50 protein-coding genes, 1 tRNA gene and 1 pseudogene (2 of these 52 running past the window's edge) are annotated in these 57,671 nt (G+C 41.6%); 28 read left to right on the top strand and 24 right to left on the bottom strand.

Going from position 1 to position 57,671, the window contains the following annotated elements; genetic code table 11:
- The 4 genes from GUY17_RS02860 to GUY17_RS02845 form a co-directional block, all read right to left on the bottom strand.
- Nucleotides 1-1,384, bottom strand: partial view of a methyl-accepting chemotaxis protein gene (locus tag GUY17_RS02860; RefSeq protein ID WP_243756247.1) — the 5' portion only. It extends 218 nt beyond the left edge of the window; the window shows 1,384 of its 1,602 coding nt (coding positions 1-1,384); the start codon lies at nucleotides 1,382-1,384; the stop codon falls past the left edge of the window.
- A gap of 475 nt (nucleotides 1,385-1,859) precedes the next feature.
- On the bottom strand, nucleotides 1,860-3,425 hold the full coding sequence (gene ahpF / locus GUY17_RS02855) for an alkyl hydroperoxide reductase subunit F (RefSeq protein ID WP_162022243.1): 1,566 nt from the start codon (nucleotides 3,423-3,425) through the stop codon (nucleotides 1,860-1,862).
- Nucleotides 3,426-3,538: 113 nt separating this feature from the next.
- Nucleotides 3,539-4,108 (bottom strand): alkyl hydroperoxide reductase subunit C, encoded by a 570-nt coding sequence (gene ahpC / locus GUY17_RS02850; RefSeq protein ID WP_101086214.1) that lies wholly within the window; start codon nucleotides 4,106-4,108, stop codon nucleotides 3,539-3,541.
- Nucleotides 4,109-4,350: 242 nt separating this feature from the next.
- Nucleotides 4,351-5,094 (bottom strand): spermidine synthase, encoded by a 744-nt coding sequence (locus tag GUY17_RS02845; protein ID WP_101086215.1) that lies wholly within the window; start codon nucleotides 5,092-5,094, stop codon nucleotides 4,351-4,353.
- A 150-nt stretch (nucleotides 5,095-5,244) separates the two neighbouring features.
- Here GUY17_RS02845 and GUY17_RS02840 point away from each other — a divergent pair, with 150 nt between their 5' ends.
- Nucleotides 5,245-5,808, top strand: coding sequence for a mechanosensitive ion channel domain-containing protein (locus GUY17_RS02840; protein ID WP_101086216.1), 564 nt, complete (start codon nucleotides 5,245-5,247; stop codon nucleotides 5,806-5,808).
- Nucleotides 5,809-6,289: 481 nt separating this feature from the next.
- On the opposite strand, the gene GUY17_RS02835 is transcribed toward GUY17_RS02840, so the two are convergent.
- Both GUY17_RS02835 and GUY17_RS02830 read right to left on the bottom strand, forming a co-directional pair.
- A complete protein-coding gene (locus GUY17_RS02835; protein WP_162022242.1) occupies nucleotides 6,290-7,027 on the bottom strand; it encodes a dienelactone hydrolase family protein in 738 nt (245 codons plus the stop codon).
- Nucleotides 7,028-7,127: 100 nt separating this feature from the next.
- Nucleotides 7,128-8,117 carry a 2-hydroxyacid dehydrogenase gene (locus GUY17_RS02830; RefSeq protein ID WP_101086218.1) on the bottom strand — a complete coding sequence of 330 codons (990 nt, stop codon included), beginning with the start codon at nucleotides 8,115-8,117 and terminating at the stop codon, nucleotides 7,128-7,130.
- A gap of 577 nt (nucleotides 8,118-8,694) precedes the next feature.
- Here GUY17_RS02830 and GUY17_RS02825 point away from each other — a divergent pair.
- The 5 genes from GUY17_RS02825 (at nucleotide 8,695) to GUY17_RS02805 (ending at nucleotide 14,932) form a co-directional block, all read left to right on the top strand.
- The gene (locus GUY17_RS02825) at nucleotides 8,695-9,114 is read left to right on the top strand and encodes a hypothetical protein (protein WP_101086219.1); all 420 of its coding nucleotides are present in this window, start codon (nucleotides 8,695-8,697) and stop codon (nucleotides 9,112-9,114) included.
- A 34-nt stretch (nucleotides 9,115-9,148) separates the two neighbouring features.
- Nucleotides 9,149-9,439 carry a hypothetical protein gene (locus GUY17_RS02820; RefSeq protein ID WP_101086220.1) on the top strand — a complete coding sequence of 97 codons (291 nt, stop codon included), beginning with the start codon at nucleotides 9,149-9,151 and terminating at the stop codon, nucleotides 9,437-9,439.
- A gap of 94 nt (nucleotides 9,440-9,533) precedes the next feature.
- Entirely contained in the window at nucleotides 9,534-10,211 is a 678-nt protein-coding gene (gene rluA / locus GUY17_RS02815; protein WP_162022241.1) for a bifunctional tRNA pseudouridine(32) synthase/23S rRNA pseudouridine(746) synthase RluA, read from the top strand.
- A gap of 100 nt (nucleotides 10,212-10,311) precedes the next feature.
- On the top strand, nucleotides 10,312-10,773 hold the full coding sequence (gene asnC / locus GUY17_RS02810; protein WP_011636002.1) for a transcriptional regulator AsnC: 462 nt from the start codon (nucleotides 10,312-10,314) through the stop codon (nucleotides 10,771-10,773).
- Nucleotides 10,774-11,065: 292 nt separating this feature from the next.
- Nucleotides 11,066-14,932, top strand: coding sequence for a S8 family serine peptidase (locus tag GUY17_RS02805; protein WP_162022240.1), 3,867 nt, complete (start codon nucleotides 11,066-11,068; stop codon nucleotides 14,930-14,932).
- 100 nt (nucleotides 14,933-15,032) lie between these two features.
- On the opposite strand, the gene GUY17_RS02800 is transcribed toward GUY17_RS02805, so the two are convergent.
- Complete coding sequence (locus GUY17_RS02800) at nucleotides 15,033-15,731, bottom strand: hypothetical protein (RefSeq protein ID WP_162022239.1); 699 nt, start codon at nucleotides 15,729-15,731, stop codon at nucleotides 15,033-15,035.
- 463 nt (nucleotides 15,732-16,194) lie between these two features.
- Here GUY17_RS02800 and GUY17_RS21320 point away from each other — a divergent pair.
- A pseudogene (locus GUY17_RS21320) lies at nucleotides 16,195-16,272 on the top strand (YegP family protein); the annotation flags it as partial.
- A gap of 171 nt (nucleotides 16,273-16,443) precedes the next feature.
- Here the strand turns inward: GUY17_RS21320 and GUY17_RS02790 are convergent.
- A tRNA-Leu gene (locus GUY17_RS02790) sits at nucleotides 16,444-16,528 on the bottom strand.
- Between the two features lie 662 nt (nucleotides 16,529-17,190).
- Between GUY17_RS02790 and GUY17_RS02785 the strand changes: the two genes are divergently transcribed.
- Nucleotides 17,191-17,322 (top strand): DUF3149 domain-containing protein, encoded by a 132-nt coding sequence (locus tag GUY17_RS02785; RefSeq protein WP_101086224.1) that lies wholly within the window; start codon nucleotides 17,191-17,193, stop codon nucleotides 17,320-17,322.
- 435 nt (nucleotides 17,323-17,757) lie between these two features.
- Here GUY17_RS02785 and GUY17_RS02780 read toward each other — a convergent pair whose 3' ends face one another.
- A complete protein-coding gene (locus GUY17_RS02780) occupies nucleotides 17,758-18,369 on the bottom strand; it encodes a superinfection exclusion B family protein (RefSeq protein WP_101086225.1) in 612 nt (203 codons plus the stop codon).
- A 228-nt stretch (nucleotides 18,370-18,597) separates the two neighbouring features.
- Between GUY17_RS02780 and GUY17_RS02775 the strand changes: the two genes are divergently transcribed.
- Complete coding sequence (locus GUY17_RS02775) at nucleotides 18,598-20,178, top strand: ATP-binding protein (RefSeq protein ID WP_162022238.1); 1,581 nt, start codon at nucleotides 18,598-18,600, stop codon at nucleotides 20,176-20,178.
- 22 nt (nucleotides 20,179-20,200) lie between these two features.
- Here GUY17_RS02775 and tcdA read toward each other — a convergent pair whose 3' ends face one another.
- Nucleotides 20,201-21,004 (bottom strand): tRNA cyclic N6-threonylcarbamoyladenosine(37) synthase TcdA, encoded by an 804-nt coding sequence (gene tcdA / locus GUY17_RS02770; RefSeq protein WP_174839622.1) that lies wholly within the window; start codon nucleotides 21,002-21,004, stop codon nucleotides 20,201-20,203.
- 801 nt (nucleotides 21,005-21,805) lie between these two features.
- Between tcdA and GUY17_RS02765 the strand changes: the two genes are divergently transcribed.
- Nucleotides 21,806-22,849, top strand: coding sequence for a porin (locus tag GUY17_RS02765; protein WP_162022237.1), 1,044 nt, complete (start codon nucleotides 21,806-21,808; stop codon nucleotides 22,847-22,849).
- Between the two features lie 194 nt (nucleotides 22,850-23,043).
- Here GUY17_RS02765 and GUY17_RS02760 read toward each other — a convergent pair whose 3' ends face one another.
- From GUY17_RS02760 to GUY17_RS02745, 4 genes are all read right to left on the bottom strand, one after another.
- Nucleotides 23,044-23,361 (bottom strand): putative quinol monooxygenase, encoded by a 318-nt coding sequence (locus GUY17_RS02760; RefSeq protein ID WP_162022236.1) that lies wholly within the window; start codon nucleotides 23,359-23,361, stop codon nucleotides 23,044-23,046.
- A gap of 110 nt (nucleotides 23,362-23,471) precedes the next feature.
- The gene (locus GUY17_RS02755) at nucleotides 23,472-23,936 is read right to left on the bottom strand and encodes a GNAT family N-acetyltransferase (protein WP_162022235.1); all 465 of its coding nucleotides are present in this window, start codon (nucleotides 23,934-23,936) and stop codon (nucleotides 23,472-23,474) included.
- A 46-nt stretch (nucleotides 23,937-23,982) separates the two neighbouring features.
- Nucleotides 23,983-25,569 (bottom strand): DHA2 family efflux MFS transporter permease subunit, encoded by a 1,587-nt coding sequence (locus GUY17_RS02750; RefSeq protein ID WP_162024260.1) that lies wholly within the window; start codon nucleotides 25,567-25,569, stop codon nucleotides 23,983-23,985.
- A 46-nt stretch (nucleotides 25,570-25,615) separates the two neighbouring features.
- Nucleotides 25,616-26,710: an HlyD family secretion protein gene (locus GUY17_RS02745; protein WP_101086230.1), complete on the bottom strand. Its 1,095-nt coding sequence runs from the start codon at nucleotides 26,708-26,710 to the stop codon at nucleotides 25,616-25,618.
- A 96-nt stretch (nucleotides 26,711-26,806) separates the two neighbouring features.
- Here GUY17_RS02745 and GUY17_RS02740 point away from each other — a divergent pair, with 96 nt between their 5' ends.
- Together GUY17_RS02740 and GUY17_RS21270 are read left to right on the top strand one after the other, a co-directional pair.
- Nucleotides 26,807-27,745 carry a LysR family transcriptional regulator gene (locus GUY17_RS02740; RefSeq protein ID WP_101086231.1) on the top strand — a complete coding sequence of 313 codons (939 nt, stop codon included), beginning with the start codon at nucleotides 26,807-26,809 and terminating at the stop codon, nucleotides 27,743-27,745.
- Between the two features lie 270 nt (nucleotides 27,746-28,015).
- On the top strand, nucleotides 28,016-28,138 hold the full coding sequence (locus GUY17_RS21270; RefSeq protein WP_011635985.1) for a hypothetical protein: 123 nt from the start codon (nucleotides 28,016-28,018) through the stop codon (nucleotides 28,136-28,138).
- Between the two features lie 142 nt (nucleotides 28,139-28,280).
- Here the strand turns inward: GUY17_RS21270 and GUY17_RS02735 are convergent, their stop codons facing one another.
- Nucleotides 28,281-31,454, bottom strand: coding sequence for a TonB-dependent receptor (locus tag GUY17_RS02735; protein WP_162022234.1), 3,174 nt, complete (start codon nucleotides 31,452-31,454; stop codon nucleotides 28,281-28,283).
- A 286-nt stretch (nucleotides 31,455-31,740) separates the two neighbouring features.
- Here GUY17_RS02735 and GUY17_RS02730 point away from each other — a divergent pair, with 286 nt between their 5' ends.
- Complete coding sequence (locus GUY17_RS02730; protein WP_162022233.1) at nucleotides 31,741-32,547, top strand: S1/P1 nuclease; 807 nt, start codon at nucleotides 31,741-31,743, stop codon at nucleotides 32,545-32,547.
- A 196-nt stretch (nucleotides 32,548-32,743) separates the two neighbouring features.
- Here the strand turns inward: GUY17_RS02730 and GUY17_RS02725 are convergent, their stop codons facing one another.
- Entirely contained in the window at nucleotides 32,744-34,270 is a 1,527-nt protein-coding gene (locus GUY17_RS02725) for an SO_0444 family Cu/Zn efflux transporter (RefSeq protein ID WP_162022232.1), read from the bottom strand.
- Nucleotides 34,271-34,272: 2 nt separating this feature from the next.
- Entirely contained in the window at nucleotides 34,273-34,734 is a 462-nt protein-coding gene (gene zntR, locus GUY17_RS02720) for a Zn(2+)-responsive transcriptional regulator (RefSeq protein WP_162022231.1), read from the bottom strand.
- Between the two features lie 307 nt (nucleotides 34,735-35,041).
- Here zntR and purH point away from each other — a divergent pair, with 307 nt between their 5' ends.
- The 4 genes from purH (at nucleotide 35,042) to nhaC (ending at nucleotide 40,486) form a co-directional block, all read left to right on the top strand.
- Nucleotides 35,042-36,631, top strand: coding sequence for a bifunctional phosphoribosylaminoimidazolecarboxamide formyltransferase/IMP cyclohydrolase (gene purH / locus GUY17_RS02715; protein ID WP_162022230.1), 1,590 nt, complete (start codon nucleotides 35,042-35,044; stop codon nucleotides 36,629-36,631).
- A gap of 219 nt (nucleotides 36,632-36,850) precedes the next feature.
- Entirely contained in the window at nucleotides 36,851-38,152 is a 1,302-nt protein-coding gene (gene purD / locus GUY17_RS02710; protein ID WP_162022229.1) for a phosphoribosylamine--glycine ligase, read from the top strand.
- 256 nt (nucleotides 38,153-38,408) lie between these two features.
- Entirely contained in the window at nucleotides 38,409-38,627 is a 219-nt protein-coding gene (locus tag GUY17_RS02705; RefSeq protein WP_162022228.1) for a hypothetical protein, read from the top strand.
- A 359-nt stretch (nucleotides 38,628-38,986) separates the two neighbouring features.
- Nucleotides 38,987-40,486, top strand: a complete 1,500-nt coding sequence (gene nhaC / locus GUY17_RS02700; protein ID WP_101086238.1) for a Na+/H+ antiporter NhaC — start codon at nucleotides 38,987-38,989, stop codon at nucleotides 40,484-40,486.
- A 34-nt stretch (nucleotides 40,487-40,520) separates the two neighbouring features.
- Here the strand turns inward: nhaC and GUY17_RS02695 are convergent, their stop codons facing one another.
- Together GUY17_RS02695 and GUY17_RS02690 are read right to left on the bottom strand one after the other, a co-directional pair.
- Nucleotides 40,521-41,861: an FAD-binding oxidoreductase gene (locus GUY17_RS02695; RefSeq protein WP_162022227.1), complete on the bottom strand. Its 1,341-nt coding sequence runs from the start codon at nucleotides 41,859-41,861 to the stop codon at nucleotides 40,521-40,523.
- 39 nt (nucleotides 41,862-41,900) lie between these two features.
- Entirely contained in the window at nucleotides 41,901-42,452 is a 552-nt protein-coding gene (locus GUY17_RS02690; protein WP_162022226.1) for a GNAT family N-acetyltransferase, read from the bottom strand.
- 182 nt (nucleotides 42,453-42,634) lie between these two features.
- Between GUY17_RS02690 and GUY17_RS02685 the strand changes: the two genes are divergently transcribed.
- From GUY17_RS02685 to GUY17_RS02670, 4 genes are all read left to right on the top strand, one after another.
- Nucleotides 42,635-43,336, top strand: a complete 702-nt coding sequence (locus GUY17_RS02685; RefSeq protein WP_162022225.1) for a spondin domain-containing protein — start codon at nucleotides 42,635-42,637, stop codon at nucleotides 43,334-43,336.
- Between the two features lie 11 nt (nucleotides 43,337-43,347).
- The gene (locus GUY17_RS02680) at nucleotides 43,348-44,067 is read left to right on the top strand and encodes a spondin domain-containing protein (protein ID WP_162022224.1); all 720 of its coding nucleotides are present in this window, start codon (nucleotides 43,348-43,350) and stop codon (nucleotides 44,065-44,067) included.
- A 110-nt stretch (nucleotides 44,068-44,177) separates the two neighbouring features.
- Nucleotides 44,178-44,912, top strand: coding sequence for a response regulator transcription factor (locus GUY17_RS02675; RefSeq protein ID WP_162022223.1), 735 nt, complete (start codon nucleotides 44,178-44,180; stop codon nucleotides 44,910-44,912).
- Complete coding sequence (locus tag GUY17_RS02670) at nucleotides 44,912-46,369, top strand: HAMP domain-containing sensor histidine kinase (protein ID WP_162022222.1); 1,458 nt, start codon at nucleotides 44,912-44,914, stop codon at nucleotides 46,367-46,369. The genes GUY17_RS02675 and GUY17_RS02670 overlap by 1 nt, the downstream gene beginning before the upstream one ends.
- An 886-nt stretch (nucleotides 46,370-47,255) precedes the next feature.
- On the opposite strand, the gene GUY17_RS02665 is transcribed toward GUY17_RS02670, so the two are convergent.
- The gene (locus GUY17_RS02665) at nucleotides 47,256-47,867 is read right to left on the bottom strand and encodes a LysE family translocator (RefSeq protein ID WP_162022221.1); all 612 of its coding nucleotides are present in this window, start codon (nucleotides 47,865-47,867) and stop codon (nucleotides 47,256-47,258) included.
- A 99-nt stretch (nucleotides 47,868-47,966) separates the two neighbouring features.
- Here GUY17_RS02665 and GUY17_RS02660 point away from each other — a divergent pair, with 99 nt between their 5' ends.
- Complete coding sequence (locus tag GUY17_RS02660; protein ID WP_162022220.1) at nucleotides 47,967-48,839, top strand: LysR family transcriptional regulator; 873 nt, start codon at nucleotides 47,967-47,969, stop codon at nucleotides 48,837-48,839.
- 382 nt (nucleotides 48,840-49,221) lie between these two features.
- On the opposite strand, the gene hemE is transcribed toward GUY17_RS02660, so the two are convergent.
- Entirely contained in the window at nucleotides 49,222-50,286 is a 1,065-nt protein-coding gene (gene hemE, locus GUY17_RS02655; protein WP_101086245.1) for a uroporphyrinogen decarboxylase, read from the bottom strand.
- A gap of 456 nt (nucleotides 50,287-50,742) precedes the next feature.
- On the opposite strand from hemE, the gene rsd reads away from it, so the two are divergent.
- A complete protein-coding gene (gene rsd / locus GUY17_RS02650; protein ID WP_162022219.1) occupies nucleotides 50,743-51,210 on the top strand; it encodes a sigma D regulator in 468 nt (155 codons plus the stop codon).
- Between the two features lie 72 nt (nucleotides 51,211-51,282).
- Here the strand turns inward: rsd and GUY17_RS02645 are convergent, their stop codons facing one another.
- The 3 genes from GUY17_RS02645 to GUY17_RS02635 all read right to left on the bottom strand — a co-directional run bounded on the left by GUY17_RS02645 (nucleotide 51,283) and on the right by GUY17_RS02635 (nucleotide 53,787).
- Nucleotides 51,283-52,332 (bottom strand): MJ1255/VC2487 family glycosyltransferase, encoded by a 1,050-nt coding sequence (locus GUY17_RS02645; RefSeq protein WP_101086247.1) that lies wholly within the window; start codon nucleotides 52,330-52,332, stop codon nucleotides 51,283-51,285.
- A gap of 157 nt (nucleotides 52,333-52,489) precedes the next feature.
- Nucleotides 52,490-53,002 (bottom strand): phosphatase PAP2 family protein, encoded by a 513-nt coding sequence (locus GUY17_RS02640; RefSeq protein ID WP_162022218.1) that lies wholly within the window; start codon nucleotides 53,000-53,002, stop codon nucleotides 52,490-52,492.
- 536 nt (nucleotides 53,003-53,538) lie between these two features.
- On the bottom strand, nucleotides 53,539-53,787 hold the full coding sequence (locus tag GUY17_RS02635; RefSeq protein ID WP_101086249.1) for a YgjV family protein: 249 nt from the start codon (nucleotides 53,785-53,787) through the stop codon (nucleotides 53,539-53,541).
- 386 nt (nucleotides 53,788-54,173) lie between these two features.
- On the opposite strand from GUY17_RS02635, the gene rraA reads away from it, so the two are divergent.
- From rraA to ubiB, 5 genes are all read left to right on the top strand, one after another.
- The gene (gene rraA, locus GUY17_RS02630; protein ID WP_162022217.1) at nucleotides 54,174-54,659 is read left to right on the top strand and encodes a ribonuclease E activity regulator RraA; all 486 of its coding nucleotides are present in this window, start codon (nucleotides 54,174-54,176) and stop codon (nucleotides 54,657-54,659) included.
- 99 nt (nucleotides 54,660-54,758) lie between these two features.
- A complete protein-coding gene (locus GUY17_RS02625) occupies nucleotides 54,759-55,787 on the top strand; it encodes a formimidoylglutamase (protein WP_162022216.1) in 1,029 nt (342 codons plus the stop codon).
- A 255-nt stretch (nucleotides 55,788-56,042) separates the two neighbouring features.
- Entirely contained in the window at nucleotides 56,043-56,798 is a 756-nt protein-coding gene (ubiE, locus tag GUY17_RS02620) for a bifunctional demethylmenaquinone methyltransferase/2-methoxy-6-polyprenyl-1,4-benzoquinol methylase UbiE (protein ID WP_011635964.1), read from the top strand.
- Nucleotides 56,798-57,418 (top strand): SCP2 domain-containing protein, encoded by a 621-nt coding sequence (locus GUY17_RS02615; RefSeq protein WP_162022215.1) that lies wholly within the window; start codon nucleotides 56,798-56,800, stop codon nucleotides 57,416-57,418. Before ubiE ends, GUY17_RS02615 begins: the two co-directional genes overlap by 1 nt.
- Nucleotides 57,415-57,671, top strand: partial view of a ubiquinone biosynthesis regulatory protein kinase UbiB gene (gene ubiB, locus GUY17_RS02610; protein ID WP_101086253.1) — the start only. The gene runs 1,393 nt beyond the window's last position; only the first 257 of its 1,650 coding nucleotides appear in the window; it begins with the start codon at nucleotides 57,415-57,417; the stop codon falls past the right edge of the window. The genes GUY17_RS02615 and ubiB overlap by 4 nt, the downstream gene beginning before the upstream one ends.

Genomic DNA, 57,671 nt, shown 5'->3' with positions numbered 1-57,671 from the left:
GAATTGAGCTTAAGACTTCACCGGTGTCTTTAGCATAACGCTCGTTTTCTGATGACTTAGTAATCGCCACATCCATAGTGCTCACCGATGATTCAGCTGCGATTTTAAGCTTTTCTAATACGCCACGGATTTCTTTAGTCGCGTCTGCCGTTTTAGACGCCAGTGCGCGAACTTCATCAGCAACAACAGCAAAACCACGTCCATGCTCACCCGCTCTAGCGGCTTCAATGGCGGCATTTAACGCCAATAAGTTTGTTTGATCTGCAATAGAGGTAATCACGTTCAAAATTGAGCCGACACTTTCGGTGTCTTTAGCTAACTCATGAATTGAGTTCGATGCCAACTCAATACCTGAGTTGAGTTCTTGAGAAATTCTCACTGTACGTTGTACTACAGCTAAGCCCTCTGTCGCTTCTCGCTCAGCAACTTGTGCCGCTTCTGCCGCTTGCTGTGCACTGTGTGAAATGTCATTCACCGAGTGGCGCATTTCTTCCATCGACATATGCACGGCTTTAGCATCGTGGCTTTGTTGCTTGGTTGCCTTAGTCGCAACAGCCATACGTTCTTTTAACGATGACGCACTGTCTAATAATGGACTGGTAACACTGACGACTTGTTGTATAGAGTCCGCCAATAAACGTAAAAAACGGTTAAAATTGCTTGATACTTGTCCTAGTTCATCAGTACCTGCAACCGTCAATTGATGACGCAAGTTACCTTTACCATCTGCTAACTCACCCAATGAACTTGCCACATCACCAGCAGAACCACTGATGGAACGAGCAATCGAAATAGTAGCAAGCGCCATAAACACCAATAATGCGATACCGATACTAAATGAAAGATATAAACTTTGTTCTGAACGGTCGCCAGCCTCTTTAATGGTAGAGCTAAACTCATCCACTTTGTCGGCTTTATAAACAGTAATTCCGTTGGTCAGTTTATCGAAAATTTTAGCTTTTTTCTGACTGATTTGTCCCACATCTGCCATATCGATCGTGCCATCAAGCATGCCTCTTGCCAATGACAGTGTCATGGTATTGTATTCATTGAGGCTGTTAGATAATTGCGATAAAGCGGCAGTCTCTTGCTTATCGGTAGTTGATAAGTCGGTTAAATTCTCGTTAAGTGAAACAAACGTTTTATTGGCGTTTTCGAGCAAATCTTCATCTGCAAACGATACCGCTTGGGTATATAACTCATCTAAGCGTTGTACATAAATGACGTTTTGGTTTGCAAGTTCAACCCGGTTTGCCACCTTGGTTTCCATGAAAGACAAGGTGTCGCGATTTTTATTAATCGCAACGGTGCTAATACCAAGGTTAACGGCAAAAATAATAACCGATAAAACAAAAATCAATCCAACCTTTTTGAAGATTGACATGTTACTAAACCAATTCATATTCCGCCCCCAAGCGATAATCAAATGAAGATAAAACAAATGTAGAGCTTATCAATACAACTACAGAGATATTGCTATTGAGAACCGTGATACCGAGTCTCAATCCTTGAGGCTATTATTGTGTTGCGACGGATACCGTTTAACATCAACCCTTAGTCAATTCACTACAGCTGATAGTATTTTATTGTTATAAAAATACTATCTAACGAGATAAAGCTCATGTGTAAATGACTATCTATTTTTATATTTACGTAAAGGTGTACGTAAAGGCTATCGACCTAAGTTCAATATACTTGAAAATTTTCTAATATATCAATTTCTTTATCAGTTATTGATAAACAACCAATCCATACAATGTAAGATTGTAAATGAAAATACAAAAAAATAGCCTGCAAAATGCAGGCTATTTTTATTCGGTGGTTGATATAAAACCACATATAACAAATCTTACAATCTGCTATGCAGCTTTTACATCCTCTTCTTCTGAATGTCTGATGAGATAATCAAATGCACCCAGTGATGCTGTTGCGCCGCTGCCCATAGCAATAATGATTTGCTTAAACGGGGTATTGGTTACATCACCTGCGGCGAATACACCAGGGATAGATGTTTGGCCACGCTCATCGACTATAATTTCGCCGCGAGGGGTCATATCAACCACACCTTTTAGCCATTCAGTATTAGGAACTAAACCAATTTGGACAAAGATACCGGCTAAGACAACGGTATTGCTTTCACCTGTTGCACGATCGGTGTAGATCAAACTGGTTACACGGGTACCATCACCTTTAACTTCAGTGGTCATCGCTTGGGTAATAATGGTGATGTTACCCATTGATTTAGCTTTACGCTGCAGCACTTCATCGGCACGTAACTTACTGTCAAACTCAAGTACGGTGACGTGTTCAACGATATTGGCTAAATCGATAGCCGCTTCAATACCAGAGTTACCGCCACCAATAACCGCAACACGCTTACCTTTAAATAATGGGCCGTCACAGTGTGGGCAATACGCTACGCCTTTATTACGGTACTCTTGTTCACCAGGAACGTTCATTTCTCTCCAACGTGCACCCGTTGCCAAAATTATCGTTTTACTACGCAGCGTTGCACCACTTTCTAAGGTCACATCAAGTAGGCCATTTTTAGCTAGACTCAACGCTCGTTGGTTTTGCATAATGTCGACGTCATAATCCTTAACGTGGGCTTCAAGGTTAGCAACTAGTTTAGGCCCTTCGGTTTTAGACACTGAAATAAAATTCTCAATACCTACGGTTTCGGCAACTTGGCCGCCAAATTTCTCCGCTACGATACCGGTGTTTAACCCTTTACGAGCAGAATAAATTGCCGCTGCAGCACCTGCTGGACCGCCACCAATCACTAACATATCAAAAACTGATTTTTGGTTTAACTGCTCAGCTTGTCTGCCTGCAGCATTTTTATCTAACTTATTCAGTACTTCAACAACGCTAATAGCACCTACAGAGAAGGCTTCGCCGTTTAAAAATACTGATGGCACTGACATGATATTGCGATCGCTCACTTCCTGTTGGAAAAGCGCACCGTCAATCATCACGTTAGTAATATTTGGGTTAATTGCCGCCATCATATTCAGTGCTTGGATCACTTCAGGACAGGTTTGGCAACTTAACGAAATATAGGTTTCAAAATGGAATTCACCAGGCAATTGGCGGATTTGTTCAATGATGTCCGCATCCAACTTAATCGGATGTCCGCCGCTGTGTAATAGCGCTAACACCAGTGAGGTAAATTCATGACCCATTGGCAATCCAGCAAAGGTAATGTTGGTTGCAGCTTGTGGGTTGATCACACTCATACTTGGTGTACGCTGACCTTGTTGATATGTGACTGAAACTAAGTCTGATGAGTCAATAATGTCTTGGGCTAGGCTGGTTAATTCTTTGCCTTTGTTTGAGTCATCTGCAGATACGACAAGTTCAACTGGGCGCTTGAGGTTTTGCAGATAGGTTTTCAGTTGATTTTTTACATTCGCATCTAACATAACAACTCCTAAAAAATGGGTAATAATCGATAATTTTAAAAGTGCTAGTCAGTGTCGGGGGGAACACCGACTAGCTGGAGATGATATTACTAACCTAAGGGTAAACTTAGTGGTTAGATTTTACCCACTAGGTCAATTGAAGGAGCCAATGTTTCTTCACCTGGCTGCCATTTAGCTGGACATACTTCGCCATCGTGAGTTGCAACATATTGTGCAGCTTGAATTTTACGAACTAGTTCAGAAGCGCTACGGCCAATACCTAGGTCATGAATTTCAGCGACTTTAACTTGGCCTTCAGGGTTGATAACGAAACTACCACGAAGTGCTAAACCATCTTCTTCAATCATTACACCAAAGTTGCGAGTGATAACACCAGTTGGGTCACCAATCATTGGGTAAGTAATTTTGCCGATTGTGTCTGAACTTGAATGCCAAGCTTTGTGGGTAAAGTGAGTGTCAGTTGATACTGAGTAAACTTCAACGCCCATTGCTTGTAACTTTTCATAATGGTCAGCCATGTCGCCCAATTCAGTTGGACATACAAAAGTAAAGTCAGCTGGGTAGAAAAATACTACTGCCCACTTGCCTAATAAATCTTGCTCGGTAACTTCAACGAAAGCACCATTGTGGAATGCAGTTGCTTTGAAAGGTTTGATAGTGCTATTGATGATAGATTGTGTCATGTCATGCTCCATTTAGATTTACATTAAACCCGATACCAATATGGTTTCGGTGATGGCAAACAAACTGTGCTCGTCATCTGATGTAGTCATAATAGCGATCGACACTAATTAAGTATAACGGATAAAAACTATCACCTTAATCGGTTTTTCATATTGAACTATCTGGTTAGATAAATCCTAGAGCGTAAAAAACAAATACCGACATAGGTCGGTATTCGCTTAATGATACTTACAGGCGGGAATTATTCCCAAGGACCAAATCTTGTCAGTACGCGACTGACATTAATTTCAAGTTTTTGTGAAAGCGTTTGGAGCTCCTGCTTATTATTAGCAGCAGAAAAACAATTCGCTTTATTAGTGGCAAACACCACCCAATTTCCGCCGCCAGTTAAACATGCAAAGACTTGGTTAAAATGTGCATGAAGTGTGTCACGTAACTGTAAATCACGGCTGTGTTCTTTCCAGCAATTTAACACTAAAAAACCATCGGTTTTGAGCAGCTGTTTTGTTTGTTCAATAAATTGAGTAGACAGTTGTTGTTTATCTACGCCTTTGTCACTGTAGATATCGGCAAAAATGACATCCACTTTTTTGTGCTCTGCTTGGGCTAAAAACTCATACGCATCTTGATGTAATACAGTGAGCTTTTTACTCAAGGGTAATTGAAAAAAGCGCTTAGCGACTTCAATAACTTGTTGGCGCAATTCAACGGCGGTAATCTTAATTGCCGCATCAAAATGCCTCAGAGAATGCACTAATGCCCCGCCTCCTAAGCCTAAAATAATGACACTTTTCGGTTGCGAAAATAACAACACAGCCAACATGGCTTGAACATAGGTATGTTGCGGTACATGTGGTTGGCTCTTATCCATTTTACTTTGTTCATCATTATCACCAAATGATAAAACCCGATAATCGCCATCGTCGAGTACACAAAAATCACCAAATCTATCACCGTCGACGTGCAATACTTTATAATCGGACATACTTCACTCAGTGAGGAGTCTTGCTTAATATACGACAGCAAGATTTTTCTACTTTAAAACTCTATTATACCCCAGAATGCTGGCCGAAGTTCGCGTCAAATAGCGTATGTAACACAATGTTTTATTATCATTACGAGATAGGGAATTGACATGTTTAACCATTTATTGATGATCTTTATTTATTTGGCGGTGTTCTTTTTTGCCCAACGTCAGGTTAATAAATGGATCCATTTGCAAGCTGAAAAGAAACAAGTCAGTGAAGTACGTAGCCGTTTAATTACCCGTTTGATTTCTTATTTGTTGTTTTTTGTGACGATATCCGTCATGGCGGTGTCATTAGGGTTAGGCTATCAAGAGGTGTCGCTATTTGTGTCTTCAGCCTTTGCGGTATTAGGCGTGGCGCTATTTGCTCAATGGTCGATATTGAGCAACATCACTGCTGGTGTATTAATCTTTTTTGCATTTCCGTATCGTATTGGCGATCGAATAAAAATTGTTGATAAAGAAGAAGATATGAGTGGCATTATTGTTGAAATCAGTTTGTTTCACGTATTGATCAAACGAGATATCGGCGATGTAATGACTTACCCTAATAGCTTAATGCTACAAAAAGCGGTGATTAAATTACCCGAACCACGAACATCAAGCGCGCTTTCAACAAGCAACAAAACTAAAGCGAAGATTAATGCAAACCGAGCGCGGTGGTTAAAGTAAACCCCAGGCAGCCACTTGATGGTTTATACCCAAACGACCTCGAAATACAAGATTGTGCATGCCCAGAAGTGACAGAGTTCAAGGGTCTAGGAATAGCGCGCCTACGGGCTGTTTCAGACACGATAGCAAGAGATAACAAGCGAACGCTGCGCTCAGGGATGGGACCGCTTCGCTGCTAAGATTTTATAGGATCTAGCCGCGAAGCGTCCTAGCAGCGCAGCGATCTAGGCTCTTGCTATAAGATTTTATCGCATCTAGCCGCGAAGCGTCCTAGCAGCGCAGCGATCTAGGCTCTTGCTATAGATTTTATAGGATCTAGCCGCGAAGCGACCTAGAACCTAGAAATAGTGATCTTAAACAGAGCATCACCATTCTGTTCAATCACTGCCTTGTTCCGTTATCCTACGGGAGCTCTGAAGCGAGCATGTTGGAGTGGCTTGGGTATATGTGTACTTAAGCTCAACGCAGACATGCAATAAGACTAGTTTAATACTCGATGAAAAAATGCCACCGCTTGTAGGTACATTTGCAAAGCCAAAGCAGCATCGTAACGCTCGCCTTCATCACGCATAAAGGCATGCTGTGCATTGACCTCTTGCCAAGTAAAGTTTGCATTTACCTGTTCAAGCTTTTGGTAAATAAGCTTTCGCCCTTCTTTACTAACATGCGGATCTTGCTTACCAAACACCATCACTAACTCGCCTTTTATATCACCAGTACGGGTTAATGAATCATTGCCTTCTTGGCAAGGTAATGTGTTTGAATGAATGTCGGTTGGATATAAACAAAAAGCACCGCTGATGTCTGGATTAAGTGCGGTGCGGTAAGCTAAGTGACCACCGATACAAACACCCATAGCGCCGACTTTATCACTGCAAAATGACTGTGCCCGTGCAAAGTCAACTAACGCACAAGTGTCACTGTCATGATGTTCCAAAGGCTTGGCCCACTTGTCTGCATTACCTTTATCTTTACCGACTTCATCATAAGCCAACACGGTTCCGATAGGATTTAGCTCATGAAACACTTCTGGTACTAATACAACAAAACCATGACCGGCTAAGATTGCCGCTGAGCGAGCAATAGGCGCGGTTTGCTGAAATATTTCTGAGTAGAAAATAATGGTCGCAAATTGGCCTTTAGTGTCTGGACGATAAAGCGTGGTACGCATTAAGCCCGTAGCCGTTTTAATGTCGTGAATTTCAGTTGTTGTAATCATAATGTTCCATTTATTTTGCACTACGCCTAAGATTTATCAAGCTGGGCAGAGTGTGATTATAGTCTATGTACTCGTAAATATTCCGGTTAACCCGTACGAATTAAAATAGCTCATTATTACAGGTTTGCCCTGTGGTCAACTGAGTCACATTCGTTAATGTTGTTGAGGCTATCGCATTTAATGCCTCTTCAGTTAAAAAGGCTTGGTGACCGGTAAAAATCACATTATGACAAGCAGACAAACGACGGAAGATATCATCTTGAATAATCTCATTTGATTTATCTTCGAAAAATAATCCTTTTTCATTTTCATATACATCAAGCCCTAACGAGCCAATTTGGCCATCTTTTAACGCTTCCATCGCATCAAAAGCGTCTAATAGTCCGCCGCGGCTGGTGTTAATCACCATCACACCTTGCTTCATTTGGCTAAAACTGACCTTGTTGAGTAAATGATGGTTATCTTTGGTCAACGGACAATGCAAACTAATGATATCGCATTGAGGATACAGGCTTTCTAATGAGACATATTCGACGCCAAGATCAATTACCGCTTGGTTTGGATAAGGATCGTGGGCGATCACTTTACAGCCAAAACCTAATAAAATTTTAATGGTGGCCAAACCAATTTTACCTGTACCAATCACCCCAACGGTTTTGCCAAACATGTTAAATCCGACTAAACCCGACAACGCAAAATTGGCATCACGAGTGCGTTGATAAGCTTTATGAATTTTACGATTTAAGGTCAACATTAAGGCCACTGAATGCTCGGCGACTGACTCAGGTGAATATGCTGGTACGTTAACGACTCTCATCCCTAATCGCTCGGCAGCAATCAGATCGACATTATTAAAGCCAGCACAACGCATGGCGATTATTTTTGTACCGCCTTTTTCCAACTCAACTAACACTTCTTCACATAAAGAGTCGTTGACGAACGCGCACACGACTTCATAGCCTTCTGCTAATTTTACGTTTTGCATGCAAAGTCGGTAATCAAAGAATTCAATATCAACCTTAAAGGTTTCGTTAATACTATTGAAATGGCGAATGTCGTAAGGCTTTGCGCTAAAAAATCCAATTCTCATAAGGCTCCAAATGCGTTAATGGCGCTATCGCGATCGTTTACTACTATTGAATGCAATAGTCACGCTCAAAACAGAGGCTAATTGTATGTGAATTAACAGTTATTGTCGTCAATATCACACGGGATAAAGATGAAATTGTGATCCAGACTCTCCCTTGTTAATAGCAACGACAACAATAATCACTCTGCAGTATAGTTTGCTTGTAACGCCCACAAAAAACATCCTTTTAGCGTTATAAACCTCATCCATTTCTTGCCCATATCAACACGGATTTAGCCAAGTTCTCTGGAGCCACATTCGTGACGCCTTGATACAGCCGAAAACTAAACATAGCGAATGTCGATTTCATTTGTTCATCAACATATTCTCATTTCACTCTACTTCAAATAATCTAGAGTAGAGACGCTCTTAAGGGATACCTAGTAAGCTAGAACACATGATAAAAAACATCTACTTAAGGCATTCATTTATTAAATTGAATAATCACATTGAAAATAAAAAAAACTGCTGTACCCATCACTGTTTTAACGGGGTAAAATTGCTAATGTTATTGCTATGTTAACCTAGCAACGACACTATGAATCAGAAAAAGAATTTGCCAGTATCAAACCGCCGATTTTGGATTGAACGGATAAGCAAAACTGCACTCAGAGCACTGCACATTATTGGTGTAGTGGGCAGTGGTGGTGGCATTATCTTTAATCTTGAGTTATCTCTGTGGTTTAATTATTGGCTTATTGCAATCGTATCCGGTGTATTACTAATGAGTTGGGAGATCATTAGAGATTGGCGCTGGCTAATACAACTCAAAGGAGTGTTAACCTTACTAAAAGTCATCCTACTAGGATTTTTTATTCAAATAAGTCAGTGTCATTCTGAATTAGTCATCTTTATTATTTTATTATCTGTTATTGTATCTCATGGACCCGCTGGATTACGCCATTACTCGATAGTTCATCGAAAAGTGATCCAGAGCAAAAAAGAAATAAAAGGTTAATACACCACAACAGAGATGACTCTAAGGACACGGGATGTTCCCTTACCCAGACCAATATCGCATTGCTATGCCGCCATTGACTACCGCTTTTATGGTGGCTTGGGCGTTGATGAGTCACGCCATTTTCACCGATGCTAGCCCATTTTCACTTTATCCATTATTAGTACTCTTTCCGACTGTCATTGGTGCGCACCTTTTTTTAATTTGGCAAGCAAAAGGTATGAGTCGTCTTGATCAATGCTTTTATGCATTGGTACATATCCCACTTGCGTTTGTAGTGTGGACATTCACCATCATGCACGTCAACGGCAATGCATTCTCTTAAATCGTCGTTTTAGTCTTTCAGCAATACCATTCTATACTTGCACATCATAAGCCCTAGCGGTATCTTTGCCGCGAATTGACTCACGAGAGCAACTATGGCTGATTTCATTTACAACCCACCCACCACTCCTTGGCTAGATATTGTGTATCAAGACAAGGATATTCTGGTCGCAAACAAGCCCTCTGGACTACTATCGGTTCCAGGAAGAGAGGCTATTTATCATGACAGTATTTATTCTCGGGTTTTAGCTGAACATCCAAATGCGCAAATTGTACACCGATTAGACATGGCTACCTCAGGGGTTATTGTCGTCGCACTACGACGCAGTGCTGAACGAGAATTAAAACGTCAATTTCGTGATAGAGAAACAGCCAAAACCTATTTTGCTCGAGTGGCTGGTCATATGAAAACCAGTATCACTAAAGTCGATTTACCGCTAATTTGTGATTGGCCTAAAAGACCCAAACAAAAAGTAGACCACACTGTTGGAAAACCTTCGGTGACGTTAGTTGAAGTCGTAAGCTATGGTGCTAAGTCAACATTAGTCAAACTCACTCCTATTACTGGACGCTCGCATCAGCTTCGAGTCCATATGATGGCATTAGGCCACCCTATCCTTGGTGATGGATTTTATGCCGATGCTTTAGCAAAAAGCTTATCACCTAGGTTACTCCTTCATGCCGCGGCATTATCGATAACTCACCCCTACTCTCAACAAGTAATGCATTTTGAGTCTCCCGTCACGTTCATGGCCCCTACGGCGGATCAATAACAAAATTAAACATTGTTAATAACCATGCTAATTTTAGTAGCTATTATGCAATGAAAGTCGTAGATTTATGACCAATTAATGGTTTATTAGGCTTTATACCGTGGATAGCTCATTTCAACGTGATGAATTAGACAATCATATACTTACCGCACTTATGCAAGACGCCAGAACACCTTTTGCGGAACTGGCGAAACGTTTTAACGTCAGTGCTGGGACGATCCATGTTCGCGTTGAAAAAATGAAACAAGCTGGCATTATTACTGGTGCGCAAATTACCGTAAATCCCAAAGCGCTCGGTTATGATGTTTGCTGTTTTATCGGCATCAATTTAAAAAGTGCAGGCGATTATCCGGCTGCTATTGCCAAGCTAAATGAATTAGAAGAAGTAGTAGAAGCGTATTACACCACCGGAAATTACTCGGTATTTGTAAAGGTAATGTGCCAATCTATCGATGGATTGCAGCATGTGCTAATTAACCGTATTCAATCTATTGATGAAATCCAGTCTACTGAAACACTTATCAGCCTACAAAATCCCATCGTAAGATCGGTAAAGCCCTAGGCCATGGAGGGCTAAGTAGCCCTCAAGCCCTGCATTAACTCCAAAATTGTCAACTCCCACTCGTGAATAACACAACTTCAATCACAAACCTGCACATACTTATTAACAATTGATTGCCGTTTTTTTAAGTTACAGTGTTACTTTTGTTAAACCTTTGTGCTACAAATGCTACTGATGTGCCATAGAGTGCAGCAAAAAACTGAAAATATTATAAACACCATCACTTAATATTCATCGTGTTACAGCGATATCCCCCTCAAATTGAGTGGTGTCTAAAAACAAGGAAGAAGTTGTGAAGACAAAATTAGCCCTAGCCATTTCGGCAGCACTAATATCAAGTGCTACTTATGCAAATACTCAATATAGCTCTAACCATGCAGGCATTGAACTGCTTTCTACTGACCATAACAAAAAACCTGCGGTTAAAATTAACGATGTCAAAGCTCCTCAGCGTTATATTATTGAACTAGAATCACCTGCTATTGCAAAATATCAAGGTGGTATTTCAACTTATGCCTCTACCGCGATTAAAGATAAAAATAGCAAATTAGACATTCAATCAGCTCCAGTTAAAAGCTATGTGTCTCATCTGCAGGCCGAGCAAGCTGCATTTACAAAGGCCCTTTCAAAGGTTGCTTCAAATGCTAAAGTTGAGCGTCAATTTACAACATTATTTAACGGTGTCACTATTGTTGGCCAAGGGTTAACTGTTGAACAAATAATGGCTATTCCAGGAGTTATCTCTGTATATCCTGAAGCTATGTACGAAACAAACATGGATGCTTCACATGAAATAATCAACAGTGAAGCTATGTGGAATGCAGTAGATGGCATGGAAAACGCTGGTAAAGGTATCCGTGTTGCCATTATTGATGGTGGTATTCGTCCTGAAAACCCAATGTTCTCAGGCGAAGGTTTTGAAGCGCCTACAGGGATGATGCCAACAGATGACTACTGTTCAACGGTGGATAGCTCATTCTGTAACGATAAACTGATTGTTGCACGTTGGTCACAACCTACATTCCAAGTCTGTCCAGATGAATACATGAGCCCATTAGGATTTGGTGGTCATGGTACTCACGTTGCCGGTACTGCTGTTGGCAACAAGGTAGAAACAACATTCCAAGGTGTTGACGTTACATTATCAGGTGTTGCTCCAGCAGCATATTTAATGGCTTATAAAGCACTTTATTCTAAAGCTGACTGTACTGGTGGTAGTGGTTCGAACATCATGCTCATGGAAGCATTAGAGCATGCCGTTAATGATGGTGCCGATGTCATTAACAACTCATGGGGTGGTGGCGCTGGCTCAGATCCTTCAAGTAGCCCATACAAAACGATGTTTGAAGCTGCCGAAGCTGCTGGTATTGTTGTAGTAAGTGCTGCTGGTAATGATGGTAATGCAGCAAAAACAGTTGGCTGTCCTGGTTGTATCGAGTCTGGTATCACTGTGGCTAACAGCACGACTGGTCGTTACTTCGCTAACAGCTTCAATACTGGTGGTGATGATTTGTTAGCGATTCCAGGTTCAGATACTGAAATTGATATGGACATCACAGGAACTGTTATTTCAGCACTCAATATTGATGCCGAAAACTTTGAAGGTTGTGATCCATTCGCTGCAGATTCATTTAAAGATGGTATCGCACTGATTTCACGTGGTACTTGTAACTTTAGCGATAAAGTGACTAACGCTGAAGCTGCTGGCGCAACTGCTGTTGTTGTTTATAACAACCGTGTTGGTGCACCAATCACTATGTCAGTGCCGGGTATTACCTTCCCTTCAGTTATGATTGCCCAAGATGACGGCATGGCAATTTTAGATTCAATGGGTGATACAGCGACTCAAGGTACTATTGGCGCTGACATTAAACGTATCATGGCCAGTGGTCTTGCAGATTCTATCAATGAATCTAGCTCTCGTGGTCCAAATGGTAATGAGAACATCCTTAAGCCTGATCTCGCAGCCCCAGGAACAAACATCTTATCGGCTTTCTCACCAGATGACGGTGGAGAAGACTTTAGTATGATTTCTGGTACTAGTATGGCTAGTCCACATGTTGCAGGTGCTGCAGCGCTTTTAAGTCAGCTACATCCTACATGGTCAGCAACTGATATTAAAACTGCACTAACATCTACATCTAAAATAGATGGCATTCTAGATGACGACTCATCAACACCAGCAACGCCTTTTGCTATGGGTGCGGGTCGTATGGATTTAGATGCTGCAGCAAAAGCAGTGTTAACATTTGATAAGCCTTCTATAGCTGCAGACTCATGTGTTGGTATCTGTACCTTTACTCGTACGGTTTACAACAAGAGTGATGAAAAATCATCTTGGACGCTTTCTGCAAGTTCTGGTACTGCTGGTCTAATGATTTCACCATCAACACTTGAACTTGAAGCGGGTGCATCAGCAACCTTCACTGTCACTGTTGATTCAACATTTAGTGAATATGGTGATTGGATATTCGGTAATGTGATGATTAGCAGCACTGAAGGAAAGCAAAATGCTCACCTTCCACTGGCTGTACTCGCTAAAGAGTCAAGTGATTCATCATTAATATCAGCTTTTACAACTGACACTGATATTTCTGTTGCTGATCCTTTCACAATAAAATCTGTTGTGAATAACACTATGTTTGAAAACACGGTAACTCTGACGGCTACGACTCCTAAAGGCACTAAGCTTACATCAAAAGATGATGTATCTGTGGTCCTGAACGGCGCCTCGCAAAATGGTCTATCTGTTGATGAAAAAACTGGCGTAGTCACTTGGGTTGGTTCAATGGATTTACCTGAAATGGTCACGACTAGTGGCACAGGTACATATCCTAATATTACCGCTCTTGGCTTAAGTCAAACACCTGCTTGTTTAGACGGTTGTGATGAAACTACATTTGTATTTACAGTTCCAGCTTATAAGTACAATGGACAAACTTATACAGCAATCACTATTTCGGATAACGGCATAGTCATTCCTGGTAATAGTTCAACTGCAGGCACTTATGCTAATAAAGAACTACCTGATAGCTCAAATCCAAATAATATCCTTGCACCATTCTGGTCAGATTTTGATTTAAGTGATGGTACAGTTGGCGATACTGGTGGTGGAGCAATCTCTCTTGGTGTCGTGAGCACTGGAACAGCTTCATTCTTAGTTGTTGAATGGAATGATGCGCAACTTTGGGGCGATCCTTCAGGTGATCAGTATAGCTTTAGCGTGTGGTTAAAAACTGGCGATACTGAAGAAGTCACATTCAATTATTATGATATTCCTGGTATGCCAGCTAACGTAACGATTGGCGCTGAAAACATCAGTGGTAGCATAGGTACAACTCATTACTTTAACGGTGCAGGCACATCTGTTACTAATGATGACTGGGTTGAAGTAAAATCAACAACTGCAGGTAGTGTTGAACTTGCCTATAAAGCAATGGTTACTGAGTTTAGCTTCGGCCAAACTGACACCCCTTCACTTGATGAAGATACTTCTATGGAAGGTAATGTATTAGATAATGATACTAAGCCAGACCAAAAAGTAGCTCGTACTCAAGTAACGGGTGATGGCATGACGGCTAAGGCTCAACGCTTAATCGATGTGTCTCCTGCTGGAAAATTAGACACTGTTGTTCTTGTTGATAAAGTGACTAATGGCGAACTGACGTTAGCAGCAGATGGTGCATTTACTTATACACCAACAGCTGACTTCACTGGCACGGATACATTCTCTTATACATCAACTGATGAAGAAGGGAATTTGAGCACGCCTACACAAGTCGTTATTACTGTTAATAACGTTAATGATGCTCCAACTGTTGCGCCTTCAGGAATGAATAGCGCTGGTGGATTTGTAGTAACAGCAAAAGCAAACGGTAAAGACATCGATGGTGATGCTTTAACTTATAATTGGGTTCAAACTGGTGGTAAGAGTGTTAGCTTTACCAACGGTGGTCCATCAATTCTGTTTACTGCTCCAGTAGGTGATGACACCTTCACTTTCACAGTAACTGCATCTGACGGTGAGCTGACAAGTGCACCAGGTACAGCAACCATTAATGTTACCGAGGAAGTAGAGCAATCTTCTGGTGGTTCTATGGGTTGGTTAACTGCACTATTACTACCATTAGCTGCATTACGTCGTCGTAAGCACTCATAATAGTAATCATTAATTTGGCATAGCCTAAATGATGTAAAAAAACCAGCTGTTATCAGCTGGTTTTTTTATTGGTTAAAAATATCAAACTAGATAACCTTAGTTATTCATCTTCATCCGATTCATCAGCATGAGCAGAAGCTTCAAACTGCTCTACATTCGCCAATTGTCCAAACCAGAAGTCTGAACTCACCATCTTAAACTGACGAGATAAACCTTCATTTGATACTAATTCTAGCTTCCACAATATCCCTAAGGCTTCTGGAAATTGTGTCCCGGTAATTTGGTCTTCATATAATCGATGCAATAGTGCATCAGGAGATAACCCAGATGCGAGAAGACGTACCATCGAGGCATGTAATGACGCATCAAAAATAGTTAACTCTGCAGCGTCAGTTGCTGTGACATTAACCATAAACTCAACACCGGTAGGCTCGGCAAAAACACCATTAAATGCTTCTCTCAATAAGGCATAAGCGCTAAAAAAACCTTCATGGAGCAAGCAATCAGAATATTCTTCCCACATTCTGTCACCGATCATGTCATTACTTAACTGATCAATTTTACCTTCAGTTAATTCACTGAATAAATGCGTCAAGATGATTTTAGCTGCTTCATTGGCCTCTAAATCATTTAGAGACATCATGCACATTTCTCTAAGTTCAGTCGCCTCCATTCCTTCTAGGCCATCATCTAAGCCCATAATAGCCATCAAATGAAGGTAGTCTTCATTTGACCAAGCATTCGGGATCTTATTGATTTTACGAAAAGAACCAATTTGAACATTAAATTGTGCTTGCATGGAAACTCCTTCTTATAAGCGTCAAAAAGTGACGAAGATAGGTCAAACTAATACCCAACATGTGCAATCGCAATACTGTATAAGAGCAAAAACAAAAAATGTCATACCGATAGACCACCGAACAAACATAACAATCTGATTTATAATGCTTTATTAAAAATTAAATATATTAACAATTATATTAAACTTTGTTTATATGATATTAATTTAGCTTATAAATGAATCAACTCACATTTTTAAGCCATTTTATCTTAAACAGAAATGGAATGAGATAATGCGAAGAAACCCTATAATGATTCATCATTATAGTTCAAATTGAGTTAAAGACAGAAAAGGAGAAGTCACCCTGACAAGTGAACTTTAAACAGTTAAAAGTGGCGTAAAGAATAGTATTGAGTCAGCATAAAAACTCTCACAGCCAAAATATCCTTGCTAAAGAAACAGTAAAGAACGATAAGCCTATTTCAACCTCAAAGCCGCTAATCATCAAGTCATTTGTACTAATCAAATGTATTCGAGAATGTCTATCAAAGATACTTGAATACGTTCTGTTGGGGGAATGGCAATACAGATACAAACAAAAATCTAACGGCTTGCCGATTCACAGATGAGACTTAGTGCTGTTGATCCAAAGCAGCTTAATTTGTATCTGTTATCTTTGAATTTAAAGCATTAAAAAGCCCTGTTCAATTAAGAACAGGGCTCTAAATAATGGTACCTGAGGTCGGACTCGAACCGACACGCCGCGAAGCAGGGGATTTTGAATCCCCCATGTATACCAATTTCATCACTCAGGCAAAGGCTTTCAAGCTACATTTAGCTTTGCAAAGAAATCTAAAACACTAAATATCTTTGCAAAACCAAACCAATTCCATCTTACTTTAATTATGTAATTTTAGCCTGTTTATAACCCATATTCGTTGGGAGGCATAAAATCTTATAATTCAAAAACTTTGCAAATCTTTGCAAGGATTTTGCATGTTAATTATTTAGCATTAACGTTTTACTTCAACAGCTTACTTATACCAAGCTAGTACACACTGTGATTTTTGAATCCCCCATGTATACCAATTTCATCACTCAGGCAAAGACTTAGTAGCTATGTTAGCTTTGCAAAGTAATCTGAGAAATCCAAATATCTTTGCAAAACAACACTCGTAATTTAATCCTAACCAAACAATACTTTTCGTAACAATCATTGTCACGATTAAGTGCTGGCGATTATACCGTTGCATTTAATAATGGCAAGCCCTTTACCTATTATTTTCTATAAAAAACACTCAATTGGTCAAAAGTCATTCATCACCCTCTATTGAGATGGATTGTGTTTTTTTGTGAGCTAATTGGCAATTTTACACTAAGTTAACATCATGACGGCTGAAGATTGATCAAGATCAGTATAACGACGTTATTTTGACTTTATGATGATCACGTCTTCACAACCTAAAGGATAAATATCATGGCATTTTGGTTAGATTTAATGTTTGGTAACGCAATAGGATTACTTTCTATGATGGTAATTTTTTGTACCTTTGGAATAATGTCTTATCTAATGTGGATGTTTATTGTGAAGTCTGCACCTACTAAGTGAGTCTCTTAATAGGTTAAGTTTTTTACTGCTTATTATTCATATCCAATATGGATACTTCCTTGTGAATGATACATTGGCGACAAAACACATGATGTGTTTTTATGCCAGAATGGGGGCTTTATACGCCCCCATCTTTTTTATTCATCTACAGCACTATTTTCCGCGCTATTATACCAATCCTATTAAATATGTGATCTTTCAGCGGGAGTTCAAAGTGCTGTAGGCAAGGCAGATGATTGAAGCGAATAGTGATTCTATTTTGAAAACATCTAACGAAGCATAAAGGACTTTGAAACCCGCCAGAATGGAGTCTCTCAGGTATTCCACTTCTGTGTTGTATCGATTAAAAAGGGAACAACCATTTCTACATCAATACGCCTTGAATTGAAAAACCTGAGAGACTCTGAATTGAACAGATATTTAATGAGATTGGTATTACACTGCATGCTTACGTGATTGAATCAATCCATTAATAAAATGTGGTCGCGTTTTAATCAGGTAACTCATTTCTTCTGCACTGGGTTCACCCGCTGGTAAACGGAGTACATCACGATTTAAATAATTACGTGCTTGCATCGAAATTTTGTATTCAGCCGTTGGCCCTTGAATCGCATAGTGACGCTCGTTTCCAAGCATTTCAAGTATGCTAGTATTAACTAAATTTTTAACCGCTAATTCATTTTGTGGCAAGGTTAAAATAGTTTGTCCTTGTAAAAAGAACTCCCGTAGCAAGGCTCTTTCAGCAGGGTCCAGTAGTTTCACTTTTGCGTCAATAGTTTCTACGGTACGTTTTTGACGTAAATATACGATGGCCTCATCGACGACAAAGGCAAAAATCTGGCTTAAAAAATATGCCACTCCCATAATCAACCCTAAGCCAATAAACTGACCATATTGATTAACGAGTTGGTCTAACGATAAAAACGCCAATAAATCTTTAGGCGCAAACAATAAACTAGCACATGTTACAATAAGCCATGACATAGAACTTACGAACAAACGCTTACTATTCAATAACTTTATTGAACCTACTTTCATTTTCATCATAGCTTACCCGCAGTGTCAGATTTTTGAGCTTACTAAGGCAAAGCAAAATATATGCCAGAAAAAATAATTGATTAGCTGATATTTATTTATTTTTTCATACTATATATGGCCTATCAGGCTATGCTTGAAGCAAGGTATGAAATCCGAACTAACACTGGCGAAATACATTGTAGAATAAATACTTTCATCGGTAGATCCTCCCTATTTATAAATCACAATGAAGAAACTATGCTGATATCCATAAAACAGTTACTGCGAAGTCCAATAGCTCGAAAACTGACGCTTTCTATCGTGATCTTTAGTTCTTTAATTACCCTCGTGACGACGGCTTATCAGCTCGTAAGTGATTATCAAAGTGATGTAAGTAGAATTGATCGCGTTTTTTCGAATATAGAAGCGGTAAATTTAGAAGTGCTGGCAGCCAGTATATGGGTAATAGATGAACATTTAATCGACACGCAGCTCCGTGGTTTAAGTCAATTACCTGACATAAACTATATTTCTATCCGTGATGACACTAATCAAGAATGGCACTTTGGTGAATATAAGAAAACGGCTGTTATTGAGAAACAATACCCATTAATTTATACCAATAATGAACATATTCCTGTTGGGACACTCATCGTACAAGCTGATCTAAATGTCATATATGATCGTTTGTATGATAAAGCAATACTGATTTTATTATCCAACGCGATCAAAACCTTCTTAGTGACTGGCTTTATCTTGCTTCTGGTGTGGTTCAATGTGACCAAACATCTTCGTCAACTAAGCCAATATTGCGATGATATTAGCTTAGACCACGACTTTACTCCTTTGGATTTTAATCGTAAGCCGCAACATGATGAATTCAGTTTGGTAGCCGATGCGGTTAATACCATGCAACGGCAAATAAGAGGCTCTTATCGAGCATTGCACCAATCAAAAATCGATCTTCAGCACGCACTTGAAGATCGCGATCGCTTACTGCTATTAGAACGCAGCTATAAAGATGAGCTCGCGCGCCAGGTAAAAGAACAAACCAGAGAACTTGAACAATCATTGCAAATGTTAAAACGAACACAACAAGTTCTGGTTGAAAAAGAAAAAATGGCGGCACTAGGTGGGTTAGTTTCCGGCGTAGCTCATGAAATTAATACCCCTATCGGTATTTGCTTAACGGCTGCCAGCTCGCAATTGTCTCACATAGAAGAGTTAATCAAATTAATCCATAGCGATGATGCCACTTTAGAACAAATTAATGGGATTTTAGAGCAATACCAACAAAGCAGTCAGTTAATCGTCAGTAATATCACTCGTGCCAGTTATTTGATCCAACAATTTAAATCTATTGCCGCAGAACAAAGCCACGAGAAAAACACCGTCTTTAATTTGAGCAATCTATTACGCGATATTACTGATTCAACATTAATGATATTTTCACCGCAAGACGTCGAAATAACCACCAGTTTGGATAAGCAGTTGCAACTTAATAATAATGCCAGTTTATTAAGCCAAGCTATCACTAATGTGGTATCAAATGCCTTTTTGCATGCGTTTAAGGATGTTTCGCAAGCGAAAATCCACATCAATGTCGTTGCTGAGCCAGACAGTATTCAAATCGAAATTCAAAATAATGGCGCGGTTATTCCTAATGACATCGTCGAACATATTTTCGAACCCTTCTTCACCACAGCTCGTCACAAAGGAGGAGTAGGTTTAGGGCTAGCGGCAGCGTTTAACGCGGTGACTCAGCTCAAGGGTAATATCTGTTATGTTGCTACGTCACCACTAGGTGGGCCAATGTTCGTGATTAGTGTGCCGAGATAACCGACAAATTTACACAACAATGTTAAGCGGGTTTAGCGGCTAATTTAGTCAGCACACGACTAACCGCAACAAACGCAAACGTTCCCGTCACCATAGTAATGGCACCAAAACCGGAGGCGCAATCCATTCGCATACTACCTTCTGCATTTTCTTTAGTGTTGCATACACTGCCATCAGCTTGAGGATAGACGAGATGTTGGGTCGAAAACACCGCATCTACAGCAAAACGGCGCTGAATATTTTTAGTGAAATTGTAATCTTTGCGTAATATGTTGCGCACTTTTGCCAATAATGGATCTTGTACTGTTTTAGCCAAATCAGTCACTTGAATTAAAGTCGGATCGGTTTGTCCGCCCGCACCGCCTATGGTCACTAGTGGAATTTTATTACGCTTGCACCAAGCGATTAAACCTGCTTTAGGCTTTACAGCATCAATACAGTCAACCACATAATCAATATTGCCACCTTGTGAGGCCGGCTTAAAATACTCAGCAAGATTATCTAAGGTAATAAAATCTTCTACTTCATTAACCACACACTCTGGGTTAATTTCGCCAATGCGTTTTGCCATAACCTCAACTTTTGATTGGCCAATAGTCGAAATTAATGCATGTATTTGGCGATTGGTGTTGGTAACACAAATATCATCTAAATCAATTAGCGTAATCTGCCCTATCCCACTTCTTGCTAATGCTTCGGCAACCCATGTGCCTACACCGCCAATACCAACAACCACAACATGGGCTTGCGAAAAAGTCGTTAGTGCGGCTTGACCATACAAACGGCCAACACCAGCAAAACGATGAGTATAAGATTCTGACAACATGGGTTACGCCCTAATTAACGACTATTTTCGCGGCCAATTTTATATGATTTATCCTCAAAGCTAAACGTTTGTCACGATTCACTCTAGATGAATTTGGTTAAGGGTGCATTTTGGTTTAATAACAAGCACCACATGCTCGTATTTATAGCGAGTAATTCTGCTCACTCGTTTTGGTATATGAGATATGAAACATGGGATGTGGGATAAAGTAATAAAAGCGGTTTATTGCAGCTTAACAGATCAAGCTGGCCGGAGGGTTAACACGTCAATAGTGTACCTATATCTATGGTAAACCATACCATCTAGATAGCAGGATAAAGAGCCGTTTGATAGCAATCTATTACTCAGCAGAGGCAGATTGAGCTAAATGTCTTTATGTCCTAGCGTCAATGTGTCCTATCACAACAAACATTAAAATATGCTTAATTTATAACCTTATTAGACTAAAGATATAAAAATTAACATCGAATATTCACAATGATTAAATTAACATGGGCTAACATACAATTTTGCAACTTTTTATGGTTGTGCGCTAGCCTATTTTTAATCGAATAGGAATATCCCTAAAGAGGTAGATCCACGCCATATGGTGATTTTTTTATACAAATGGTCGCAGTTATCACAGATTTATACACAAAATTTCAAGTAGGCCTTGTTTATTTGATCTAGGCCACACTCTGAAGGTATCAAATCTGTAAAAATCTGCACCAGATTGTTACAGAATTGAATCTGCGACAAACTTCACTAACTAAAACCATGAAAAATGGAATATAGAACATAACGTTCTAGGGAGCATGAAAGATGAAAAAAACCTTAATCTCTGCATCGGTAGCATCTGTACTTACATTAGTTTCTTTCGCTACACTTGCTGAAGGCCCAAGTTTCTATGGTCGTTTAGATTTAGCCGTGACTAATTCTGATAAAGGCGCAACAACTCAAAATCACAAAGAAGGCACAGTATTAGAAAACAACTTTTCTAACTTAGGCGTAAAAGGTAGCGAAAAATTTGGTAACGGTATTGAACTGTTATACCAAATGGAATTCCAAGTTGAAAATACCACTCAAACTGAAGGCAAAAATGGCAGTGACGAAGTTGTATTTAAAGCGCGTAACACGTTCTTAGGTTTAAAAAGTGACGCAGGTACAGTGTTAATCGGCCGTAACGATACTGTATTTAAACAGTCTGAAGGTGGCATTGATTTATTTGGTAACTTCAACGCAGATATCGATCGTATGATTGGTGGCCAGTTACGTAAAGCTGACGGTATTTGGTACTATTCACCAGTGATTGGTGGCTTAGTTACATTAAACGCAACTTATTTAATGGAAGACAACTACACAGATGATGCTGGTAAAGAATCATATGATGATCAATATGCATTAAGTGCAACTATTGGTGATAAAGGCCTTAAAGCACACCCTTACTATGTCGCTGCAGCTTATAACACTATTGGTGGCATTGATGCTTATCGTGGTGTGGCACAAGTTAAGCTAGGTGAGTTCAAGCTTGGTGGTTTATACCAAAACACTGAAAGCCAAACATCTGATCAAGAAGGTGATTCTTTCTTCCTTAACGTATCTTACAACCTAAACGGCGTAAACTTAAAAGCTGAATACGGTCAAGATGAAGCTGGTTTTGGTAGCTACTACAAAAATATTAAAGAAGCGACTGGTACTGACGTAAACATCACTCAAATTACTGTGGGTGCTGATTACCGTATCTCTAAGTCAACCTTAGTTTATGGTCACTATGCTATGTATGAAGGCGACCATAAAGTGGGTACAGCTACTGTTGATTTAGAAGATGACAACATCTTCACTGTCGGTGCTCGTTACGACTTCTAATCATTCTGATATAAAAGCTTCGGCTTAACAGTATAAATGATTAAAAATGCCAATCTGTTTAGATTGGCATTTTTGTATCTGTAATCTAATGTTGAGCTCTAACGCTTCAAATCTAATCGTGACATCCAGCTCTTGAAATTACAGCACTTGAAATTACAGCTATCGAAATTGCCGCACTTAACAGCAACCGCCAATTAAGCAATCACTTGATTAAACACTTCAACATGATGTGATTCAACCAACTCAGGCATCACATGGTGAAAATAATGTTGAATAGCCTCTTTGGCGCAATGTTGATCAAATGCTGCACGATCAACAAACTTTTCCACAAAGGCAACTTTGTTGTCGTCATCAATACTGACATTCAATTCATAACGAATACAGCCAGATTCACGACGAGTATCAGGGATCAAGCTTGCCAATACCGCCACTAACTCATCACGTTTTCCTGCTTTCGCCACAAATTGAGCGACACACACAATTTGCTGGGTATTAATTACATAATCTGACATCGTTTTTCCTTAATAAAATCTACCCAAATCCAAAGAAATAGCGGCTTAACGCAGAGTTGATTATATTATCTCTGAATCCAACGCTACTCATACCAATTAGCTATTAGCTATTAGCTATTATAGATTAACAACATATCAAGATGCTCAATGCCGTCTTCAAGGTACACATCTGAATTGACAATAAAGCCAAGTTGTTGATAAAAATGACGTAAATAATCTTGTGCCCCAATCTGAATATTGTCTGTTGGCCAATGCCGTTTTGCAATGGCTATGGCACTTAGCATTAATTGATTGGCCACGCCCTGACCACGGGCAGATTTTGCAACAGCAACACGGCCAATACTCGCTTGAGGGTAACTAATATCGGGCGCTAACACGCGGCTATAAGCCTCTATATCACCCTGTTCATTCACTCCCAATAAGTGCCTGGTTTGCGGATGTTTATCTTTTCCATCTAATTCAGGATAAGGACAATTTTGTTCAACCACAAAGACATCTACACGCAATTGCAATAAGCCATAAAGCTGCTCTAAAGACAGCTCAGTAAAACCAACATCTAGCCACGTTAATGTCATCTCTCACCTTAATTTATTGCTATCAATTAAGATAATACTAACATGATTAATGCATTTCATTAGGCTGATCTGAATCACTTTTCGCCACGGGTTTACGGATCAATAAAACCGCAACAACTGCAATCAATAGAAAACATGCCATTATAAGAAACACATCATTATAGGCTTGAATATATGCCTGCTGTGACATGTTTTTAGCAAGTAAAGCATAGGCTTGTGAGTTAGCACTCACCGCATCAGAACCCGCAATTTGCAGTATCGAACTGGTATGCTGAATATAGTTATAAGCTTGGGCACTGATTGCTGGCAACGTCTCTTTAATATGGGCCAAATGAACTCGAGCCAAATTATCGGTTAACGTTGCCACCAGCGCGATACCAAAAGCCCCACCTAAATTACGCATCACATTGAGCACTGTCGATGCAGAGGCATTTTCATGTGCTTGAAGATGCATTGTCGCCAAAATACCAATAGGCACTAAAATAAACGGCTGTCCTAACGCTCGTACTATTTGCGAAGCAATCATTTGATCGCCAGCGTAATCCATGGTCATATGGCTATTCATATAATAACTGGTCGCAAATAAAGCAAACCCAAGTGCAGCCAAATATCGCGGATCAAACTTCTGCATTAATTTAGGCACTAATGGCAGTACCAGCAACTGCGGAAAGCCCATCCACATAATCACTTCACCAATTTCTAACGGGGTATAATCATGAATTTGTGATAAATACAGCGGGATCATATAAATCGCCCCAAACAACGCCATTCCCAGTAAAAAATACGCCACCGTAGATAAGGCAAAATCTCGCTGCGCAAGCAGACGAATATTCACTAATGGCTGAGCTTTACGTAACTGGATCCAAATAAACAAGCTGATATTGATCGCGGCAACAATGGCGAGGTTACGAATAAGATCAGAGCCAAACCAGTCTTTACGGTTGCCCTCTTCTAGCACAACTTCTAAACAGCCCATACCCAACGCCATGGTGACAATGCCTGAATAATCAGCGTCTTTTAATTTATCCCAAATGATTGGTTTGCGCTCTAAACCATAAGCCAACATCGCCATCACTAATAAGCCTGGTGGAACATTGATATAGAATAAATAATGCCAGCTAAATTGTTCGGTTAGCCAACCACCTAGCGTCGGTCCAATGGAAGGTGCAAATGTTGCGGTTACCCCAAACAGAGCCATACCCATGGCGCGTTTATTGTCGGGTAAAAACTCAAGAATTAATCGAAATGCTAACGGAATTAATGCCCCGCCAAAAAATCCCTGCAAGGCACGAAAAGCGATCATTGACTCAAGGTTCCAAGACATTGAGCACAATATAGAGGCCACAATAAAGGCAGCGGTAGTCCACAGTAAATAACGGCGAGTCGATAACCCAGTACTTAACCAACCAGATAAAGGAATGGCAATCATTTCAGCCACTAAATAAGCGGTAGCAATCCAACTGCCTTCTTCTAAAGTGGCGCCTAAACTACCTTGAATTTCTTTCATCGACGCATTGGTGATTTGAATATCCAAAATAGCCATAAAGGCACCGATTAAGCCGCCCGCAACAGCTATCCAAGAACGTTTGCTACCGCGCTGATACCCCGTCGGTTTATCACTCACAGTACTCATAGGGCCGACTGGTGATACATCTGCCTCAGTGGCTGACTGGCTCATATTAATGCCCTGCAGTCACAGACATTGCTTGACCAGCTGTTGCCTTAGCGAGTTCGTGAGATTGGGTTGCAGACTCAGTATCGACTTCAACCACAGCGCTTAATCCTGGTAAAATACGCCCAATAGCAGATGAGGGTTGATCACGTTCAAGACGAATACGCACCGGAATACGTTGAACAATTTTGGTAAAGTTACCGGTCGCATTCTCTGCGGGTAACAAGCTAAATTTAGAACCCGATGCAGGTGCTAAACTGTCGATAAATCCGCTAAACACATCATCAGGATAAGCATCTAAACTCACCTTAACGGCTTGTCCGGCTTGCATGTGCTCAATTTGAGTTTCTTTAAAGTTAGCCGTAATCCACACTTGTGCATCTGGCACTAAGCTAAACAATGCTTGCCCTGGTTGAACATACTGGCCCACCATTGCACCACGCTTACCTATAATCCCTGCAAAAGGTGCAGTAACACGTGTATCCACCAATTGAATATTAGCCAACTCGACACTGGCCATTGCCTGATCGACATCCGCTTGTACTTGTAATAATTGCGCATTAAATACCGACAATTCACGCTGTTTAGCCACTAATGCAGCTTGCGCCTCATCGACATGAGCCGATGCTGAATCGAAACCTGCCTGAAGTTGGTCAACATCATTTTGTGAACTGTAATTACTGATTTTTAATTTCTGTGAACGCTTCAATTGTTGTTGCGCAATTAACTGCTCTGACTGTGAAGCCACAACGGTAGCCTTCGCTTGATTAATTAATGCCTGTTGTAAATCAACCTTTGCCGCTAGAGTTTGCAAGTTTGCTTGGGTACTCGCTAACACAGCTTTGCTTTGAGCTAGCTTGGCAACAAATTGGCTGTCTTCCAATTGAGCCAGCAGTTCACCTTTGTTGACGTGTTGATTATCAACCACAGCAGATTGCACAATATAGCCGGGAACTTTTACACTGATATTGGAAATATCAGCCTCAACATAAGCATTGTCCGTTGACTCGATATATCGAACTTGTGACCACCAATAAACGCCTGCAACAACTAACACAACGATAATACCTGGCACTAACACTAACCGCTTATTGATAGACATATTTGACTCCTAATTTATTCTGCTCTAGTTTACTACTGTTTCCTTAAATTTATTAGATAGTAAAAATTCAACCCACTGTTTCACAGGTGTAACAATATGGATCTCAATCGCGTTCAAATATTCTCGCAAGTCGTAGAACAAGGTAGTTTTACCGGTGCAGCCAGAGCACTGGGAATAACCAAAGCCACTGTGAGTCGTAAAATCGCAGATCTAGAAGCCGATGCCGGTGTGCAATTACTGTTTCGCACCACAAGGTCATTGAAACTGACTGAAGCGGGTTCAAGTTATTACCATCGCATTAGTAAAATTCTACAAGATTTACAAAATGCCGAAGATCTTCTCAGTGCGAGCCAGCAAGACATCAAAGGCAATTTAAAAGTGATTTGCCCTATCGAGCTAGGACAATTATTTTTAGGTCGTATTCTTGCGCGGTTTCTGGCGGCTTACCCTAATATCACCATCGATGCAGAACTGACTAACCGTAAAATTGATGTGATTGAAGAAGGGGTCGATTTTCTATTTCAAATTACCGAACAACGTGATCCTAAGCTGCAAAGCTACTCGTTAGTCACCGCTAGCCGGTTGTTAATGGCAAGTCCAAATTACCTTAAGCGTCATGGCACACCACAAATACCGCAAGATTTAATGTTCCACACCGCAATTAAGTTACAGTCGGCCCACATTGATGGTGGCTGGCGTATTTTTGATGGCAGCCAATGGCTTGATCTCGATCCCCCTGCACAGCTAAAAGTCAATAATGTCACCTTTGCCCGAGAGGCTGCTATTGAAGGTCTAGGCATTACTGCGGTACCGGTTTTTATTGCACAAGAAGCCATCGACAGTAAGCAACTGATACCGATATTAGAAGACTTTCCAATGATGCAAACCAAGGTCACCCTGAGTTTTCCACAGCGCGTATATTTACCCCGTAAATACCGAGTGTTTGTAGAGTTTTTATACGCCGCCTTGTTTGAGCATTGGGGCGAAGGTGTACTTGAGATCCCCGATTTTGTCCAACAAAGCAATCATAATTAAAGATGAGTTTTTAAGCACAAAATAATCTATAGAATAAATAGATATTTTTAACTGACTAGGTGCTAGTATCAACTTAATAAGGTGATTAATTTAGATCATAGAGGTAAGTTCTCGCACATCATTAATTCGCAATATCAATGATAAGTTTGGTTCAGTAAATTGTTCAAAGGCTAAGTAAGTACTAAGTGGCTGATTCATTAGCACCTTCGATACTAACAACAAAAATTACCATTTATTAGTTACGCATTATGCGTGCTAGGAGTCATACAAATGAGCAAAGAACGTAATAATTCAAAAGAAGCGAAGAAAAAGCCGGCATTATCTTTAAAAGAGAAACGTGCGGTTAAGCAGTCGAAAAATTCACCTGAAAATTTTGCCAGTAAAATCAAATAATTTATACGTCGTTTAGCGAATAAATAGCTTGATGTAACCATATTGAGCACATAAAAATACCGAGCTAATTGCTCGGTATTTTTGTTTGGAACCTATTGATTAGCACTCTAGATACAGCACCAGCACTCTACTTAACAAAGTATTAGAACTTGTACTTCACGCCCACTTTAAGCTGCCAAGCTGATTTGTTGATGTCATAAGTATCGTAATTGTTAGTCTCAATACCATCTTGGCCAAATGGAACAGAATAAGTATAAACTCCCGTCGCCGCATTGTAGTCATGATCAACCAACTTAGCGCTGTTAAAGCTTTGGTATTCAACCACGCCCCAATCTTCATTAACTAGGTTAAGTACGTTTTTGATATCGAAGTATAAAATACCTTTATGCTCGTCAGTAAACCCTGGTAATTCTTGCGTAAAGCGGAAGTCTAGCTGATGTATCCATGGTTGGTTGTCGGTGCCTTTTGGTGCTATACCACCGGCATATTGGCCTAAACCTATTTCATCAATTGCCGCTTTAAACTCCTCATAAGTTAATCCACCAGCATACTCAACATTAGCATCATCAGCACCTGTTGGAATGTAAGGTAGATAATATGATGCGCCAGCAAACTTGCTTTGGTCACCTAAATTGCCATCACGATATGAACCTAGTGTCCACGTTAATGGGTTACCTTCACGCGCTTCGTAGAATAAGTTAAAGCTAGAGTTGTAGCCTGCAACAAACTCTACGTCATAACCCAAGCTAAAGGTGAAGCGATGCGGTGTTTCATAATAGCCAGTGCCCATAGTGGTGCCATTACGATCATATTGTACTGGGGTATATTGATAGTTAGACGTTGCAGTAGACGACGAGCCTTGGTTGCCTTCTTCAACTGAGTTATAAGCATAACCTGCACGCATGCTAAGGCCCATATCCCACTCTTTGGCAATCGACAAACTTAACGTCTTACTGGAGCCATCATCTTCAGCATTGGTTAACATGAGGTCATAACGCTCGGTATTACCACCAGCACCATTATTAGCTAATGGGTCCCAGGTTTCATAAACCACACGGCCAGTGGCATCGGTTTTCACTTGGCGACGGGCTAAATCAACCCATGCTAAGTCGTTTTCTTTTTGAATGTATAAAAACTCACCACCCACAAACCAATTATCACCTAAGGCACCTAAATCCCACGTACTGTCAAAACCAATACTTGCACGCCAGTCTGAAGGTAACTCAAAGTTAGGGTCGATGGCATTAACATTACCGTCGCCACCCACTAAACCCGCTTGAGCATCTGCTGGAACATTGCCAAAATCTGGAGTGCCCCATACTGGGTTCCAACCTTCGTTATAGCTTAATAAGCTGTTGCCATCATTTGAAAAGCTATTTGAAATCCAAACAGATGGTGAGCCACCACTGTAACGGCCTACACCACCGTATAAGGTCACATCATCACTTAATAAGTATTTAAGCCCTACACGAGGTAACCAAATATCTTGGCCATCTAAGGTTTCGTTGTTAGCAAACCCATATCGATTAACAAAGTTTTCATTAATGGCTGGAGTATCTGACATGCTAATGGTTTCATAACGCATACCGAACGTGAGCTCTAAATCGGCCGTAATATCCCATGAGTCTTCAACAAATAATGCCAAGGTGTCCATGTTAAAACTGGCACTCACATCATTTGGATTACCCGAAGCCGCATTTTGATAACGGAAACTATCGACGGCGCCTGCCGCTAAGTTATCAATAGAATCAAACTCCCAATTGCCCAACACATCTTGAGCAAATAAGTTGAATATTTCAACGCTATTGTACTGAGCACCAAAGCCAATATCGTGGTCGCCTAGGTAATAATCACCCACAAAACGTAGCTCAAGATTTTGGTTATTTAATTCATTTGCTTGGCGAGAACTGTCAGTGCCAAAAATGACTTTGTCACCTGACTTTTCGAAGGTTTGTACCGACACCATACCTATGCCTAAATCATCAATGGTTTTCGATTTAGTGGTGGTATCTTTGTAAGCGATTTTGATTTCAGTACTAAAATCGTCAGTCCAATCGCTGTATAAGTTGGCCGCGTAGGTTTCTAAAGTTTCTTCTTTGTCATACCAAGTGCTTGATAATTTTAATAACGAATCACCTGATGACATGTTGTTGGTTACATTACCTATGGTCGATTGATAAGTAAAACTGGCACGGTGTTGGTCGTTAATATTCCAATCCACTTTAGCTAAGATTTTTTCATCTTTTTCTTGTGGTGAGGTGGTGTAACCGCCAATGCTATCAAGACCATATATAGACTGAGCAATTTGTTCTATTCGAATTAGATCTTCTGAGGTCACATCTGACTCATTGGCAAAACCAGCGCCCTTTGGCCCCCACTCTGCCGACGTTGGTGCATCAAAGTTTTCATATGAGCCAAAGAAAAACAAAGTGTCTTTAATCAGAGGAAAACCAACCGTGCCGCCGAATGTGGTCTCTTCAAAATCTTGGGTTAAGGTGTCACCAGAGTCCTGGTCTTTACCATCACCCGCCATGCTGTCGTTGGTGGTTTCCCAAAAAACAGTCCCGGATAAATCATTGGTGCCCGACTTAGTTACTGCATTAATTTGTGCGCCGGTAAAACCACCACTACGAGCAGAGTAAGGCGATACGTTAAGCGCTACACTCTCCACTGCATCGATAGAAATAGGTGAACGCTGAGTTGGGTAGCCATTTGAATTAAGTCCAAAATCATCGTTTTGAGAAATACCGTCTACCACAAAAGTGTTAAAACGTGGGTTCATGCCCGCCACGCTCATTGAAATACCGTCGGTACCCACAACAGCCATTGGGTTTTGGCGCAACACATCTTTTAAATCACGGCTAATACCGGGTGCGTTAGCGATATCTTGCTCACCAAAGTCACTGTTACCGCCGGCGCTGCGATGAAAGCTTGCACTGCCAACGACACCAACACGCTCCATCGTAGAAGTGGCTTCTAGTGTGCGGTTAAAACGGAATGTTTCGCCTAATCCTAAGTAGACATTGTCTTCAACTGTGTCAGCAAACACATCAGAATCGACTTTAATAATGTAAGGACCACCGACACGTAAACCGCGGGCAGTAAATTGCCCATTAGCAGAAACAGGAACTTCGGTAACGGTACCGGTAGGCTGATGGATAATAGTAATTTTTGCATCAGTAACAGCATTACCAGCAGGACCTATAATCTGACCACGAATATCAGATGCGGTATCTGCCGCTATTGCAGGTAAAGCAATTCCCATAGCAAAACATGTCGCGAGCGCGAGACGACTGATTTTATGATTAAGCAACATTTCAAACCCCTGAATATTTTTATATTTTAATGTTTAGTTACCCGTTTATCGGGCTTAGTAAATCAATAGAGCAAAAACTTCAGGGCGAAGTCTAAGGACGATATGTTGCATTTTAATGTCATTTTTAAACGAAAAAATTAACCGCAAAACAACTTTGGAGTAACACATAAATGTCATATTGTTGCTATATAGTCGCGACTCAAGTCTGTGTCACGTAACAATAATTTCATACGCTGGCACATTAAAGACGCTGTTATTGCCTTAACAACAATGAATTGGAAGTTTTATGAAATCGTCTGTTTTACTGAATAACATGTTATTGCTAGTGGGCAGTGTATTGTTCACCTTAACGTTCAGCCTACCTGCCAAAGCATTTGGTCAATTAGGCCACAGAATTGTAGGCCAAATCGCTCAAGCCAATTTATCCCCGACAGCTCAACAGAAAATAAACCAACTGACAGGTGGCGAAAGCCTAGCGCAAATGTCAACTTGGGCAGATGAAATCCGCTCCGACAACACTTGGGATCGCGCTGCGCCATGGCATTACATTTCAATTGAAGACGATGAGTCGTGGAAAACGGTTAAGCGCAATGCTGATGGCGATATCATCGAAAGTTTGCAACGATTTGAAAAAATATTAGTAAACCCTAAAGCCAGCCAACAAGAGAAATGGCAAGCATTGGCATTTTACGTACATTTTGTCGGCGACATTCATCAACCACTACATGTGGGTCACAGCCATGATAAAGGTGGAAATACAATTAAACTCAAGTGGTTTGGTGAGCACACAAATTTGCATACTGTGTGGGACAGCAAACTAATTGAACAGCAGCAGTTAAGCTTTACAGAGTACAGTGATTTTTTAACGCGTATTAGCGAACAACAACGCAAAATGTGGAGTGGTCAAAGCTATTATCAATGGGCTGATGAGTCGAAAGCATTAAGGCAAAGGGCTTACCAGCTCGAACAGAATTATCAAGGTGAAGACGATTTACGTTTTAACTATGTATTTACCCATAAACCCATTATCGAGCAGCGATTGCAGCAAGCTGGCATTAGATTGGCTGAAAAACTCAACGCTATTTTTAACTAGCACTTTTCTGACTAGCGTTATTGCTTACCAGTACTCGTTTCGACTGACACTATATTGTGAATTAATAATGTTTTAGCCTAATAAAAAGCCAGTGATATTTATCACTGGCTTTTTATGTGCTTAATTCGCGATGGTTAACAAGCTTTAGCTAACACGCTTTAGTTAACTCGCTATGGTTAACATTTGGTTTCACTTATTACGAGCAACAACCTTTCTCTTTATTGCCTTTTGGGATCATGTCCCACAATACTTTGGCCATTAACACCGCTAGCACGATACCAGAAACCGCCACTACACCTTGAGGTAATAAGGCATGCTCTTCACCAATCTGCGGCATCACTTCAAAACCAAAGGTATCAACTAGATAATTGACCAATACACCAAATACTAACGCCACACCGATAACACCACCTAGATAGCCATATAATGCACGCTTACCTAGCTCTTTAGTTACCACACCTAAAGTTGCAATGTTGGTCGCAGGGCCTGCCATCATAAAGACTAGTACAGCACCTGGTGATACTCCAGCTAATAGCAATCCTGCAGCAATGGGGGTTGAAGCGGTGGCACAGATATACATTGGGATCGACACGAGGACCATCACTAACATCGCCAGAATGCCATCACCCCACTTAACCAAAAAGTCAGCCGGCACATAAGTCTGCACGATGGCGGCAAAAAATAACCCGACTAATAACCACAAGGTGGTGTCTTTGACTAAATCTGTGGCTGCGTAATGCAAACCCGATAACACACGGCTAAATACACTGTTGTGTTTCAACTCTGTTGCCATATCTTGAGTCGATGCGCAGCAACTGGCTTCATCACTACTTTCACTTGGTACCTGGCTTAGCGATTTCGAGGCGCAACAACTGCTTGTTGCTGCCACTTCAGCTTGCACCTCAGGTTTGCTACTGCAACAGCTTGATGCAACCGTTTTAGCTTTTGTCTCATCTTTTACATCGTCTTTTACATCGTCTTTTAATGTAGTACTGCAACACGCTGAGGATGTAGATTCAATTGGTTTATCTGCAGTTTTACTGCCACAACAACTCTGCTTTGCTTCTGTAGTATTAGCTGAAAATGTACGCGCTGGCGTCATCGGGCTTAATACAGACTCATGCTTAACGGGTTCCGACTTAATCGCAGTCATTTTTACGCTAGCATTTTGCATTGTACCAGCAGTTGTTTTACATGTTGATGTCGCTTCAGAGCTGGCGTCTGAGCTAGCAGTTGATTTAGCTGCGCAGCATGATACCGGCTTGGCACTCGCTGATGAATCAGTGGCTGTTTTTACTTTAGTAGATGCTGACGCAGGAATACCATCATCGTCATCTCGGCCCACTAATAAACCCGCCACTATCGCACTGGTAATCGCCGCAATCGGGCGCACAATCGCCATAAAAGGCCCGAGTAAAACATAGGATACGGTAATTGAGTCAACGCCAGTTTCTGGGGTAGACACTAAAAAAGAGGTTGTCGCGGCTTTTGAGGCGCCAGCTCGACGCAAACCTACTGCTGCCGGAATAACGCCACACGAACACAAAGGTAAAGGCGCACCTAATAATGCCGCCTTCACCACCGTTTTCATTCCATGACCGCCGAGTTGCTTTTGCATCCATGCCATCGGCACAAATACTTTTAACAAACCTGCCAGCACTAAGCCCAATAACAACCAAGGGGCAGACTCTAAAAATAAATGAAGGAAATTGGTCAATAACATACTTAATCCTTATGACCCAAATTAGCAAAATGATGATGTTCTTTTTTAGCAATAATATGCTTGTCTGACGACTCTAACGCTTCGAGTATCGAGCAATGCTCGGCGCTATCTGGGCCACCACAACAGGTATTTGATAAACTTTTTAGCGATGTCGCAAAATGTTGTAGCTCAGCTAATTTCGTTTCTACTTGCTCAAGCTTAGTATCGACTAAACCTTTAACATCGGCACAGGCTCGATTAGACTTATCAACCTCAATAGATAGCAAATCGGCGATATCCTTAAGTGAGAAACCCACCGCTTTGGCACGTAAAATAAATTTAAGTCGTTCGGAGTCGCTGTGGTTATACAACCGATATCCGGCATCAGATCGGCTTGATGGCGACAGCAAACCATGTTTTTCGTAAAATCGTAATGTGTCAGCTTTGATGTCATACAAGGCTGAAAGTTCGCCTATTCGATACATATGTTAATTCACCATCGTCATCTGAATTTTACCTGAGTATAAACCTTGGAGTTTAATCTAAGGTCAAGGGTTGTTGGGTGATTATTTTTGCGTACCTTTGTTCTTATTTCAATATTGTGAAATCACACAGAAAAAACACCCAATAGAAGCGGTTTACGATAAAATACGCCCGCCTGATCACAACACAGTAAGCCTCGACGGTGTTAAGCAATCTAAAAAACACTATGAGGGACTTTGGTAAAGCAGACTTTAATTGACTCTGTTTTACTAAAGCTCCTTAAAATCAAACTAGCGGACCTGTACCTACATGAATAATGTCAGACCAATTCGTCGCGCGCTATTAAGCGTATCAGATAAAACTGGAATCCTTGAGTTTGCACAAGCGCTGCATGCACAAGGTGTTGAACTCTTGTCTACGGGCGGTACTGCAAAGTTACTTGCAGACAATAATATCCCGGTAATGGAAGTGTCTGACTACACGGGTCACCCAGAAATTATGGATGGTCGTGTTAAAACCCTGCACCCAAAAATTCACGGTGGCATTCTTGCTCGCCGCGGCATTGACGAAATCGTCATGGAACAAAACGCCATTAAGCCAATCGATTTGGTTGCGGTTAACTTGTATCCATTTGCTGAAACCGTTGCCAAACCAGGCTGCACCTTAGCGGATGCTGTTGAGAACATCGACATCGGCGGCCCAACGATGGTGCGTTCAACCGCTAAAAACCACAAAGACACTACGATTGTGGTTAATTCAAAAGATTACAGCCGCGTGATTGCAGAAATGCAAGCCAACAACGGCAGCACCACCTTAGAAACGCGTTTTGACTTAGCCATTGCAGCCTTTGAACATACCGCTGCTTATGACGGCATGATCGCCAACTACTTCGGTACTATGGTGCCTGCGCACAGTAACGACGAATGTCATGACGATTCAACGTTCCCACGTACTTTCAACAGTCAGTTTGTCAAAAAACAAGACTTACGTTACGGTGAAAACAGCCACCAAAAAGCGGCGTTTTATGTCGACACGCAAATTGATGAAGCGTCTGTTGCCAGCGCGATTCAGCTACAAGGTAAGGCGTTGTCTTACAACAATATCGCCGACACAGATTCAGCACTTGAATGCGTTAAAGAATTTGAAGGCCCTGCCTGCGTTATCGTTAAGCACGCCAACCCTTGCGGTGTGGCATTAGGCGCTAACTTATTAGAAGCTTACGACCGCGCATTTAAAACCGACCCAACATCAGCGTTTGGGGGCATCATTGCCTTTAACCAAGAGTTAGATGCACAAACGGCGCAAGCCATTGTTGACCGCCAGTTTGTTGAAGTCATCATTGCCCCTAAAGTGAGCCAAGCCGCACGCGCCATCATTGCCGCTAAAGCAAACGTGCGTTTACTAGAATGTGGTGAGTGGAATACAAAAACAACTTCACTTGATTACAAACGCGTTAATGGTGGCTTGTTAATACAAGATCGCGATCAAGGCATGGTGAACCTAGAAGACGTTAAAGTCGTGTCTAAGCGTCAACCAACGGCTGAACAGTTAAAAGACTTAATGTTCTGCTGGAAAGTGGCTAAGTTTGTTAAATCTAACGCCATTGTTTACGCCAAAGACGGCATGACTATCGGTGTCGGTGCTGGCCAAATGAGCCGCGTATATTCAGCTAAAATAGCGGGAATAAAAGCTGCCGATGAAGGCCTAGTGGTTGAAAATTCAGTAATGGCATCTGACGCTTTCTTCCCATTCCGTGATGGTATCGACGCCGCTGCAGCTGCAGGTATTAGCTGCATCATTCAACCGGGCGGTTCAATTCGCGATGAAGAAATCATCGCCGCAGCAGACGAGCACGGTATGGCAATGGTGTTTACTGGCATGCGTCACTTCCGCCACTAATAAACGCTAATATCAAATATGGGTATCGCTTATCAATCATGCTTTTGCTAAATGCTTTTGCAAAAATAGATAACAAGCGATACTTTTTAAATTTTGTTTAAAAGAATTAGAGCATAGCTATTTTTTCTAGTTCAATGAAAGCACGCGCAGCTTATAAGTATAAGTGAGCATGCTTGAAGCAGAAATAGAGAACATAGCGCAGCTACAAAAGGATTAAAGATGCAGGTACTTATAATTGGTGGTGGCGGTCGTGAACATGCTCTAGCTTGGAAAGCGGCTCAGTCTGCTCAAGTAACAAAAGTGTTTGTTGCACCCGGTAATGCTGGTACGTCTTTAGAACCTAAGTTAGAAAACGTTGCTATTGATGTCGAACAAATTGACGCACTTGTCGCCTTTGCCAAAGATAACGCCATAGCGATAACCATCGTCGGCCCAGAAGTGCCATTATCGCTAGGCGTAGTTGATGCCTTTAATGCAGCTGGTTTAGCCATTTTTGGCCCAACCAAAGGCGCGGCACAGCTTGAATCTTCAAAAGCTTTTACTAAAGACTTTTTAGCGCGCCACAACATTCCTACTGCTGACTACTCAAACTTCACTGAGATTGCACCGGCTAAAGCTTATGCGGCAATATTAACCGCTAAAACGGGTTTCCCTGTCGTGATTAAAGCCGATGGCTTAGCAGCGGGTAAAGGTGTAATCATCGCAGCAGACCAGGCAGAAGCCGATGCAGCCATTGATGACATGCTAGCGGGCAATAAGTTTGGTGATGCCGGTTCACGCGTAGTGATTGAAGAGTTTTTAAAAGGCGAAGAAGCCAGCTTTATCGTGATGGTAGACGGCAAAAACATTCTTGCTATGGCCACCAGCCAAGACCATAAAGCTCGTGACAATGCTGACCAAGGTCCTAACACCGGCGGAATGGGTGCATACTCACCAGCTCCTGTGGTAACACAAGCAGTACACGACTGGACTATCGCCAATGTTATTCGCCCAACGGTTGATGGTATGGCAGCTGAAGGTAATGTTTATACTGGATTTTTATACGCAGGCCTGATGATTTCACCAGACGGTAGCGCCAAAGTGCTTGAATACAACTGCCGTTTTGGTGATCCTGAAACCCAACCGATTATGATGCGCTTGCAGTCAGATATTGTTGAGCTTTGCTTAGCTGCGACTCGTGGTGAGTTAGATAAAGTCACTGCAGAATTTGATCCTCGTGCAGCTGTCGGAGTCGTCATGGCAGCTGGCGGTTATCCTGACGCGTACAACAAAGGCGACGTTATTGACGGCTTAACCCTTGGCGACACTAACGGTAAAGTGTTCCATGCGGGTACTAGCATGAAAGACGGCCATGTTGTCACTAACGGCGGCCGCGTATTGTGCGCCACCGCATTAGGCAACACAGTGACTGAAGCACAACAATCAGCTTATGCATTAGTAGATGCCATTCATTGGGATGACGTTTATTTCCGTACTGATATTGCTTATCGCGCTATTGCTCGTGAACAAGCTAAAAGCTAATAGTACATTGGGTTTAGTTCGTTGAAAAATCCCTGTGATGGCAACAACATCACAGGGGTTTTTTATATCCGCTTGTAATGCTGAAGATTAATTACTGTTTACATTATCCATAACCCGCAATTTTTATGATTTAGATCACAAAAACGACTCTGTTCAAGGCGCAAGCTAGTAACTGAAAGGGAGTGTGATTACCTTTGCTGTTATTCAAACTCCTGCACTTTAGCTAACGTACTCGTAATGATTATTGGAGGATTAAATGAGAGTTAATACCAGCGACCTAATTTATCAAGGTGAAAAATCAGGCGTGCATAATTGGAATACCTTCTCGGGCAACTCTTTCTATTGGCATCCAGATTGGTTACATATTGCAGAAGATATGACAGGCCATAAAGCCCTAGAAAAAATTGATATTGCTGAAGGTGAAGCCACTAAAACTGATGCCGAAAATGCCATCTTAAAACATTTAAATAAATAACTTGCTTAATATTGCCATTAATAGCCATAAACTGCGTATCTAAATCTATCAAATCTGCACGTTTTCATGAGGATACTTCTGGTCCCACCAGATATCCTCAGCGGCTATTTATTCACATTAACCGACCTATTTGACATATATAACCACGCAAAGTAATTAACCAAGCATACTACTCAAAAGCTGCAGCAATCTGCCCATCTATAAATTATTACTCAAGCCTAACAATGTTCGACTTAACAGGCATTTTTATGTCAGGATGTGCTTCTGTTACAAATAAGTTACTAACTTATTATAATAACACTTAGCCAACTCACACGAATGAGATATTGGTCAAAAATAATAACAACAAAGGAAGTAGTATGTCTCAATCGGCGTCGTTCAAACCGTCTTCATCGGAGCACAAGCAACCCAGCTTACTTGATGCACTAATCCCCGTTTTTGCCCTTATTCTTATGCTCGCGGCAGCGGTTTATCTGTTTTCATCGGATAGCTCATCAGGCGCCAATCAAATCGCATTAGTGTTAGCGGCATGTATTGCAATGATTATCGGTTATAAAAATGGCTATAGCTGGAATCAAATGGAACGCGGTATCGTCAAAAGTATTGGGGTTGCGACGGGCGCATTATTAATTTTATTTAGTGTGGGTTCACTGATTGGTACGTGGATTTTAGCCGGTACAGTGCCGACGATGATTTATTATGGTATGCAAATCCTTAACCCAGACTACTTTTATACTGCCTGCTGTTTGTTGTGTGCGGTGGTTGCACTGAGTATTGGTAGCTCGTGGACCGTTGCAGGCACCTTAGGTATTGCCTTAGTGGGTATTTCGTCAGCAATGGGGCTAGACGTTAACATTACTGCCGGCGCTATTATTAGTGGCGCGTATTTTGGCGACAAAATGTCACCAATGTCTGATACAACAAACCTTGCCCCTGCGGTTGCGGGTACTGATATTTTCAGCCATATCCGCCACATGACATGGACCACTGTACCCAGCATTATCATCGCCCTGATTGGTTTTACTTTTTTAGGCCTTACAGCAGATGCGGTGCCGATTGAAAATCAACTCGTAGATACTTTGGCTTTATTGGATAAGACCTACAGCCCAGGAATACATTTATTAATCCCGTTATTAGTGGTGTTGTATTTAGCTAACCGCAAAATGCCAGCGTTTCCAACGGTCATATTAGGTACGTTAGCTGGCGCGGTGTGCGCAGCATTATTTCAGTTTGATAACGTGATTGCCTTTGTACACGACGACACATTATTGCCAATGGTCGCGCTAGTGAAAGGTTTATGGATAGCCATGTTTGACGGCTATGTCGCCAACACAGGCGATGAAGTATTAGATAATTTATTAAGCCGTGGTGGCATGAGCAGCATGGTAACAACCGTTTGGCTTATTCTTTGTGCGATGGCATTTGGCGGCGTGATGGAAGTCACCGGATTATTAAACCGTATTTTAGAAAGTATTCTTACCGTCGTCACCGGCACGGCCAGCTTGATTATTACCACCCTGGGCGTGTGTATTGGCGCGAACATTATTACTGCCGATCAATACATTGCCATAGTACTGCCAGGCAGAATGTTAAAGGTGGAATACACCCGCCGTAAATTAGCAGCTGTTAATTTAAGCCGCGCGCTAGAAGACTCAGCAACCGTAACCAGTCCGTTAGTACCCTGGAATACCTGTGGTGCCTTTATGGCAAGTACACTTGGCGTAGCCACTATCGCTTACTTGCCCTACGCCTTCTTTAACTTAGTCTGTCCGTTTATTAGTGCATCTTATGCTTATTTCAATTTCAAAATTGAGCCATTAGACGAAACTAGGATCAGCACTGGCGAAGTCGTTGGTTAACTAAAAAGTCGTCTATTAACCTAGAAATGGGCGATTAACCAAAACGGTCTTTTAACCAACCATAATGATAATAACCCCATTGCCCAAGCCGTCTTGCTTGGGTGAAGGGGAATTTAGGCAAGGGTTGCTGATACAAAGGCAAATTGGGTAAGGTTTCACCGGCAATACTTTGTGCTAAGCGATACGCAGCTTGGCTACTAAAAGACACTCCAGCACCGCAATATCCTAAGCTGTAACCCACGCCACCTTTACTGTACACATGGGGCATGTCATCCATGGCAGCAGCAATCCACCCGGTCCAATTATAGGCCACGGCTTTATTGGTTAAGCTTGGAAAGCACTTATTGAGCGCCATTTTTAAACGCTCACCGTAAACAGGGTTTGCAGCATCTTTGCCCCACACCGCGCCGCGGCCACCAAACAATAAACGGTTGTCGGGTAATAAACGGTAATAGTATTTTAAAATACGGGTGTCCATGGTCACTTGATGAGTATGCAAACCTGCCTGTGCAAGCTCTTGAGCGGTAAGCGGCTCGGTGACAATCACATTGCTTAATATCGGCAAAAACTTATCGTCTATGCGCGGGTTAAACCGTTTAGGCGTATAAGCATTGCCCGCCATAATGACTTTATTGGCAATCAGCTCACCTTTATCGGTAATTAAACGATGTTTACCGCCCTCTTCAATCCACTCTAATACGCAAGATTGCTCAGAAATAGTCACGCCTTGGTTTTGTACCATCGACTTATAACCTAATAACAATTTAAGCGGATTAAGACCAAAACCGTCTTTTAAACGCAGCGCGCCAAAAGCTTGATGATGATCTAAATACTGGGATCTAAAATCTTGGCTTGAAATAAACTCGGCACCTGAGTCTTGGCTGTCGGCTAAATGTTGTTGAATATAATTAGCGGCATTTTGCAGCGAGACCAATGCTTTGGGATTATGGGCCACCTTTAAGTAGCCCGCTTCTTGCGGTTCACAGGCGATATTATGTTGTTTGATTAACCCATCGACTCTAGCCACCGCTTGGGTGAATTCATCGTATATGCCCTTGGTCGTTGCTAAGTCCCAACGCTTGGTCATGGCGGCATAACCTAATCGACCCGAGCCTTTTAATACAAAACCGGCATTACGGGCACTGGCACCAAAACCGACTTGGTTGGCCTCAAGCACATGGCACTCAATATTGAATTCGGTTGCCAAATAATACGCTGTTAATAAGCCTGTGTAGCCCCCCCCCACAATAGCCACATCGGTTTGTTGGCAGCCAGACAATGCTGCGGTTGGTGCGGGTAAGACTTGAGTGCTTGCCCAATAGCTAGGAGCAAACGTTTGATTATTAGGGTGCGAGTTAATCAGCGGATCGTACATATTAGTCTTCTTTTTTATTATTGATTTAGACAGTAGACATTAAAATAGCAGTAGCATTTCACAGGCTACGCAATGACAATCTTCACCGCATAATACACAGATATAATCATCACCCATATAACGTTGATGCCAGCGCTGCGGATGCTGTTTAATTAACTTACCACCTGCCTTAGTAAAATAACGCACTGCAGCATTATTAGGGCTTTGCTGCCATAAATGACTTACCCCCGCCTTAGCCCCTTGTGCCATTACTGCAGCCTTGGAGGCCGCTAATAGCTTGCCACCAAGCCCTTGTCCTCGGCCAGATTCAGCAATAGTGTTTGATTTGAAATAACACACATCGTTAAAATCAACGCCCCACTGATTAACCGTGCACCATTGATCTTGCGGCCATTGCCCCGCGGCATACGTTAACCGAAAGCCAATAAGTTGTTCATTTTCAAGCGCGACAAAATTGGCATTAATGCCATTTTTAATGCCTTTGTGATAAATCGCTGTGAGTTCTTCAATGTCCATATAACCACTGCCGTGGACTATTTCACCTAGGGTTATCACTGCATCAAAGTCAGCGGGAGTCAGTTGTCTAATCATTATTAACCTATTTTCTTCACACCTTAATTCAACTTGAGGTGAGCTCTTATTGTTGGTTTTAGCACACCATATCACACGTCATTATCGGTAAGTTAACGATGTTAATCTTTTGTGATAATTTGGCGATAAGTAGGTGAGATCCATTGTTCATACTGGTTGCAATTAAACAAAGGAGCTCGGTTATGAAACGTACACTAGTGACTGCAAGTCTTATGGCTGCTGGATTATTCAGCCTTCCAACTTTCGCTGCTGATATTGAAGTTAGCGTGACAAACTTAACTCACGGAAATCACTTCACCCCTATTTTGATCGCAGCCCACGACGCTGACAGCCACCTGTTTCAAGTCGGTACCGAAGCTTCTGCAGCGTTACAAAAAATGGCTGAAGGCGGTGACATTGCCGACTTAGATACAGCTGTAACCGGTAATGCAGGCGTAACATCAGCAAATCCGGCAATGGGTTTGCTTGCTGCGGGTGCCAATGTAAGTGGAGTAATGCTTGATACTGGCGACAACACCCATTTATCTATCGTAGCGATGGTGTTACCCACTAATGATGCCTTTATGGGCTTAGACGCTTGGGAAATCCCTACCGAAGCAGGCACGTATACTATGTACGTCAATGCATATGATGCAGGCACAGAAGCCAATGATGAAATCATTAATGGCGGCGGCATGTCTGGCGTACCGGGTATTCCTGCAGCCCCTGGTGGTGACGGTGGAGCCAATGGCACAGGCGTGATGGACAATTCTGACAACAGTAATGTACATACTCACCCTGGTGTTTTAGGTGACATGGACCCTGCTGGTGGTATGAGTGACTTAGACAGTCGCGTACATCGCTGGTTGAACCCTGTAGCCAAAGTTGTGGTGACAGTAAAATAAGGAGGTAGCCCATGAAACGCACTGACTTTACACTTAAGCCCAGCTTAATCGCCATGCTGGCTGCTGCAACACTGCTTACTGCCTGTGGTGATGACGATGACGATACCGTTGTTGTTACCCCACCAGCTCCAGTGATGCAAACCTTCACGGTAACCGTGACTAACTTGACGGCTAACCAACCAATGTCGCCCGTTATCTTAGCCTCTCATGCTAGTGATGCCATGTTATGGAACGCCGGTGAAATGGCCAGCGAAGCACTCGAGAAAATGGCTGAAGGTGGTGATACTGCCGACATAGCAGCACTAAGCGTGATCAATAGCAGCGTTAACGGCACAGGCTTATTAATGCCTGGTATGTCAGAAACATTGACCTTGACCTTAGATGAAGCCGACGTAGCTAGCATTAGTTTGGCCACCATGTTGGTTAACACTAACGATGCCTTTACTGGTATTAACAGTTACACCATTGCCGGCATGGAAGTGGATGCAACAACCGCGATGAAGTTTATGGCTTATGATGCTGGCACTGAAGCCAACAGCGAAGCCAAAGGTACTATGCCAGGACCTGCTGATGGCGGCGAAGGTTTTAACGCTAGCCGTGATGATGTCGACTTTGTGCATATTCATCCTGGTGTTATTTCAATGTACGACGGCTTAGCCGATTCAGTATTGGGTGCGTCGCACCGTTTTGATAACCCGGTGTTAGCTGTCACTATTATGCGTACTGAATAATCTTAATCGGTCGTGTCGACTGAATGAATTTCAACCCGATTGAAATTTATTCTCCTCAAAGCGGGTCTAAGTATTAATGCAATTACTGGATTTGCTTTGAGGAAGTCACCATGAATGGAAACGCGAAACATAATGGCCATGTTTGTCCGCAACATATTTTGTTAGTAGAAGACGAACAAGACTTGGCTAAGTTAATCATACTTAACCTCAAAGCACTCAACTACAGCGTCGACCACGCCACCACCTTGAAGCAAGCCATGCACATAATCGAGCATAAAAAGCTCGACCTCATATTAATGGACCGCATGCTCCCCGATGGTGATGGCATTATGTTGTGTGAGCAACTACGCCAAGACGGTAAGGAAGTCCCGTTGATGCTATTAACCGCCAAAGATTCAGAAGCAGATGTGGTACTAGGCCTTGAAGCAGGGGCAGATGATTACCTCGTCAAACCCTTTAGCGTATTAGAGCTGCGCGCACGAGTAAAAGCACTATTAAGACGCGGCAAAGCCCAACATGAACAAACCCAACAAATTGAATTTAACAGCGTAACCATTAACTCCAGTACGCGTGAAGTTACCGCGTTTAATAAAGCGTTAACCCTCACCGCCCGTGAATTTGATTTACTGCTATTTTTAGCCAAACACCCGCAACAAGTCTTTAGCCGCATGCAACTGTTAGAAGCAGTATGGGGCTATAACTACGACGGCTATGAGCACACAGTAAACAGTCACATCAACCGTTTACGTAACAAGCTTTCTTTGTGCTCACCTGAACATGATCTTGTCAAAACAGTGTGGGGCGTAGGCTACAAATTTTCACCACCAGAGGTGCAAACCAACTAATGAATCGCTTATTTAATCGGTTGTTTTTAGCATCCACAATCATCGTGTTATTACTGTTTGTGGCGTTATGGCAATGGTTGCAACTTAACCATGAATTCAGCCGTAATCAAATTCAGCAATCACTGCACCTACAACTTGCTGAACACATGGCACATATCAACCCTTTGTTATCGCAAGGGATCACGTCAGACGCCGCGCTTAAAGAAGCCTTTCACGACTTTATGCTGTTAGGGCCAAGCTTTGAAATTTACACCTTAGATCCAGATGGCAAAGTGATTGCTTATGACGCCAAAGAAGAAAAAATTAAAACTCATCGAGTCGATACCACAATCATTCAGCAGTTTCTAAATGGCGACAACCTCCCAGTGCTTGGCACAGATCCGCGCAGCGAAGATACCCACAAGATTTTTTCCGCTAGTAAACTCATCACCGAAGATGGACTGCACAGTGGTTATTTGTATGTGATCATTGGCGGTGAAGATTACGACAGCTGGCAAGCACTGATTAACGCCGAAAACCAACCTAAAATCTGGGGCGCTACAATCGGTTTTTGGATTATTTTTGCTTTAGTGCTATTCGTGATTTTACTGCGCTATTTTACCCGTCCAATCCAAAAGCTCGCACAAGACTTAACCGAACTTAAAAACATCCCGATGTCAGACAAACTGATGTTACCCCAGCGTTATCGTGGCAGCTTAGAAATAAGCCAACTGAGTCATCATATCAATCATTTATTGCAAGAAATCCAATTGCAGCAACAACAAGTTAAACGCCAACAACAAGCTAAGCATGACTTTTTACTGCATTTGTCTCATGACTTAAAAACCCCGCTTACTGCATTGTTAGGTTATATCGATACTTGGTTAATATTACCCGAGCACGAACGGGACGAAGCGCTAATCCAATATGCTGCAAACTCAGGCCAAACCTTACAACAGCTACTGGCACAGTTATTAGAATTGGCCGCCCTAGAAAATGGTCAAATCGATGCACAACTGCAACAAGTCAACCTAAGCGAACTGCTTAGCGATATTGAACAAACCTTTACTCCTCGAGCAAAAAAGCTCGGGGTTCAATTAGATTTCGACATCAATCATGCCAGCCAAATCTATACCGACCCCGCACTAATGCGCCGCATACTCAACAACTTGGTCGATAACGCCCTGCGCTACACCCCCGCCGGTGGCAAGATTCAAATCATCAACGCACAACACAATGGCCAACAATGGTTAACCGTGCGTGACACAGGTGCAGGCATGCACAAGCATGAAGTTGATGCCCTTAAACAATTGTCGATGACGACATTGTCGTTTGAAGCGAATCAAAGTCTGCCACAACTCGGCGTCGGACTCGCCATTGTCAGGCAATTATTAGGCTTATTGAAATGCAGAATTGAAATAGACAGCCAACCAGGCGTAGGCAGCGAATTTAAGATAGAGCTTGTAACGCAGAGTTAATCTCATTTTTTGAATCGCAAATAATCAGCGATTTCATCGTATCTTCAATTGGTACTGACTCAGGTTTGTTTATCATTAAGCTTCAAAGTAAACAAAATCAATTATATCTAAACAGAAGAATTAGAACTAAGTCCTAACAAAAATTAGAGCTACTGTGAGTTAAAAACATGGCCTGCGGCCACTAACGTCGTGGCGCGTCGCCCACACCAGATTAACATCGCAAGGTTCCACCCTGCACGCGCCAAAAGGGGATCAACAGCAATCCCCTCTTGGATCACCCCTGCCGTTCCGGCAACATTTTCGCTATTTAACCAAACAACAGCAGCGAAAAAATTGCGACGGAAATAGATCCAGCTTTTGGCCTCTTTTGAATCTTGCCTCGGCCCATCTTATTAATAAAGAGTGAAAATGCTAACGCTTCCGATGGTACATCCTGTACCGCGAAAGCTAAGCTCACATCTGATAGGCAGGATGCCTGAATGCCTTGTAGCACATGGATGTGCGAGAAAGGCCATGTGAGCTTCACGCTATTTTCTTCAACGGCCTTAAGTTCAGAGTTGAATTGGTCCCTTTTAACGTCAATATACCAACACGTTTATGCCCCATTGTGAGCTACGATCGGTTAATCACTCAGTGCACCGAGGAATAATTTGATTTACATTTAATAATTCCAAAATATGGAAGTAAAGTCAGATTACACCGCTATCTAAGTGACCAAATTCAGCGACCACTACAAAACTATTTAATACCTTATCAGTAAGTTAAAGACTGATAGACGTGGACTTTTATCAAAGTGAATCAACCGAAGTGAGTTAGAGTAATTTCCCAGTGGTAGTTCGTACCACTGGATTAGCACCATACTACCTTATGACGTGAAAGGTGGAATTTAGGCTTTTATTGATAATGTCGCTCCAAAAGCAATTAGACCCAAACCACACGCCTGATTAATTCTATGACCAAACTTTTGAAGTATGTGACTCGCGTGTACAGATGTGACTAGGTAAGCGACTATACAAAACCAAGCCATATGTAGAAGTGCAATGTAAACGCCATAGCTAATGACGAAAGGCATACCTTCATTATTGGATGAAATAAGTTGGCTAAAAATACTTAGAAAGAAAAGCATTGTTTTAGGGTTCAATACATTACACAAAAAACCTTGAAAGATGTATTTTCTAGTATGTATGGGTTGATCTGTTGAGTTTTTATAGTCTAATTTCAACTGAGAACTGACTAACCCTGTCACACCGAGATAAATTAAATACGCCGCACCAATGTACTTCACTATGCTAAATAAAAGCGCATTCTGAGAAACTAAGTGACTGATCCCGATTACAGAATAGGTAATATGCACACAAACACCAATCCCTATCCCAAGAGCCGTTAATATACCCGCTTTTCTGCTAAATATTGCACTGTTTTTAAATACTAAAACAAAGTCAGCACCGGGGCTTACTACGATTAAAAGCCCAAATACTGCAAAACTTAATAACTCCATTTTCTATCCTAACTGTTCATGATTTTAAAATAATTGTATAGATTTATTTGTAAGTTATAATCGAAAAAAAGGCATCCTAAATGTGAGAAAAATTCACAGATGAGACATTTAAAAGCATTCTATGTATTTCATATTGCAGCAGAGTCATCGAGTTACAGTAAGGCAGCAGAAAAACTTCATATCACTCACGGAGCAGTGAGTAAGCAAATTAAATTGCTAGAGAGCCATTTGTCGCAGTTACTGTTTTACAAACAAGGTAGAGGAATGTGTCTCACGCAAGAAGGTGAGTTACTCAAGCTGTACACTGATATTGCGTTTAATGCTCTAGATAATGGAGTTAAGAAGCTAACTAGGGAAAGCAATAAACATCTTGAAGTTTCCTGTGAGCCCACATTAACTATGCGCTGGCTGATGCCTAGGCTGGCCAGCTTTTTCCAGCTTACGGGTATTGATGTTCGACTATCAACAGCAGGAGGGCCTGTGGATTTAGATGAAACAGGATTATCTTTAGCCATCCGGCGTGATGACTTCGATATTAGCCCAGAATTTACGACACAAAACTTAGTCAATGAGTGGGTTGGCCCTGTTTTTTCCCCTGAATATTGGAACAAAGCTCAGCACAACTTGGATGATATTGTTCTGCTTCATAGTGAAACGAGACCTTCTGCATGGTCAGATTGGTCATTACGCTCAACACAAGCCTTTAATATAAATAAGTCCAAATCCTTTGAGCATTTCTATTTCTGCTTACAGGCAGCAGTTGACGGTTTAGGGGCTGCTATAGGGTCATATCCTCTAATAGTCGATGACTTGAAAAACGTGAGACTGGTGGCTCCATTTGGATTTACTCAATCTGGTCATCGTTATGTACTGCTCAGCCACGCAGAAAGACTGGGAAGCAATGAATTGGAGTTCTTAAACTGGTTAGAAAAGACAATGTCCTTATGCCAGCCTGAAACTCTAGGTTTGTAATTGTAGTGGGTTAGTGAATTTGATCTGCTATTTGTAGGCGACTCGCGTGGTTTGGAATAGAAAACGTTATCTGAAAGAGAAGGCTCTCCATCTCGTAGTAACACGGAAATGTCCAACAATTTTTTGCCTCTTAATGAGGCGTAATACAAGCAGCCGTTGGTTTCCTCTTGGTCTGGTGTGGGTGAAGCGCCACGACTTTAGTGGCCGCAGGCCATAAAACCTAAATCAAAATCATAAAAAACAGCTGGATTCCGGCTCACAAGCATTACCGGAAAGACGTAAAATAGAAAAACTAACTGCTCGCATTCAAAAACTAAAAAACAAAAAACGATCAACAAAAAAGCGAATCCGAAGATTCGCTTTTTTAGCCAATACCACTGAATTACTTGTGGTATTTACCTGACAACTCATGCACAGAATTGATAAATGCACCAGCATGCTCAGGATCAACATGTTGGTGAATACCATGGCCTAAGTTAAATACATGGCCAGTACCTTCACCATAACTTGCTAGAATTTGATCAACTTCTTGATGAATACGCTCTGGCGTAGCATACAACATTGATGGGTCCATGTTGCCTTGTAACGCCACTTTATGACCTACGCGACGACGAGCATCACCAATATCAACAGTCCAATCTAAACCTAATGCATCACAGCCTGTTTCAGCCATAGACTCTAACCATAATCCGCCGCCCTTAGTGAACAAGGTAACTGGCACTTTACGGCCATCAGCAAAACGAGTTAAGCCATCAACAATTTTTTGCATATAACGTAATGAAAACTCACGGTAAGCGTGGTGTGATAACGCACCGCCCCACGAGTCAAATATCATTAACGATTGTGCACCGTTAGCCACCTGAGCGTTAAGATATAACACTACTGAGTCTGCTAACTTATCTAATAACATGTGTAATGCAGCAGGTTCTGCATACGCCATACGCTTGATTTTTTCGAAGGTTTTGCTTGAGCCGCCTTCAACCATGTAAGTGGCCAAAGTCCAAGGAGAACCCGAAAAACCAATTAACGGCACAGAGCCATTCAATTCACGACGAATCGTACTCACTGCACGCATTACATAACCCAATTCATCTTCTGGATCTGGAATACATAATTTTTTGATTGCATCGATAGTATCCGTTGGACGTTCAAAACGCGGACCTTCACCTGCTTCAAAATACAAACCTAAGCCCATTGCGTCTGGCACGGTCAGGATATCTGAGAATAAAATCGCAGCATCTAAGTCATAACGACGTAACGGCTGTAAAGTGACTTCGCAAGCCAATTCGGCATTACGGCATAAAGACATAAAGTCACCCGCTTGAGCACGAACTTCTTTATACTCAGGTAAATAACGTCCTGCTTGACGCATCATCCATACTGGAGTGACATCAACAGGCTGCTTTAGCAACGCACGTAAATAACGATCATTCTTTAATTCTGCCATGTGGACTTTGTTCCTAGACTGTTATGATTTTTGCTGGGCGTTAGTTTAGCACTTACGCGATTAATGTAACCACTCATGCAGAATTTATGTGAGCTATTCCTAAATCTATGGTCGATTTTATTAACACAACCGCCACTATGCTCACAAAACACACAATACTGATGTGTAAATCGCAATTTATTGGATTAAAAGTTGCGTCGCGTTAAGTGGTTTGGTATAAAAAGTGTGCGCTAGCAAGAACAATCAAGAAGCCCGACAAATCGAGCCTTTGAAAACTTCGTTACCCCGTGATGGCATGCCATCACGGGGTTTTTTATTATCCCACTCCAAGACCCCTGTCCTTTTCATCCCCAAAGCAAGCTCGTCGATAAGCAAATAAAAATAAAACAGTTGATCGCAATACACTTTGTCCAATACATTAGTTGTAACAGAATGGCTGCCAATTAGAGAGAAGACATGCTAACAAAACTAGAAAAAGCAGAAAAACGCTGGGGCGGTTCTCATAATTTAATCGATCAATGGCTTAATCATCGCCGCAAATTATTAATCCAATATTTTATCGTTGCCGGATTAGCACCCTATTCTCGTAGCGAAAAATCACTTCCGAGCATGGATCAAGTGAAACAATTTTGTGCCCAATTAGTTGATTATGTCTCAGAAGGTCACTTTGAGGTTTACAACAACGTTATTAAAGCTTGTGAGAAGTTTGGTGAAACGAGTATCGAAACAGCCAACGCCTTATTACCGCTGATTAGCGAAAGTACTGACACGGCATTGGATTTTAATGATAAATATACCGACGCATCTGACGAACAAGTGCTGTATCAACTCGACAACGATTTATCACATTTAGCACAAGCGATGGAGTCGCGTTTCGAATTAGAAGATCAGCTGCTAGAATTGCTATATCAACGCCTTCCTTAATTGAGCCAGCCCATTAAAAAGTGCGATGAATTGACGCACTTTTTAATACGGTTAACTTGATTGCAGCAAACATTATTGCCGTTTATGCCAGTTTTCAGGCAACTCAACTTGTGACCACAAATGTTGACATAAATCTTGCGGCTGATGCCAATCGCCCATTTTTAACCACTCCACTAATGCATCGCCTACCTGTGGATACGCAATAGGCTTAGGTGACGGGCTTTTTAACCAACGCTTAAGCACAGCAGGATCTAAAGTTTGCATACTTTCTGCCGCGGCAAGTAATTCTAACGCCGCAACGTTAGCAGATTGCTCAAACTGACCCTGTAACGGTTTCACCAATAACTTTTTACCTAACGTCATCGCCTCACTGGCCAACTCAAAGCCAGCATTGCCAATCACCCCACCACATTGAGCCATGTGTTGTTTAAAGCCTTCACGATTAAAACCATGCCAATGAATATGCTCTGCTAATGGTTTCAATGGTTTAGTGCTGTGGTAAACAGAAAAGTGATATTGATCAAATGGGGCTAAAAAGGCAGCTATACGATCAGGCTCTTCAAAGGGTAAATAGACTAAAATTTGGTGGCTATGATCACCACCATTGGGCCACACCTCCACAAATGGAGGTAAAATAGGAAAGCCAAAATGATGCCAATGACAACCTAAAGCGATGTCAACGGGTGCAAAATGGTTGAGCAGAAATTCATTAAACCAGCTGTTACCTTGTTTAGGGACTGGATACTGTAATGCTGCTTGATGACTAATGGCGATTGACGGCACATTTTGTTGTTTGGCCGCCCAAGCACTCACAGGTTCAAAATCGTTTAAAACTAAATCATAACCCGTTAAATCGAGCTGCTTAATTTCAGATAAAATGGGAGTGGTTAAATTGTATTTGGCGGTTTTAACACAATTAACACGACCATTTTCGGTTACGAAAGTCATACCATTACGGGTCTGATAATCGCCAAAGCATTGCATATCAAAGTAGTGCTGTGGTGTTCGGCCTGAAAAAAGAAAATCGACATCGATATTATGTTGCTTAAGCGCAGTAGACATGACGCGTGCGCGGCTGATATGGCCATTCCCTGTGCCTTGAACTCCGTACAAGATTTTCATATTGCCTTACATCCCTCAACGGCTTAATGATCAAGATTAAAACGCTGTGCTTCTTTCTACATGAACAGTTACTACATGAACTGCTAGTACATGAACTGCTAATACATTAACAGCTAATACATGAACAACTAATACATCAGTTATCATAAAATAAGCTTTACAGCATCAGTTGATCGACCAGAAATACCGAGCCGATCCCCAACCCAGCGCCAGCCATAATATCCACAGGATAATGAACTCCCAGAGCGATACGCGATGAGCCAACAAAACAAGCCCAAGCAAACGCAATCGGTGCTAAGGCAGGAAACACCAGATTCACCACGCTAGCAAACACAAAGGCGCCAGCAGTGTGCCCTGAAGGTAAGCTAAATTTATCCGACGGTTCAAAACCAGACTCAAACCCAGCTAACGCATGGCAAGGACGATGACGTCGAATGCTATTTTTCAGCAGTAAATACAACGGAAACTCAACCAAGAAACTCCCCAACATTAAATTAAAAAAGTGCTGGCCGTTGGGATGAAAAAACAATAGCGCAACAGATAAATAAGCATAATAGTGGCCATCACCGGTTGCGGATACACGTTTAGCAGCCTGACTTAGGCCGTTATCTCGACTAAATTGCACTATCCAATAAAACCAATATTTATCTAACTGGCTGATACTCTTCATGCCTGACTCCATGTCAAACGTCGGCAATATCATTTAGCTAATATTGATCCGACTAAAGTTATGTATTTGTTAACAGTTTAGATAATAGACAGAGGTAATGAACACGAGGTGACAGTTAGCCTAAAGTTTTATGACACTGCCCAGAGTTGAGTTTCACGTTGGAAATAACCATAAATTCGAGAATAAGCATAAATTAGCGAATAACCATAAAGAAGCTTAACGGCTGATGTTTACCCGCGAGGTCACTTCAACTGAGAATAAGAGATGGGATAAATCGATAACAACGGTTTTATTTAAAATCGGTACTATGTGCTTGCCATTGATGTTACTCACAAGATGTATTGACTCGTCAATAGAGAGCTTATTGTGGGCCATTAAAACGCAGACAGGGGAATACAGAGCGGTTTGATAGCCATTTATTGCTTTAAATCAAAGCGATTTAAAGCAATAACCCCTCAAGTTTGGCTTGAGGGGTTATTAATCGCGACCGTGTTATCGTCATTCATTAACACGATAACTTAATATGACTCGTGCAATTATGCAGTTTGTGGCTGTGCACCTTTATTACGATAAATCTTAATTAAGTGAAAAATGTTAATGCATGCAACAAAGGCATTCATGCCCGCTACTGGCCATGCTTCGATTGCATATCCGTAGGCGACAAAAAAAGAACAGCCAATAAAGTTTAACCATCTTAGTAAAACGATGTCTTTCATCATTAGTGAAATGGCAACCATAACGGATGCGGCATAGCCTAATACTTCAATAATATTGATATTTTCCATAAGAACCTCTGTTTCAGGCTCTCTGCCTTCCGTATGCGTAACGGGGGTTCCGTGCCCCTAAAGCTAGTATTATTTTGTAAACTAACATTAATAAATCTAGCAATATGCTAACAAACTGTAGAGCAAAAATGTAATTAAAAAACGTATTAGGATGACCTAAATCAACATATATCGACTAATTGGTTCAATTTGAAAGAAAATTACTTACAAATTTGATCCCTGTTCTCTATTTAGGCCAATGCGTCATCTGCGCATAAGTCACACCATAAGTTGATTTATAACAATCCAGTGATTGATAAGGCTTTTATTTTCATAAAAAGCTCATATAATTCATTTAACTTTGCTTTACCCAGCAATTTACCTTTGCTGTCCAACAGGAGTGAAATATGGAATACAACACCTCAGAACTCTGCGACATGTATATAGATGTAGTCGATGTCGTCGAACCAATGTTCAGTAACTACGGTGGTTGCAGCTCCTTCGGTGGCTCAATCAGTACAATTAAGTGTTTTGAAGATAATGGCTTGATTGCTGATGCTTTAGAAGAAGACGGTGAAGGTAAAGTCCTATTAGTCGATGGTGGTGGATCGTTAAGACGTGCGCTACTCGATGCTAGAATTGCTGAAATTGCTGTAGCCAATAATTGGGAAGGTATTCTCATTTACGGTTCAGTACGTGACGTTGACGCTCTTGAAGAACTTGATATTGGTATCCAAGCGCTTGCTTCGATTCCTGTCGGTGCTGAAAGTAACGGTGTGGGCGAAATCGAAATTCCAGTTAATTTTGGTGGCGTGACCTTCTTACCGGGTGATCATATCTATGCTGATAACACGGGCGTTATTCTGTCTCCAGAACCATTAGATATTGAATAACCCCGTCATAGCCAATTTAGCTTTGTAAAAAGCTGGCAGACAATTCCTTTAAAAACCAGCTATGCTGGTTTTTTTGTGGCTGTAATTCGGAGAATCACCATGTTTAGCGCATTTACTCAGCAGCATTGCGATGCATTATTAAGTTTACGCCCTAATGAAACCAAAATAGGCCAACAGGTTTATCTGGCATCTGCTGAACTGTCATTAGCACAAAATGCACAACAGGCTAAATCCAGTGGCGCCCAGTTTGCCATTATTGCCATTGCAGAAGATGTGGGACCACGAGCTAACCTCGGCCGAGGCGGCGCTGATGATGCCTTTATCGCTAGCATGAAACAGTTGATTAATTTACACTCCAATCGATTTCTTAATGGTAACGAATGTGCCATTTTAGGCCAAATCAGTCTTGATACATCAGTATCCACAACCGCTACCGTTGAACAATTACGCCAAGCAACCGCACAATTGGATGACATCGTCATTGCTGCAGTAAGTGAAATCATGCAAGCAGGATTAGAACCCATCGTTATCGGCGGCGGCCACAATAATGCTTATGGTTTATTAATGGCAACAAAAGCCACTACAGGCCTACCTGTCGCAGCCGTCAACCTCGATCCACACAGTGATTTTAGACCACGAGAAGGTCGCCACAGCGGTAATGGATTTAGTTATGCCGCCGCCAATGGCGCACTCGACCATTATCATATTCTCGGCTTGCATGAATTAAAAAATAGTGAAGAAACCCTAGAACAACTGAGCCTGTTTGGCGCTACATGGAACAGTTTTCAACAAATTTGGATCCGGCGTGAACTGTCGCTAGAAACTGCATTAAAACAAATCGCTAAAGCATTAAATCAAACCCAACTGCCCGTCGCATTAGAGCTCGATGTCGATGCGATTGCCAATATGCCCAGCAGTGCAGCGACTTTTGCCGGTATATCGATACTCGATGCCTGCCATTATGTGCATTATATTGCTAAGCATTGTCCATGCCATTACGCTCATTTTGCAGAAACTGCCCCAGCATGTCATCACGCGGGTTTAGAAGCGGGTTACCGCGATGCAGGTCAAGGTCTCAGTGAGTTAATTTATGCTTATCTTCAGGGTCGATTAACCGGTCTGAATTAGAATCAGCTACGGCTATTCATTAAAGGCTAATTTTATGCTCTAATGCAGGCAATTTTTTAGCCTTAACTGCTGCTTTTTATTGGGGCTAATCGACGCGAAGCTCATTGCTGCGTTCAAGTTGAAGTGAAATGTATATTAGGTGCAAGGTAAGACAACTAATTGATTGTTGTCACACTCTCGCACCACAGCATTTCAGCAATCATTCGCAATGGCATACACTCGCTATTAATTATCGCACATTATAGGAATAGACCGATGTCTGAAGGCGAACCGAAAAACACTCATTTTGGATATAAAACTGTCGAAGCCGATAAAAAAGCAGACTTAGTCGCTGACGTGTTTCATTCCGTCGCGGCAAAATACGACATTATGAATGACGTGATGTCTTTTGGAGTTCACCGCTTTTGGAAGCGCCACACCATTGAAGTCGCGGCTGCAAGACCGGGGATGAAAGTGCTTGATTTAGCCGGTGGTACTGGCGATCTCACGGCTAAGTTTTCACATTTAGTCGGCGATAGAGGTCAAGTCGTTCTTGCTGACATTAATGATTCAATGCTCAAGGTCGGTCGCACTAAATTACGTGACAAAGGTATCGTCAATAACGTCAGCTATGTTCAAGCTAACGCTGAAGCACTGCCGTTTCCTGATAACCATTTTGATATCATCACTATCGCGTTTGGTTTACGTAATGTTACCGATAAAGATGCGGCGTTACGTTCAATGCAACGAGTATTAAAGCCCGGTGGAAAACTACTCGTGCTTGAGTTTTCAACACCTAAACATGAATTAATGCGTAAAGTTTACGACATGTATAGCTTTAAGGTGTTACCTAAAATGGGCGCATTAATCACTAAAGATGCTGACAGCTACGAATACCTTGCCGAATCAATTCGGATGCATCCTGATCAAGAAACGCTTAAACAAATGATGGTAGATGCAGGTTTTGAACAAGTCGACTACACCAACATGACAGACGGCGTTGTCGCATTACATAGAGGTTATAAGTTCTAATGACCCCTAATCACTTTGCTTTGTTAACTTGTGCTGCCATTGAAACCGCCTTTAACCAACTGCCAGCACAGGCTAAAAGTGACTATGCTCGCCAAAAGTCATTGCACGGCAAAGTATTTTGTATCCAGCTGAGTCAGTTAAATTGGCCCATTTATTTGGTGTTTGCCAAACAAATTCAAGTACTCAGCCATTACGAAGGTGATGTAGCAGTAACCGTACGTGCTGATGTATCAACATTATATCAGCTGACTGAAGGCGCTAATTTAACTGAGCTTATCAAACAAGATAAACTCAGTTTGGAAGGCGATATTCAATTACTGCAATCGTTAAGCCATTATTTACAGAATATTCATGTTGATTTTGCCGAACCATTATCACGTTATATTGGTGATGCTCCGACGCATAAACTCGTTGCTACAGCAAAACAATTTAACCATGATATCAAGCTAGTCTTACAAAAAACTCGCTCACACATCAGCCAGTTAACCACTGAAGAATATCGCCTAGCGCCGCATAAAATCGAATGGCTACATTTTCGTGATAATCTGGACGAACTGGTGAGTCAAACCGAACGTATCGAAGCCAAAATAGCCCAAATAAGAGATCAAATAACGCAATGACAACTGCAAGTATCAGGCGTGGTTACCATGTCATTAAAACCATTCTGCATTTTGGCTTAGATGACTTAATACCTAAACACAAAAAGCCCTGGTATTTCGCCATTGTGCGCAACAGCTTATTTTGGATCCGTAATAAGCATAAAACTAAATCGCCTGCAGAGCGCTTAAAATTAGCGATGCAAGATTTAGGGCCGGTATACATCAAATTAGGGCAAATGCTGTCGACTCGCCGTGATTTACTTGACGACGAATG

It is taken from the genome of Shewanella sp. Arc9-LZ (assembly GCF_010092445.1).
Classification (GTDB): domain Bacteria; phylum Pseudomonadota; class Gammaproteobacteria; order Enterobacterales; family Shewanellaceae; genus Shewanella.
This window is presented reverse-complemented; position numbering and strand designations above follow the sequence as displayed.

Bases quoted from the DNA above. Each gene is read 5' to 3' on its own strand.
- ahpF (WP_162022243.1), bottom strand. From the start codon at position 3,425: ATGTTAGATGCGAATGTAAAAAATCAACTGAAAACCTATCTGCAAAAC.
- ahpC (WP_101086214.1), bottom strand. From the start codon at position 4,108: ATGACACAATCTATCATCAATAGCACTATCAAACCTTTCAAAGCAACT.
- GUY17_RS02845 (WP_101086215.1), bottom strand. From the start codon at position 5,094: ATGTCCGATTATAAAGTATTGCACGTCGACGGTGATAGATTTGGTGAT.
- GUY17_RS02840 (WP_101086216.1), top strand. From the start codon at position 5,245: ATGTTTAACCATTTATTGATGATCTTTATTTATTTGGCGGTGTTCTTT.
- GUY17_RS02835 (WP_162022242.1), bottom strand. From the start codon at position 7,027: ATGATTACAACAACTGAAATTCACGACATTAAAACGGCTACGGGCTTA.
- GUY17_RS02830 (WP_101086218.1), bottom strand. From the start codon at position 8,117: ATGAGAATTGGATTTTTTAGCGCAAAGCCTTACGACATTCGCCATTTC.
- GUY17_RS02825 (WP_101086219.1), top strand. From the start codon at position 8,695: ATGAATCAGAAAAAGAATTTGCCAGTATCAAACCGCCGATTTTGGATT.
- GUY17_RS02820 (WP_101086220.1), top strand. From the start codon at position 9,149: ATGTTCCCTTACCCAGACCAATATCGCATTGCTATGCCGCCATTGACT.
- rluA (WP_162022241.1), top strand. From the start codon at position 9,534: ATGGCTGATTTCATTTACAACCCACCCACCACTCCTTGGCTAGATATT.
- GUY17_RS02800 (WP_162022239.1), bottom strand. From the start codon at position 15,731: ATGCAAGCACAATTTAATGTTCAAATTGGTTCTTTTCGTAAAATCAAT.
- GUY17_RS02785 (WP_101086224.1), top strand. From the start codon at position 17,191: ATGGCATTTTGGTTAGATTTAATGTTTGGTAACGCAATAGGATTACTT.
- GUY17_RS02780 (WP_101086225.1), bottom strand. From the start codon at position 18,369: ATGATGAAAATGAAAGTAGGTTCAATAAAGTTATTGAATAGTAAGCGT.
- GUY17_RS02775 (WP_162022238.1), top strand. From the start codon at position 18,598: ATGCTGATATCCATAAAACAGTTACTGCGAAGTCCAATAGCTCGAAAA.
- tcdA (WP_174839622.1), bottom strand. From the start codon at position 21,004: ATGTTGTCAGAATCTTATACTCATCGTTTTGCTGGTGTTGGCCGTTTG.
- GUY17_RS02765 (WP_162022237.1), top strand. From the start codon at position 21,806: ATGAAAAAAACCTTAATCTCTGCATCGGTAGCATCTGTACTTACATTA.
- GUY17_RS02760 (WP_162022236.1), bottom strand. From the start codon at position 23,361: ATGTCAGATTATGTAATTAATACCCAGCAAATTGTGTGTGTCGCTCAA.
- GUY17_RS02755 (WP_162022235.1), bottom strand. From the start codon at position 23,936: ATGACATTAACGTGGCTAGATGTTGGTTTTACTGAGCTGTCTTTAGAG.
- GUY17_RS02750 (WP_162024260.1), bottom strand. From the start codon at position 25,569: ATGAGTACTGTGAGTGATAAACCGACGGGGTATCAGCGCGGTAGCAAA.
- GUY17_RS02745 (WP_101086230.1), bottom strand. From the start codon at position 26,710: ATGTCTATCAATAAGCGGTTAGTGTTAGTGCCAGGTATTATCGTTGTG.
- GUY17_RS02740 (WP_101086231.1), top strand. From the start codon at position 26,807: ATGGATCTCAATCGCGTTCAAATATTCTCGCAAGTCGTAGAACAAGGT.
- GUY17_RS21270 (WP_011635985.1), top strand. From the start codon at position 28,016: ATGAGCAAAGAACGTAATAATTCAAAAGAAGCGAAGAAAAAGCCGGCA.
- GUY17_RS02735 (WP_162022234.1), bottom strand. From the start codon at position 31,454: ATGTTGCTTAATCATAAAATCAGTCGTCTCGCGCTCGCGACATGTTTT.
- GUY17_RS02730 (WP_162022233.1), top strand. From the start codon at position 31,741: ATGAAATCGTCTGTTTTACTGAATAACATGTTATTGCTAGTGGGCAGT.
- GUY17_RS02725 (WP_162022232.1), bottom strand. From the start codon at position 34,270: ATGTTATTGACCAATTTCCTTCATTTATTTTTAGAGTCTGCCCCTTGG.
- zntR (WP_162022231.1), bottom strand. From the start codon at position 34,734: ATGTATCGAATAGGCGAACTTTCAGCCTTGTATGACATCAAAGCTGAC.
- purH (WP_162022230.1), top strand. From the start codon at position 35,042: ATGAATAATGTCAGACCAATTCGTCGCGCGCTATTAAGCGTATCAGAT.
- purD (WP_162022229.1), top strand. From the start codon at position 36,851: ATGCAGGTACTTATAATTGGTGGTGGCGGTCGTGAACATGCTCTAGCT.
- GUY17_RS02705 (WP_162022228.1), top strand. From the start codon at position 38,409: ATGAGAGTTAATACCAGCGACCTAATTTATCAAGGTGAAAAATCAGGC.
- nhaC (WP_101086238.1), top strand. From the start codon at position 38,987: ATGTCTCAATCGGCGTCGTTCAAACCGTCTTCATCGGAGCACAAGCAA.
- GUY17_RS02695 (WP_162022227.1), bottom strand. From the start codon at position 41,861: ATGTACGATCCGCTGATTAACTCGCACCCTAATAATCAAACGTTTGCT.
- GUY17_RS02690 (WP_162022226.1), bottom strand. From the start codon at position 42,452: ATGATTAGACAACTGACTCCCGCTGACTTTGATGCAGTGATAACCCTA.
- GUY17_RS02685 (WP_162022225.1), top strand. From the start codon at position 42,635: ATGAAACGTACACTAGTGACTGCAAGTCTTATGGCTGCTGGATTATTC.
- GUY17_RS02680 (WP_162022224.1), top strand. From the start codon at position 43,348: ATGAAACGCACTGACTTTACACTTAAGCCCAGCTTAATCGCCATGCTG.
- GUY17_RS02675 (WP_162022223.1), top strand. From the start codon at position 44,178: ATGAATGGAAACGCGAAACATAATGGCCATGTTTGTCCGCAACATATT.
- GUY17_RS02670 (WP_162022222.1), top strand. From the start codon at position 44,912: ATGAATCGCTTATTTAATCGGTTGTTTTTAGCATCCACAATCATCGTG.
- GUY17_RS02665 (WP_162022221.1), bottom strand. From the start codon at position 47,867: ATGGAGTTATTAAGTTTTGCAGTATTTGGGCTTTTAATCGTAGTAAGC.
- GUY17_RS02660 (WP_162022220.1), top strand. From the start codon at position 47,967: ATGAGACATTTAAAAGCATTCTATGTATTTCATATTGCAGCAGAGTCA.
- hemE (WP_101086245.1), bottom strand. From the start codon at position 50,286: ATGGCAGAATTAAAGAATGATCGTTATTTACGTGCGTTGCTAAAGCAG.
- rsd (WP_162022219.1), top strand. From the start codon at position 50,743: ATGCTAACAAAACTAGAAAAAGCAGAAAAACGCTGGGGCGGTTCTCAT.
- GUY17_RS02645 (WP_101086247.1), bottom strand. From the start codon at position 52,332: ATGAAAATCTTGTACGGAGTTCAAGGCACAGGGAATGGCCATATCAGC.
- GUY17_RS02640 (WP_162022218.1), bottom strand. From the start codon at position 53,002: ATGAAGAGTATCAGCCAGTTAGATAAATATTGGTTTTATTGGATAGTG.
- GUY17_RS02635 (WP_101086249.1), bottom strand. From the start codon at position 53,787: ATGGAAAATATCAATATTATTGAAGTATTAGGCTATGCCGCATCCGTT.
- rraA (WP_162022217.1), top strand. From the start codon at position 54,174: ATGGAATACAACACCTCAGAACTCTGCGACATGTATATAGATGTAGTC.
- GUY17_RS02625 (WP_162022216.1), top strand. From the start codon at position 54,759: ATGTTTAGCGCATTTACTCAGCAGCATTGCGATGCATTATTAAGTTTA.
- ubiE (WP_011635964.1), top strand. From the start codon at position 56,043: ATGTCTGAAGGCGAACCGAAAAACACTCATTTTGGATATAAAACTGTC.
- GUY17_RS02615 (WP_162022215.1), top strand. From the start codon at position 56,798: ATGACCCCTAATCACTTTGCTTTGTTAACTTGTGCTGCCATTGAAACC.